The sequence below is a fragment of the Bordetella tumbae genome (assembly GCF_054780995.1).
The window spans coordinates 393,706-451,376 of the sequence record NZ_BAAGVG010000011.1 but is presented as its reverse complement, the minus strand read 5'-3'; the positions used below and the strand labels follow the sequence as shown (position 1 = coordinate 451,376).

Annotated in this window: 46 protein-coding genes (2 of these 46 only partly in view); 23 read left to right on the top strand and 23 right to left on the bottom strand. The window is 59.6% G+C overall.

Annotation, left to right across the window (positions count from 1 at the left end):
• Positions 1–2,052, top strand: partial view of a phosphocholine-specific phospholipase C gene (locus tag ACYVI2_RS10665; RefSeq protein WP_415821338.1) — the 3' portion only. The gene continues 153 nt to the left of window position 1, outside the view; only the last 2,052 of its 2,205 coding nucleotides appear in the window; the start codon falls outside the window, past its left edge; its stop codon occupies positions 2,050–2,052.
• A gap of 300 nt (positions 2,053–2,352) precedes the next feature.
• On the top strand, positions 2,353–3,507 hold the full coding sequence (locus tag ACYVI2_RS10660; protein ID WP_415821336.1) for a sterol desaturase family protein: 1,155 nt from the start codon (positions 2,353–2,355) through the stop codon (positions 3,505–3,507).
• Positions 3,508–3,514: 7 nt separating this feature from the next.
• Here ACYVI2_RS10660 and ACYVI2_RS10655 read toward each other — a convergent pair whose 3' ends face one another.
• The gene (locus ACYVI2_RS10655) at positions 3,515–3,826 is read right to left on the bottom strand and encodes a helix-turn-helix domain-containing protein (RefSeq protein ID WP_415821335.1); all 312 of its coding nucleotides are present in this window, start codon (positions 3,824–3,826) and stop codon (positions 3,515–3,517) included.
• Positions 3,819–4,190 (bottom strand): type II toxin-antitoxin system RelE/ParE family toxin, encoded by a 372-nt coding sequence (locus ACYVI2_RS10650; protein WP_415821334.1) that lies wholly within the window; start codon positions 4,188–4,190, stop codon positions 3,819–3,821. Before ACYVI2_RS10650 ends, ACYVI2_RS10655 begins: the two co-directional genes overlap by 8 nt.
• A 469-nt stretch (positions 4,191–4,659) precedes the next feature.
• On the opposite strand from ACYVI2_RS10650, the gene ssb reads away from it, so the two are divergent.
• Complete coding sequence (ssb, locus tag ACYVI2_RS10645) at positions 4,660–5,169, top strand: single-stranded DNA-binding protein (RefSeq protein WP_094836942.1); 510 nt, start codon at positions 4,660–4,662, stop codon at positions 5,167–5,169.
• A 136-nt stretch (positions 5,170–5,305) separates the two neighbouring features.
• On the opposite strand, the gene ACYVI2_RS10640 is transcribed toward ssb, so the two are convergent.
• From ACYVI2_RS10640 to ACYVI2_RS10630, 3 genes are all read right to left on the bottom strand, one after another.
• The gene (locus ACYVI2_RS10640; protein WP_415821333.1) at positions 5,306–6,070 is read right to left on the bottom strand and encodes an AzlC family ABC transporter permease; all 765 of its coding nucleotides are present in this window, start codon (positions 6,068–6,070) and stop codon (positions 5,306–5,308) included.
• Positions 6,071–6,104: 34 nt separating this feature from the next.
• Positions 6,105–6,404, bottom strand: a complete 300-nt coding sequence (locus ACYVI2_RS10635) for an AzlD family protein (protein ID WP_415821332.1) — start codon at positions 6,402–6,404, stop codon at positions 6,105–6,107.
• Positions 6,405–6,645: 241 nt separating this feature from the next.
• Positions 6,646–7,740, bottom strand: coding sequence for an isocitrate/isopropylmalate dehydrogenase family protein (locus ACYVI2_RS10630; RefSeq protein ID WP_415821331.1), 1,095 nt, complete (start codon positions 7,738–7,740; stop codon positions 6,646–6,648).
• A 217-nt stretch (positions 7,741–7,957) separates the two neighbouring features.
• Between ACYVI2_RS10630 and ACYVI2_RS10625 the strand changes: the two genes are divergently transcribed.
• Entirely contained in the window at positions 7,958–9,457 is a 1,500-nt protein-coding gene (locus ACYVI2_RS10625; RefSeq protein WP_415821330.1) for an amino acid permease, read from the top strand.
• 5 nt (positions 9,458–9,462) lie between these two features.
• Here the strand turns inward: ACYVI2_RS10625 and ACYVI2_RS10620 are convergent, their stop codons facing one another.
• On the bottom strand, positions 9,463–10,443 hold the full coding sequence (locus ACYVI2_RS10620) for a class I SAM-dependent methyltransferase (RefSeq protein WP_415821328.1): 981 nt from the start codon (positions 10,441–10,443) through the stop codon (positions 9,463–9,465).
• A 239-nt stretch (positions 10,444–10,682) separates the two neighbouring features.
• Between ACYVI2_RS10620 and ACYVI2_RS10615 the strand changes: the two genes are divergently transcribed.
• Positions 10,683–11,837 (top strand): helix-turn-helix transcriptional regulator, encoded by a 1,155-nt coding sequence (locus ACYVI2_RS10615; RefSeq protein WP_415821326.1) that lies wholly within the window; start codon positions 10,683–10,685, stop codon positions 11,835–11,837.
• Positions 11,838–11,852: 15 nt separating this feature from the next.
• Here ACYVI2_RS10615 and ACYVI2_RS10610 read toward each other — a convergent pair whose 3' ends face one another.
• Positions 11,853–12,845, bottom strand: a complete 993-nt coding sequence (locus ACYVI2_RS10610; RefSeq protein ID WP_415821325.1) for a TRAP transporter substrate-binding protein — start codon at positions 12,843–12,845, stop codon at positions 11,853–11,855.
• A 259-nt stretch (positions 12,846–13,104) separates the two neighbouring features.
• Here ACYVI2_RS10610 and ACYVI2_RS10605 point away from each other — a divergent pair, with 259 nt between their 5' ends.
• The 3 genes from ACYVI2_RS10605 to ACYVI2_RS10595 are packed head-to-tail and all read left to right on the top strand — an operon-like array spanning position 13,105 to position 20,453.
• A complete protein-coding gene (locus tag ACYVI2_RS10605; protein ID WP_415821324.1) occupies positions 13,105–14,274 on the top strand; it encodes an efflux RND transporter periplasmic adaptor subunit in 1,170 nt (389 codons plus the stop codon).
• 9 nt (positions 14,275–14,283) lie between these two features.
• Positions 14,284–17,382, top strand: a complete 3,099-nt coding sequence (locus tag ACYVI2_RS10600; protein WP_415821323.1) for a multidrug efflux RND transporter permease subunit — start codon at positions 14,284–14,286, stop codon at positions 17,380–17,382.
• Positions 17,382–20,453: an efflux RND transporter permease subunit gene (locus ACYVI2_RS10595; protein ID WP_460490303.1), complete on the top strand. Its 3,072-nt coding sequence runs from the start codon at positions 17,382–17,384 to the stop codon at positions 20,451–20,453. The genes ACYVI2_RS10600 and ACYVI2_RS10595 overlap by 1 nt, the downstream gene beginning before the upstream one ends.
• Here the strand turns inward: ACYVI2_RS10595 and ACYVI2_RS10590 are convergent.
• Entirely contained in the window at positions 20,435–21,343 is a 909-nt protein-coding gene (locus ACYVI2_RS10590; protein ID WP_415821322.1) for a LysR family transcriptional regulator, read from the bottom strand. The two genes, ACYVI2_RS10595 and ACYVI2_RS10590, sit on opposite strands and share 19 nt — an antisense overlap.
• Before the next feature lie 135 nt (positions 21,344–21,478).
• On the opposite strand from ACYVI2_RS10590, the gene ACYVI2_RS10585 reads away from it, so the two are divergent.
• From ACYVI2_RS10585 to ACYVI2_RS10570, 4 genes are all read left to right on the top strand, one after another.
• Positions 21,479–22,537, top strand: a complete 1,059-nt coding sequence (locus ACYVI2_RS10585) for a hydroxyacid dehydrogenase (protein WP_415821321.1) — start codon at positions 21,479–21,481, stop codon at positions 22,535–22,537.
• Positions 22,538–22,577: 40 nt separating this feature from the next.
• Positions 22,578–23,276, top strand: a complete 699-nt coding sequence (locus ACYVI2_RS10580; RefSeq protein WP_415821320.1) for an RraA family protein — start codon at positions 22,578–22,580, stop codon at positions 23,274–23,276.
• A gap of 114 nt (positions 23,277–23,390) precedes the next feature.
• Positions 23,391–24,374 (top strand): Bug family tripartite tricarboxylate transporter substrate binding protein, encoded by a 984-nt coding sequence (locus ACYVI2_RS10575; RefSeq protein WP_415821319.1) that lies wholly within the window; start codon positions 23,391–23,393, stop codon positions 24,372–24,374.
• Between the two features lie 95 nt (positions 24,375–24,469).
• Positions 24,470–25,474, top strand: a complete 1,005-nt coding sequence (locus ACYVI2_RS10570) for a Bug family tripartite tricarboxylate transporter substrate binding protein (RefSeq protein ID WP_415821318.1) — start codon at positions 24,470–24,472, stop codon at positions 25,472–25,474.
• A 28-nt stretch (positions 25,475–25,502) separates the two neighbouring features.
• Here ACYVI2_RS10570 and ACYVI2_RS10565 read toward each other — a convergent pair whose 3' ends face one another.
• Together ACYVI2_RS10565 and acnA are read right to left on the bottom strand one after the other, a co-directional pair.
• On the bottom strand, positions 25,503–26,429 hold the full coding sequence (locus ACYVI2_RS10565) for a GntR family transcriptional regulator (protein WP_415821317.1): 927 nt from the start codon (positions 26,427–26,429) through the stop codon (positions 25,503–25,505).
• A 21-nt stretch (positions 26,430–26,450) separates the two neighbouring features.
• Entirely contained in the window at positions 26,451–29,099 is a 2,649-nt protein-coding gene (acnA, locus tag ACYVI2_RS10560) for an aconitate hydratase AcnA (RefSeq protein ID WP_415821316.1), read from the bottom strand.
• A 102-nt stretch (positions 29,100–29,201) separates the two neighbouring features.
• Here acnA and ACYVI2_RS10555 point away from each other — a divergent pair, with 102 nt between their 5' ends.
• Positions 29,202–30,194: a Bug family tripartite tricarboxylate transporter substrate binding protein gene (locus ACYVI2_RS10555; RefSeq protein ID WP_415821315.1), complete on the top strand. Its 993-nt coding sequence runs from the start codon at positions 29,202–29,204 to the stop codon at positions 30,192–30,194.
• A gap of 12 nt (positions 30,195–30,206) precedes the next feature.
• On the top strand, positions 30,207–31,265 hold the full coding sequence (locus ACYVI2_RS10550; protein ID WP_415821314.1) for a lactonase family protein: 1,059 nt from the start codon (positions 30,207–30,209) through the stop codon (positions 31,263–31,265).
• A gap of 495 nt (positions 31,266–31,760) precedes the next feature.
• On the opposite strand, the gene ACYVI2_RS10545 is transcribed toward ACYVI2_RS10550, so the two are convergent.
• The 7 genes from ACYVI2_RS10545 to ACYVI2_RS10515 all read right to left on the bottom strand — a co-directional run bounded on the left by ACYVI2_RS10545 (position 31,761) and on the right by ACYVI2_RS10515 (position 40,657).
• Positions 31,761–32,744: a threonine/serine dehydratase gene (locus ACYVI2_RS10545; protein WP_415820711.1), complete on the bottom strand. Its 984-nt coding sequence runs from the start codon at positions 32,742–32,744 to the stop codon at positions 31,761–31,763.
• Between the two features lie 16 nt (positions 32,745–32,760).
• Positions 32,761–34,044 carry an MFS transporter gene (locus ACYVI2_RS10540; RefSeq protein ID WP_415820712.1) on the bottom strand — a complete coding sequence of 428 codons (1,284 nt, stop codon included), beginning with the start codon at positions 34,042–34,044 and terminating at the stop codon, positions 32,761–32,763.
• Between the two features lie 144 nt (positions 34,045–34,188).
• Positions 34,189–34,581 carry a RidA family protein gene (locus ACYVI2_RS10535; protein ID WP_415820714.1) on the bottom strand — a complete coding sequence of 131 codons (393 nt, stop codon included), beginning with the start codon at positions 34,579–34,581 and terminating at the stop codon, positions 34,189–34,191.
• A 140-nt stretch (positions 34,582–34,721) separates the two neighbouring features.
• A complete protein-coding gene (locus ACYVI2_RS10530) occupies positions 34,722–35,405 on the bottom strand; it encodes a nitroreductase (RefSeq protein ID WP_415820715.1) in 684 nt (227 codons plus the stop codon).
• Between the two features lie 71 nt (positions 35,406–35,476).
• A complete protein-coding gene (locus ACYVI2_RS10525; RefSeq protein ID WP_415820716.1) occupies positions 35,477–35,899 on the bottom strand; it encodes a PaaI family thioesterase in 423 nt (140 codons plus the stop codon).
• Positions 35,900–36,106: 207 nt separating this feature from the next.
• Positions 36,107–38,287: a TonB-dependent siderophore receptor gene (locus ACYVI2_RS10520; protein ID WP_415820785.1), complete on the bottom strand. Its 2,181-nt coding sequence runs from the start codon at positions 38,285–38,287 to the stop codon at positions 36,107–36,109.
• 195 nt (positions 38,288–38,482) lie between these two features.
• Positions 38,483–40,657 (bottom strand): malate synthase G, encoded by a 2,175-nt coding sequence (locus tag ACYVI2_RS10515; RefSeq protein ID WP_415820786.1) that lies wholly within the window; start codon positions 40,655–40,657, stop codon positions 38,483–38,485.
• 224 nt (positions 40,658–40,881) lie between these two features.
• On the opposite strand from ACYVI2_RS10515, the gene glcC reads away from it, so the two are divergent.
• The gene (gene glcC / locus ACYVI2_RS10510) at positions 40,882–41,646 is read left to right on the top strand and encodes a transcriptional regulator GlcC (protein WP_415820717.1); all 765 of its coding nucleotides are present in this window, start codon (positions 40,882–40,884) and stop codon (positions 41,644–41,646) included.
• A 175-nt stretch (positions 41,647–41,821) separates the two neighbouring features.
• Here the strand turns inward: glcC and ACYVI2_RS10505 are convergent, their stop codons facing one another.
• The 4 genes from ACYVI2_RS10505 to ACYVI2_RS10490 form a co-directional block, all read right to left on the bottom strand.
• Positions 41,822–42,214 (bottom strand): DUF4148 domain-containing protein, encoded by a 393-nt coding sequence (locus ACYVI2_RS10505; RefSeq protein WP_415820718.1) that lies wholly within the window; start codon positions 42,212–42,214, stop codon positions 41,822–41,824.
• 272 nt (positions 42,215–42,486) lie between these two features.
• The gene (locus ACYVI2_RS10500) at positions 42,487–42,906 is read right to left on the bottom strand and encodes a DUF1090 domain-containing protein (RefSeq protein ID WP_415820719.1); all 420 of its coding nucleotides are present in this window, start codon (positions 42,904–42,906) and stop codon (positions 42,487–42,489) included.
• A 34-nt stretch (positions 42,907–42,940) separates the two neighbouring features.
• Positions 42,941–43,864: a 4-hydroxybenzoate octaprenyltransferase gene (ubiA, locus tag ACYVI2_RS10495; protein ID WP_415820787.1), complete on the bottom strand. Its 924-nt coding sequence runs from the start codon at positions 43,862–43,864 to the stop codon at positions 42,941–42,943.
• Between the two features lie 75 nt (positions 43,865–43,939).
• Entirely contained in the window at positions 43,940–45,139 is a 1,200-nt protein-coding gene (locus ACYVI2_RS10490; protein ID WP_415820720.1) for an aminotransferase-like domain-containing protein, read from the bottom strand.
• A 129-nt stretch (positions 45,140–45,268) separates the two neighbouring features.
• On the opposite strand from ACYVI2_RS10490, the gene ACYVI2_RS10485 reads away from it, so the two are divergent.
• The 8 genes from ACYVI2_RS10485 (at position 45,269) to ACYVI2_RS10450 (ending at position 55,007) form a co-directional block, all read left to right on the top strand.
• Entirely contained in the window at positions 45,269–45,760 is a 492-nt protein-coding gene (locus ACYVI2_RS10485) for a GAF domain-containing protein (RefSeq protein ID WP_415820721.1), read from the top strand.
• Positions 45,761–46,145: 385 nt separating this feature from the next.
• Positions 46,146–47,114 (top strand): 4-hydroxy-tetrahydrodipicolinate synthase, encoded by a 969-nt coding sequence (dapA, locus tag ACYVI2_RS10480; RefSeq protein ID WP_415820722.1) that lies wholly within the window; start codon positions 46,146–46,148, stop codon positions 47,112–47,114.
• A 152-nt stretch (positions 47,115–47,266) separates the two neighbouring features.
• Positions 47,267–48,043 carry a sterol desaturase family protein gene (locus ACYVI2_RS10475; RefSeq protein WP_415820723.1) on the top strand — a complete coding sequence of 259 codons (777 nt, stop codon included), beginning with the start codon at positions 47,267–47,269 and terminating at the stop codon, positions 48,041–48,043.
• A gap of 4 nt (positions 48,044–48,047) precedes the next feature.
• Positions 48,048–48,953 (top strand): fatty acid desaturase, encoded by a 906-nt coding sequence (locus ACYVI2_RS10470; RefSeq protein ID WP_415820724.1) that lies wholly within the window; start codon positions 48,048–48,050, stop codon positions 48,951–48,953.
• Between the two features lie 17 nt (positions 48,954–48,970).
• Positions 48,971–50,923, top strand: coding sequence for a 3-oxoacyl-[acyl-carrier-protein] synthase III C-terminal domain-containing protein (locus ACYVI2_RS10465; RefSeq protein WP_415820725.1), 1,953 nt, complete (start codon positions 48,971–48,973; stop codon positions 50,921–50,923).
• Positions 50,920–51,822 carry a DUF6999 family protein gene (locus ACYVI2_RS10460; RefSeq protein ID WP_415820726.1) on the top strand — a complete coding sequence of 301 codons (903 nt, stop codon included), beginning with the start codon at positions 50,920–50,922 and terminating at the stop codon, positions 51,820–51,822. Before ACYVI2_RS10465 ends, ACYVI2_RS10460 begins: the two co-directional genes overlap by 4 nt.
• Before the next feature lie 57 nt (positions 51,823–51,879).
• Positions 51,880–53,511 (top strand): GMC family oxidoreductase, encoded by a 1,632-nt coding sequence (locus tag ACYVI2_RS10455; protein WP_415820727.1) that lies wholly within the window; start codon positions 51,880–51,882, stop codon positions 53,509–53,511.
• A gap of 203 nt (positions 53,512–53,714) precedes the next feature.
• Complete coding sequence (locus ACYVI2_RS10450) at positions 53,715–55,007, top strand: putative Na+/H+ antiporter (protein ID WP_415820728.1); 1,293 nt, start codon at positions 53,715–53,717, stop codon at positions 55,005–55,007.
• A 27-nt stretch (positions 55,008–55,034) separates the two neighbouring features.
• Here the strand turns inward: ACYVI2_RS10450 and ACYVI2_RS10445 are convergent, their stop codons facing one another.
• Positions 55,035–57,461, bottom strand: coding sequence for a TonB-dependent siderophore receptor (locus ACYVI2_RS10445; protein ID WP_415820729.1), 2,427 nt, complete (start codon positions 57,459–57,461; stop codon positions 55,035–55,037).
• Between the two features lie 192 nt (positions 57,462–57,653).
• On the bottom strand, positions 57,654–57,671 hold the final stretch of the coding sequence (locus ACYVI2_RS10440; protein ID WP_415820730.1) for a FecR family protein. It continues 1,020 nt past the right edge of the window; only the last 18 of its 1,038 coding nucleotides appear in the window; the start codon falls outside the window, past its right edge; it ends in the stop codon at positions 57,654–57,656.

Sequence of the window (57,671 nt, the reverse complement as noted above, 5' to 3'; positions counted from 1 at the left end):
GTCGTGATCCTGATGCAGGAGAACCGTTCGTTCGACAACTATTTTGGCACCTTGTCGGGTGTGCGCGGATTCGGTGACCGGTTTCCTATTCCGTTGAGCGCCGGTCTGAATGTATGGCAGCAAAAAGACGCCAATGGCGCATTGGTGTTGCCCTATCATCTGGATCAATCCGAAGGCAATGCGCAACGCGTCAGTGGTACGCCGCACTCGTGGGTGGATGCCCGCGATGCCTGGGATTGTGGCCGGATGAATCAATGGCCCACGTACAAAGAACAGCAATCGATGGGCTATTTCACGGAACAAGAAGCACCGTTCCAGTATGCCTTGGCCAACGCTTTCACGATCTGTGATGCGTACTTTTGCTCATTGCATGGCGGCACCAATACGAATCGCCTCTTTCATATGACCGGCACCAACGGCGCAACGACGACTGATGGCAAAGTGGTGGTCAATAACGTGTGGGATGGATTGAATTCGACCACGGACCTGAACACGACGGGCTACAACTGGACGACCTATCCCGAGCGCCTGGAAAAAGCGGGTGTGACGTGGATGGTCTATCAGAATGTGCCGAGCAACTACACCGATAACCCGTTGATTGGCTTTAAACAATATCGTCAGGCGAATCTGGATTCGGGCAAGCCGGTCTACCACGATGTGGATAACAATCCCGCCTACGATGCCTCGACCGACGACGCGATTGCGCCCCTGTACAAGGGCATCGCAAACACCATGCCTGACGGGGGTTTCCTCACGACCTTCAAAGAGGACGTGCTCAACAACAAGCTGCGTCAGGTCTCCTGGATCGTCGCGCCCTCGACGTATTCGGAACACCCCGGGCCTTCAAGCCCTGCACAAGGCGCGTGGTACACGCAGGAAGTGCTGGATGCGTTGACAGCGAATCCCGAGGTCTGGAGCAAGACCGCCCTGATCGTGAACTTTGACGAGAACGATGGCTTCTTTGATCACCTGCCGCCGCCGTGCGCGCCGTCGATGGATGAAACGGGAGCCAAGGCCGGCAAGACCACGCTGAGCGACGATGAGCTGTCGTACGAGTATTACACGCATGCAGAAGTGGACAACTCGAACATGCCGCAGCCCGATGGCGATTGCTATGGGCCTGGGCCGCGTGTGCCGATGTACGTGATTTCGCCGTGGAGCAAAGGTGGTTGGGTGAATTCGCAGCAGTTCGATCACACCTCGGTGCTGCGTTTCCTGGAGGCGCGCTTTGGTATCGCGGAAACCAACATCAGTCCGTATCGCCGCGCGGTGTTCGGTGATCTGACGAGCGCGTTCAATTTCGCTACGCCGAATGCGGAGTTTCCGACGTTGTCGGGCCGTACGACCAAAGAGACGGCCGATGCGCTGATTTCTGCGCAAGAGGCCTTGGGCGCGGTGCCGTTGCCCAATCCCCAGTCCTTGCCGGATCAAGAGCCGGGCGAGCGTCCGTCACGTGCATTGCCTTATGAGTTGCACGTCAGCGCACGTGCGGATTCTTCTGCTGGCACCCTGCAACTGATTTTCTCCAATACGGGCAAGCAGGCTGCGGTTTATCACGTCTATGACCGCCTGCATCTGGACCGTATTCCGCGGCGCTATATGGTTCAGCCCGATATGCAGTTGGATGACGTGTGGGCAACCAGCGACGATGCCGGCGAATACGATCTGTGGGTCCTGGGTCCCAACGGTTTTCACCGCGCATTCAAGGGCGATTTGACTGCACAGGCTGCACAGACCGCTGTCGCACCCGAAGTCCGCGTGTGCTATGACATCGCCAACGGCAATGTTTATCTGACGACGATGAACGATGGCAATGGCGACGCCAGTTTCACCATCAAGGCCAACGCGTACTTCAACGAAGGCCCATGGACAGTCTCGGTGGCGGCAGGCGCCTCTGAGGATATTCATTGGGACCTCGCGAGTAGTACGCGCTGGTATGACTTCACCGTGACGTGCACGGCCCTGCCTGGCTGGAGCCGTCGATTTGCCGGCCGCGTGGAAACTGGCGCGGATGGTATCAGCGACCCTGCGATGGGATTTGAGGGGTTTTAAAGACTGGAGGGCTGGGCAAAGCTCAGCCCCTTCTCTGAAGATAGTTAACGAATATTGTCAAAGCTGATACCGATCCCGCTTCCAATGAAAACCCCACCTTTTGCACTGCCTTTTTCAAGGCACGTGTAGTGGGTGCGTTAGCGAGATGGAAGCATGCTGGTTGGTACCGGTCAACGCTCAAGCCAGACGCCGCCGCACGTCACGATCGTTATTTTGGTAAAACCCCTATCCAAAGCGTCGGACGAACGGCAGTCACAGCTCGTCCATACCGTGTGCACGAGTTGGGTAAAGGTAATAATAATGTTTGACCGATTGAGTCGGCTTTCCAGGAGCCATGGCGCGTTACAGATGGGGAAGGGCTTGGTGGCGGGTGTGGTGGCGTTGATGCTCGCCGTGCTCTGCCTGCTGGGTGTGCTGGCTTTTCATTTTCCGCAGTATTTGACGACACCTGAATTGCGCCAGTCGTATGACGTGGAGACCATGCGGCAGTTGTTGTTCTGGTGCATGGTGATTTCCGGGGGCCTCAGCCTGAGCCTGATCGTGTTGGGCCGGATGCGCTGGATCGCCAGCTGGGCCTTTGCCCTGGTGACGTTGACCGCCTTTCTAGGCGGACACAAGGTCGAGATCGCGTCGGAACTGCCGTCGCATGTGCCTTATATCGGTCTGGACTGGTTCATCCTGGATCTGTTGGGCTCGTCGTTGATCTTCATTTTCATCGAGAAGCTGTTCGCGTTGCGTAAAGAGCAGCCGGTATTTCGCGCAGAATGGCAGACGGACTTTCAGTATTTTGTGATCAACCACCTGATCGTTGGTTTTATTCTGCTGGCCACCAATTTGATTGTGCACAAATTTTTCGGCTGGGCGGCCAACGATGGAATTCGTGGGTGGGTAGCCGGGCTGAATTTCTGGGTGGCTTTGTTTTTGATCATCCTGGTGGCTGACCTGGTGCAGTACTGGACGCACCGTGCGTATCATGAAATCCCGATGCTATGGCGTATCCATGCCGTGCACCACAGCGTCAAGAGCATGGATTGGCTGGCCGGTTCGCGTCAGCACATCCTGGAACTGTTGATCACTCGCACACTGGTGCTGGCTCCGATCTATATCCTAGGCTTTGCCAAGGAGGTCATCGATGCCTATATCATCATTGTCGGGTTCCAGGCGGTGTTCAATCATGCCAACGTCAGTGTGAGATTGGGGCCGCTGCGCTACCTCATTGTGACGCCCAATTTCCATCATTGGCACCATAGCCAGGACCAGGAGGCCCTGGACAAGAACTATGCTGCGCACTATGCATTTCTCGATTACCTGTTTGGGACGGCTGTGAAAAGCGACAAGCTCTGGCCCAAAGACTATGGCGTGTTAGGCGACTATGTGCCCAACGGTTTTTTCAAGCAGCTCAAGTTTCCCTTCTCGTCAGAGAGCGAACCGCCCCAGGATCTGAGCCATAAGTGATCGATGGTTAGTGTGCCGCCTCGAACGGGTGAACCTGAATCTCTGCATCGGGAAACGAAGCCACTAGTTTTAACTCTCCGCCAAGCGCCTTGACGTACTCACGCAGCGTACTGACGTACATGTCGCCGCGGCGTTCCAGTTTCGAGACGGCGGCTTGCTCCACGCTCATGGCCTTGGCGACTTCGACCTGGGTTACTTTGCGGGCCTTGCGCAACTCTTGAAGCTGCATTTCCACGAGCATGGCTTCGGCGCGTGCCGCAGCACGGGCTTGAGCCTCTGGCGACATCTTGGCGCGCAATTCACTGAATTTCCTAGCCATTGATCTGCCCTTCCTTTCTCAACGTCTCGATGTGCATGTCGTACAGTTTGTCGGCTATCGGCACATGCGTGTCGTACCAACGGTCATCGCCCGTCTTGTCACCGCCCAACAGGAGGATGGCGCAGCGGCGAGGGTCAAACGCATAAAGCACCCGGTATGGCCGACCGTCGTGCTGAATACGCAGCTCGCGCATGTGGGCGTGCTTCGATCTCTCGATCCCGGAGGTGTGAGGAAACCCAAGGTTTGGCCCCTTCTCTTCTAGCAACCGCACTGAAGAGTCGATGGACTCTTGCTCGGCCTCGGTCAGATCTGACCACCATTCTCCGAGTTCATCGGTGTACTCTACTTCCCATTTAGCAGACATTATTCCTTTTAAAGACTATTCCGTCAAATGCATATTTTTATGCATCGCGGAACAATACGAAAGCGCTCCACGCGAGAATATGGCGTTCTTCGAGTCCCATTTCTCGGACAACATCGAAGGCGCTGTATTCCTATCGATACCGCCAATCCGCTTTGTCTGGGAGTTGAGAATTTGCGCACTACATGTCAACGCGTTCCATTCGCAATTTTTTTTCTTGTGCTGACAGAGTGAGATGTTTCCGCGCTCCGACCCCACTAAAATCATGACAACGTGCGGTAAGCTTACGGTAACGCTCAGTAGGGGATAGCGCGGTACGCGCTCGTACAACTTGATACATTATCCCCCGGCAGTATCAGGGTCAGAATGTGCAATAACTTCGGTTTAGTTCTGGCAAGTTCGGAAAATCATGCAATTTCATGTCCGTGGGGCAACGTCAGTTGTCCTGGGGCATTAGAGGAAAATCGTCATCATGGCATCGGTCAATAAAGTCATTCTCGTCGGCAATCTGGGACGCGACCCCGAAGTTCGTTACAGCCCGGATGGCGCGGCGATTTGCAACGTTTCCATTGCGACCACCTCGCAATGGAAGGACAAGGCCAGCGGCGAGCGCCGCGAGGAAACCGAGTGGCACCGTGTGGTGATGTACAACCGCCTGGCCGAGATCGCGGGTGAATACCTGAAGAAAGGCCGCCCGGTCTACATCGAGGGCCGTCTGAAAACCCGCAAATGGCAAGACAAGGACACCGGCGCTGATCGCTACAGCACCGAAATCGTTGCCGACCAGATGCAAATGCTGGGCGGCCGCGAGGGCGGTGGCGAAGGCGGCTTTGGCGGCGGTGGTTACGACGAAGGCGCACCGCGTCAGCAGCGTGCGCCGGCCCAACGTCCGCCCGCGCAGCGCCCGGCGGCAGCGGCGGCAGCACCCGCTGCGGGGGGAGCAGCCAACTTGGCGGATATGGACGACGATATTCCGTTCTAAAACAAAAATCCCTTTCGCTGGGGTACAGGACCCGCGTTTCTCACGAGGCGCGGGTTTTTCTTTGGCTCGGCGGCACGCCGTGTTGGATCGGTATTCGCTGTTAATCCAGGCCCACGTGCCCGCTGGCGTATGTGTGTCAGGCCTTTTGAGGCGATTTAGGCGTCCACACCACAGCCGTGGCAATACCCGCCATCGCACCGGCGGCGACATACCAGGCGCCGGGCACCAGTTTGTAGGTGACGATGGCGGCCAACAGGCTGATTAGCCATGGCACGGCACGCCGCACGCCGCGCCACATGCCTCTGAGCATGACCAGAAACACTGCCGGAAAAGCCATATCCAGGCCATAAGCCTCGGGATGGCCGAGCAGAGGTCCGAGTATTGCGCCCAGCGTCGTGCAGCCGATCCATGCCACATAGAACACTGACGAGGTGCCCATGTAATAGGCCAGACTGAAGGCAGGCTCTATGCCCAGTTGTACGCGCCGTCGCGTATCGGCCATGGATAGAGCCCAGCTGGCATCGGTCATCAGGAACAGCGAGGGCAGGACCTTGCGCTTAGGCAGGTGGCGCAAAAAGGGCGTCATGGCCGCACCCATGACCAGCATGCGGCTATTGACCAGAAAGGTCACCGCCATGATCAGCAATAACGGCGGTGGCGCGGCCCACAGGCCCAGCGCGGCGAACTCCGAGCCGCCCGCGAAATTCAGGCCGGTCAGCAAGGGGACTTCGAATGGCGTCAGCCCTTTTTGCGCGGCTTGCGCGCCCAGGACCAGGCCAAAGGGAATGATGCCGAACAGCACCGGCAGGCTGGCCAGGGCGCCTGCGCAGCATTGGGCCCAGGGCGTGGCATGATTGGACAACGGTAGTACGGTGGCGCCTGGTTTTTTGGCGGTGGGCATGGGATGGCCAGTAAGTCGAAACGTAGAGCGAGCGTCAGGACATGAAGTGGCGCAGCAAGGCGGCGCTGACGACACCGATCAGGACTGTGGGCAAGAGAGCGAGCCGCGTTGCAGCGACGACCGTCAGCGCCAGCGCGATCAGATCCGAGAGCTTGTCAGAAACGAAGACTGGAGCGATGACCGCCAGCAGCACACAGCCGGGCGCGGATTCCAGCACCGCCGTGGCGCGCGGACCGAGACTGCGGTTGCGCAGCAGGATATAGCCGCCGATGCGTGTGAGATAGGTCACTGAAGCCATCAGGACAATGGCCAATAAATTCGCCGGGTCGATCATGAGGAAGGCTCGGTGCGCTTGCGTTAGAGTTAGGCACGGAATAGCTCATGATAACGGTTATGGGGTTTTGCGCGCAGATCGGAAAAAACATGCAGTTAAACGACTGCGCCTTCACTTTTACGGCACGTCGAAGGCATCGAGTATGAATGCTTCGACGCGCCGGAGACCGTCTTTGGTTCCCATGAGTTCCAAGGCTAGGTGCGGATTGATATCTGTGACGATCGCCGCTTCAAATCCCTGATCAATCGTTCACGGTCAACGCGCGGCAAACCGCCTGGGTCATCTCCGTGCAACTGGCCTTGCCGCCTAAATCTCGCGGCACATATTCACCCTGCGCGAGCACGTTTTCGACGGCAGATTCGATGCGATGGGCGGCGTCGCGCAGTGTGTCGTCATGATGGGAGTCTCCCAACCAGCGCAGCATCATTGCCCCTGACAGGATCGTGGCCAATGGGCTGGCGGCGTTTTGGCCGGCGATGTCGGGGGCCGAGCCATGCGCGCCCTGGAACAAGCCGTGTTGGTCACCCAGCTCGGCCGAAGGCGATAGTCCCATGCCGCCGATGGTGCCAGCGCCCAGATCCGAAATGATGTCGCCGAACATGTTCTCGGCGACGATCACATCAAAGGTGTCAGGACGCTTGAGCATGTGTACGGTGATGGCATCGGCGTAGGCGTAGTCGATTTCCACATCGTTATAACTGCGTGCCACGTCGTCGCATACGCTGCGGAAAAATGCATAGCTGCGCAGGATATTGGCTTTGTCGCAGACGGTGACCCGGCGCTTGCCGTCGCGCGGCGCACCTGCACGCGAACGGGCCAAATCGAATGAGAAGCGCGCCACGCGCTCGATGCCTTTGCGGGTGACGACGATGGTGTCGGTGGCCAGTTCATCGCGCAGCACGATGCCGCCGCCGCGGCTGGCATAAAGGCCCTCGGTGTTTTCGCGCACGATCACATAGTCGATCTGGCCGGGCTGGAAGTGTTTCAGGGGCGAGTCCACACCCTGGTACAGCCGGATAGGGCGTACGTTGGCATACAGATCCAGGCGAAACCGCAGGCGCAGATGCAGATCGTTGCCGACTTCGGTGCCATCGGGATAGGTTACCCCGGGCATGCCGGCGGCGCCGTGTAGGATGGCGTCGGCCGCTTTGCAGGCGGCGTAGGTGTCATCAGGGAGGACATGGCCAGATTTGACGTAATGATCGGCGCCGCCTTCGTGGCTGCTGAAAGACAGAAGGTCGGACCCGCAGGCTTCTTTCAGCACGGTGATGGCGGATTGGCAGACTTCGGGGCCGATACCATCGCCGTCGATCGTCACAATTTCATATTTGGCCATTTGCTGCTGTCTCCTCATTATTGACTGGGGGTATGGTGTGTCTTGATTGCAACACTTGCATGGAGGGTTGCTTACGTCAAGTGTACGCGCGGATTGCCGCGCCTTTTACCGGCGTGTGGAGCGCCGGATTTGCGGCGCGGCAAGCCAATATTGCGTGTATTGAGCTACATTGGCGCCCTTGTTTGCATAATCTCCTTAAAAAAAGGGAACCACGATCTTGGCTGAGACCACAAGTCACCACGCCGTTGATACGAGCACCGAGGGCGACTCCGCACCGACCGGGCTGCGTCGTACGCTGGCTGCCCGCCATCTGTCCATGATTGCCGTTGGCGGCTCTATCGGCACGGGCTTATTCGTCGCCTCTGGCAGCACGATTGCACAGGCGGGGCCGGGCGGGGCGCTGCTGGGCTATGTATTCATTGGCCTGATGGTGTATTTCCTGATGACCAGCCTGGGCGAATTGGCCGCTGCCATGCCGGTGTCGGGATCATTTGCCACGTATGGCGCGCGTTATGTCGAGCCGGGTTTTGGGTTCGCATTGGGTTGGAACTATTGGTACAACTGGGCGGTAACGGTAGCGGTGGATCTGGTTGCGGCACAGCTCGTGATGTCTTACTGGCTGCCTGATGTGCCGGGGATCTACTGGAGCGCGCTGTTTCTGGCCGTGATTTTCGGCTTGAACGCCTTGTCGGCACGAGGCTTTGGCGAGGCGGAGTTCTGGTTTGCCTTGATCAAGGTGATTGCCGTGATCGCCTTTATCGTGATGGGCGTGCTGATGCTGCTGGGCATCATCCGTGGTGGGGAAACGGGTGGTTGGCATAACTGGACCGTGGGAGACGCGCCGTTTGCCGGCGGGTTCGCGGCCTTGATCGGCGTTGCCATGGTGGTGGGATTTTCGTTTCAGGGTACGGAACTGATCGGCATTGCCGCCGGAGAGTCAAAGGACCCGGCGCGTAACCTGCCGCGCGCGGTGCGCAGCGTGTTCTGGCGCATTCTGCTTTTCTATGTGTTGGCGATCGGGGTGATTGGCCTCTTGATCCCGTATACCGATCCGCAACTGCTGCGTAACGATGTCACAGATATCAGTGTCAGCCCTTTTGCGTTGATTTTTGAACGGGCGGGTTTGCTGGCGGCCGCCTCGGTGATGAATGCGGTGGTGTTGACCTCGGTGCTGTCGGCGGGGAATTCGGGGATGTATGCGGCCACCCGCATGCTTTACGCCCTGGCGTGCGAGGGAAAGGCGCCCAGGGTCTTTAGCCGGGTGGCTTCGAACGGCGTGCCGGTCCTGGCGTTGCTGGCGACGGCGGCTGTGGCTGCGCTGTGCTTTTTGTCTTTTATCTTCAGCCCCAAGGCGGTGTACGTCTGGCTGTTGAACACGTCGGGTATGACGGGCTTTATTGCGTGGCTGGGGATCGCGATCAGCCATTATCGTTTTCGCCGAGGTTACGTTGCGCAAGGCGGCCGTTTGACGGATCTGCCTTACGTGTCGCCGTTCTTTCCTTTTGGGCCCATTTTCGCGTTTGTGGTGTGTCTCGTCATTACCCTGGGACAAAACTACAGGGCGTTTTTCGAGGACGATATTGACTGGATAAGCGTCGCGGCGACGTATGTCGGTATTCCTTTGTTCTTACTGATCTGGGCGGGTTATTGCCTGGCGCGCGGCTCACGGTTTGTGCGTTACGCGGACATGACGTTTCCGGTGCGCCGTGTCCGCTAGGGGACTCAGCACGCCACGTTTTTGACGATCTTCAGAAAGCCGATGTTTTGATGGGCATCGGTGAAATACTCCACACTCGCCATCGAGTCTGCATCGATGGTCGCGGTGAAATCCCGTATCTGCTGCTGGGTGCGATAGCGCAGCGACCAGTTCATGAACAGCTCCATGTAGCCGATGTCTGGTGTTTCTGGCAGAAAATTCGCCACCAGTAGCGCGCCACCCGGTTTCAGCCTTTCGAATAGATTGTGAGTCAAGCGCTGGCACAGCCGGTCGGATAGATAGTCATAGAGTCCGGCGGAATAAATCAGTTCGAAGTCCTGCAGGTGAACGTCTTTCAAAAGGTCCATGATCGTGCCGCATTGCGGCGCGACACGCGGAATGCCGGGTTTGGTGTGATAGCTCGTGGCAATTTCCAGGCTTTTGGCGTCCTGATCAAAGGCGACGAATGCTGCAATGCGCTCCAGCAACGCATGATCGACGAGTTCCAGTTCGCGCGCATGGCCACACGCCACAGACAGGATGCGGGCGCTCGGGGTTTGCGCTGCAATATGCGAGATGAGATCGGCAATGATGTGGCGCCGAGCTCGAACCGCGATGGGGGCGGGGCGGTCCAGGTTGGTCAGCAGGATGCGGCGTCCGATGGCGGTCGAGCGGTCGATGTCGGGCGTGCGTGCGGTGTGGCAATAAAGGTAATCGATCAGTTCTGCGTCACCGGGATAGCCGCGCGGCTGCCGGGCGGAATGCGCTGTGAAAGGGCATTGATACAGATATTCGGAAACGGGGTGCGATCGCGCGGTGTCCTGCAGCGCCGCCAGTTCGGCCTGGTCGGCGATGTGGCCGAGTACATAGCGGGCGTGCTCGATGAGTTCCGGAATGATTCTCGCAATGGCGTCGCCTCGGCGCGCGGCATGCGTGATGTGATCGAGTTTGTCGGTCAGAAGGGTATGTACGTCAACGCTATTTTTTAGTGCGGTTTGCGTATGCATGATGATTACCGGGCTTAACGACGCGGCGGGATATTCCGTCCGGCGCCATTTTCCAAGAGGCGCCCCGGGGCGGCATCATCGAAATTGAGGATGCGGAGCAGGCTCTGAAGATATAAGTAACAGGGCTATCATTTTTTAAATTATCCTGTTTCAATGATTAACATATGGCTGGGGATCACTGCTCGCGTGATCGAGCCTTATAGAGGATTCAACCATTCTTGCCCGGGGAGGTTCAAAGAATGTTTGAAGCAAATTTATCCGCGGCCATGTGTCTTTTTGCGGACGCGGTACTGGATGAGACGTTGTTTGAGCCTGCCCTGGCCCAACTCAGCCAAGCGATGGGAGGCCGACGCATGTTGCTGGTGTCGGTGACAGAGCGCTTGACGTCGACGCCCGAAGTCGAGACCTACACCGGCCGCGGCTCGCCGTTGAATCGCTTTCTCGAGGATTACGAGGGCTACTACCATCAGTTTGATCCGATCAAGCGCCGTTGGCCTATGGTGTCGGCAGGGCAATGGATGATGGAGATGCAGGCCGAGGAGCCCAGCCGTTGGTCCCGGGGCCTGTTCTACCAGGATTGTGCAAAAGAGCACGGGATCATTGGATGGGGAGCCCTGAAAATCTGTGAAGCGTCGCCACAAAGCGACGGCCGGCATTGGGCGTTGTCATTGCTGCAGGATCAAGGGCAGCAGGCTTTTGATCCTGCGCATTTACTGAGTCTGGCGCAACAACTACCCAGTTTGCGGCGCACGCTGGTGTTGCGGCGACGGTTTGCTGATCTGCGGGAGGCCGCTATGGTGGGCCTGCAGGCTTTGCATTGCTTCAGGTCTCCCATGTGGATCTTGAATGGTGTGGGACGTCTGATATTTGCCAATCAGGCAGCAGAACAGCATATGCGGGCAGGCCGTCTCCTGAGGGCAGCCTACGGCGAGTTGACGCCGGTCAATGTTCAGTCGCAGTCTGCGTGGAAGGACTTCATCGCCGCGGCTAAGCAACCAGGTCTGCAGCATGCGAGCGCTATCCGATTGGTGTCGACGGATGGCAATACCGTGCTGATCCGGCGGCTGCCCGTCCATTGCACGGAGAATCATGGCTTGGGCCGTCTGGCTCAACATCAATTGCTGTTTTTATGCAATGCGCGCGAGTATGGCTCGGCCGCCGAGGCCGAGCGGCTGCAGCAGGAGGTATATCACTTCACGGCCGCAGAAATCCGCATTGGCCGGTATTTGCTGGAAGACATGACGGTGGCTGAGATTGCGGATAATGCTGGCACAAAAGTCAGCACCGTGAGAACACAGGTCCAGGCCATGTTGCAAAAAACCGGCTTGCGGCGCCAGGCGGAATTGGTGCGATTGTTGTCGGCGATTTACGTGGTCGAGCCGGTCGTGACGTGAACGCTCCAGGTCGGTTCAAGAGCCCGTTTTAGATAAGCAGCTCGCATCTTTCTCCGACAGCTTATTGGCTTTCAGCCACGCCTGCGTTTCCTCATCGCCGGCTTTTTTCAGGGTCTGCATGATGGAGCCGGAGGGGGCGGTGTTCAGTGTCATTTTGTTTTCTCGCATGCGGCCGTAGTTTTGCTCGATGCGCTGTTCGACACCCGCCCAGGATGCGGCGGCGACTTTTTCTGCTGCCTGGGTCAGGATCGCCTGTTGATCCGGACTGAGCTGATTCCAAGTATTTTGATTGATGATGGTGTAGCTCAGCGGGATGGAATAGCTCACCGCTGTGAAGTTGGGCAGGTGATCCCAGAGCTTGCGGCCCGCGCCGCCATCGCCGGAGGTGAGCACTGCATTGACCTCGCCAGCGGCCAGTTTTTCGGCGAGGGCGGAGTAGGGCAGTTCCACGCTTTGTGCGCCGAGCCGTTCGAATACCGCTTTGCTGGTGGCGTCGTAGGTCCTGATTTTCAAGGCCTTGACGTCTGTGTCGTCGGTCAGGGGGGCTACGGACCAGATGCCTGATGGCGGCCACGGCGTCACATAGAGCAGGTGCGCGCCGAGTGCCTTTACGCGTTCTTGCAGGGCGGGTTCGGCGCAGGTGTATAGCGCATGAGCCTGCTTGAAGTCCTTGGCCGCAAATGGCAGGGACGAGAGCAGGAACAATGAATCCTTGTTGCCCAGGATGCCGCCAAATAACGTGCCCATTTGGGTTTTGCCTGTGCTGATGGCGTCGACCTGCCCCACACCCTTGTACGGATTCTGCTTTTCTTGCAGCGTTTCGATCTGGATTTTGCCTTGCGACTGTTCATTGACCGTTTGCGCAAACTGAAGGTCGGCAGCGGCCGTGATGGAGGTTGCCGGATATTCGTTGATCAATTGCAGCGTGGTCTGAGCCCAGGCGCAGGGGGCCAAGACCGCTGTACTGAGGGTGACGCTCACGAGCATGTGGGAGTGGTTGCGTTTCATCGGTTGCCTCGGGGCCTGGAAAAAAGGATACAGCCGTAAGGCTGTGGGACCAGTCTGATTCGGGTTGCGCGTTGGCCGTATTCCAGTTTGCTGGTCCGAAGCGGATAGGATGTGAAGCTTTGCTTGTAGCATCGGACGCCCCTGGTGAGTAGGTATGGAAACTCCCAGGTCAGGCATCCGGTTTGTTCGCAACGAAAATACAACTTATTTTCATTCATATAAAATCACCGCTGTCCGCAACGCCTTTCTACGGCTTCCGATGTTCCCGTTTTTTTTCTTGGCCACACCGCGTCGTCGGCGTTTGGCGCTGCTGTTGGCATTATTTTTGATCGTGGCAGGTACCGCGGCGTGGTTTCTCCGACCGCCTGGCGCGCCGCCGGACGACGCGTTCGCCAGTTACGTACGCGAGCCTGTTCCGGTCAGTCTGGCGGCAGCAGAGATGGGCGTGCTGCATAGGGATCTGCACGCGGTGGGGACGGTGACGCCGCTCTTGCGGATCGCCATTCGCAGTCAGGTCGATGGCGAACTTACCCAGGTGCATTTCCAGGAAGGGCAACAGGTTGCACGCGGGCAGTTGTTGGCTGAAATCGATGAGCGCTCCTATCGCGTGCGGCTGGCCTCGGCCGAGGGGCGGGTGCAGAACATTCGTGCGCAATGGGAAAATGCCGCCGCGGATTTGCGCCGCTATCAGCAATTGGCAAAACAGGATTCGATTGCCGAGCAGCGACTGGATACGGCGCGCGCGCAGGAACAGCACTATGCCGCACAGCTCAGCCATGCCCAGGCGCAGGTCGATGAGGCGCGCCTGCAGCTGTCGCATACGCGCATTGTCGCGCCGGTGACCGGGCGTATCGGACTGCGCGGCATTGACGCGGGTAACTACATTCGCGCGGATAGTACGCAGTCGTTGGCGACACTGGTGCAGACAGCGCCGACATCGGTGCTGTTTACGATCCCCGAGACGCGGCTGTCCGCCCTGCGAGAGGCGTTGGCTGCGGCCGATGGCGCTGGACTGCAGGTGCAGGCCTGGGATGCCGACAATCAGCGGGTACTGGCTCAGGGCACGTTACAGGTGCTGGATAATCGTATCGACAGTCGCAGCGGTACGTTGCAACTGCGCGCCCATTTTGACAATCAGACAGAGGTGTTATTCCCGAATCAGTTCGTGAATGTCCGGCTGGCGTTGACGCGAACCGCCGAGGTATTGACGATTCCGTCTGCTGCGGTACAGCAGGGCGAGGACGGGGCCTATGTTTATGTGGTGGGCGACGATAAGCGTGCGGCGCGGCGTTTGCTGACCGTAGGCGCGGCCAGCGCGGGGCGCGTGTCAGTGCAAGCTGGGTTACAGCCAGCCGAGCGGGTCGTGCTGGAGGGCATTGATCGACTGGAAGACGGCCGCGATGTGCTGGTTGTCGAGCAGCAGAGTTAAGGAACGCCGATGAGCCTATCCCGTCCTTTTATTTTGCGGCCCGTCGCCACGACATTTTTGATGATTGCCTTGCTGTTGTCAGGCATTCTGGCTTGGCGCCTGCTGCCGGTGGCAGCATTGCCGCAGGTGGATTACCCGGTCATTCAGATCAGTACGCAGTATCCCGGCGCGAGTCCCAGCGTGACCGCCAGAGCCATTACGGCGCCGCTGGAACGCCGTTTTGGGCAGATCCCGGGATTGAATCAGATGTCTTCGTCCAGTGGCAGCGGCGTGTCGGTGATCACGCTGCAGTTTTCGCTGGACATTCCCTTGGGTGTGGCAGAGCAAGAGGTACAGGCGGCAATCAGCGCCAGCAGTGCATTGCTGCCGGATGATTTACCTGCCCCGCCTATTTATCGCAAGGTCAATCCGGCCGATGTACCTATCCTGACATTGGCGGTGACCTCCGATACCTTGCCTCTGCCGCAAGTCTATGATCTGGTCGATACCCGGATGACGCAACGGCTGGCGCAATTGTCTGGCGTAGGGATGGTCAGTCTGGCGGGCGGGCAGCGTCCTGCCGTACGCGTGCAAATCAACCCTATGGCCTTGACGGCCTATGGATTGCAGTTGGCGGATGTGCGTGATGCCATCCGCGCGACGAATTCGAATCTGCCCAAGGGCAGCTTTGATGGCCCGGTGCGCTCGGTGATCATGGACGTGAATGACCAGCTGCGCAGCGTACAGGAGTATCGCGATTTGATTGTGGCCTGGCGCGGTGATGCGCCCGTGCGGCTGGGGCAAGTGGCGAGCGTGCAGGATGGGGCGGAAGATCGTTTTCTGGCAGCCTGGGTGGATGAGCGTCCTGCGGTGCTCGTGAACATTCAACGTCAACCCGGCGCCAATGTGATCGCCGTGGCGGATCGGGTCAAGGCCTTGTTGCCGCAGTTGACGGCCAGCATGCCGGCATCGGTGGATATCGCTGTGCTGACAGATCGTACGGAGAGTATCCGGGCATCGGTGCGCGGGGTGCAGTGGGAACTGGTGTTCGCGGTAGCGCTGGTCGTGTTGGTGACGTTCCTGTTTTTGCGCAATCTGCCGGCGACGCTGATTCCGAGCCTGGCGGTGCCTTTGTCGTTGATCGGCACGTTCGGTGTCATGTACATGGCAGGCTTTTCGACCAATAACCTGACCCTGATGGCCTTGACGATCGGGGCCGGCTTTGTGGTGGACGATGCCATCGTCATGCTCGAGAACATCGCCCGTTATCGCGAACAGGGACATAGCCGGATGCAGGCGGCACTGAAGGGGGCAGGCCAGATTGGTTTTACCCTGGTGTCGCTGACGGTATCGTTGATCGCAGTGCTGATTCCCCTGCTGTTCATGGAGGATGTGGTGGGGCGGTTGTTCCGCGAGTTCGCGGTGACGTTGGCGGTGGCGATATTGATTTCGCTGGTGGTGTCGCTGACGTTGACGCCCATGATGTGTGCACGCCTGTTGCCGGATCTCGAGTCGCACGATACGTTGGCGGCCGGACGCCGCGGCTTGATGGATCGCATTGTCGATCGGTACGCGGCTTTGTTGGACGTGACGCTGCGGCACCAACGTACGACGTTGATCATCATGTTGGGAACCGTCTTGTTGACAGGGCTGTTGTATTGGTCGGTACCCAAGGGATTTTTCCCGGTGCAGGACAGTGGTGTCCTGCAAGGGGTGACGCAGACCGCCGAGGATGCCTCGTTCGATACGGTGGCGCAACGTCAGCAAGCTGTGGTGCGAGCGCTGTTGGACGATCCCGCCGTGCAGAGTCTGTCGTCATTCATCGGTATCGATGGTGTCAACACCACGCTCAATAGCGGTCGGCTGCTGATCAATTTGACGCCTCGCTCGGACCGTGACGGGTCGGTAGATGCCATCATGGCGCGTTTGGCCGATCGTGCCAGCAAGGTGGATGGAATCGAATTGTTCCTGCAGCCGGTGCAGGAGTTCAATGTCGAGGACCGGGTCAGCCGTAGTCAGTATCAGTTCACACTGACTTCGCCCGATGCAAAACTGCTGCAGTATTGGGCCAATGAGCTCGCGCAGTATCTCGGGCATCAGCCCGCGTTGGCGGATGTGGCCGCGGATTTGCATAGCGGCGGCCGGCAGGCTTATTTATCGGTGTCGCGAGATATTGCTGCGCGATTGGGTGTCAGCATGGACGATATCGTGCAGACGCTCTATAGCGCTTTTGGGCAACGTCAGGTCGCTACGCTGTTTACGCAGTCCAATCAATATCGCGTTGTGCTGGAGGTCGATCCACAGCATGCGTCGGACCCTGCTGCGCTGGATCGTATTTATGTGCATTCGGCCGATGGCGCTGCGGTGCCGTTGGCTGCGTTGGCCACGCTCAGCGAGCGGGCGGTTCCGTTGGCGATTAACCACGTGGGCCAGTTTCCGGCGGTCAACGTGTCGTTCAATGTGCCGCCGGGCAGCTCGCTGAGTGAAGCGACACAGGTAATACAAGGTGCACGCGCCGCGATCGGTATGCCGGTGAGTGTGGAGTTGCGCTTGCAGGGCGCGGCGGCAGCCTTTCAGGCGTCGTTGGCCAATACGTTGTGGCTGATGCTGGCGTCGGTCATCGCGATGTATCTGGTGCTGGGGATGTTGTATGAAAGCGCGATCCACCCCATTACGATCCTGTCCACGCTACCCTCGGCGACGGTGGGAGCGTTGCTGGCGCTGTTGCTGACGGGGCGGCCGCTGGACCTGATTGCGGTGATCGGCATCATTCTGTTGATCGGGCTAGTGAAGAAAAACGGCATCATGATGGTCGACTTTGCGCTGGAGGCCGAACGAGTGCGAGGCCTGGATCCTCGGGCTGCGATTCGTGAGGCGGCCTTGCTGCGATTGCGGCCGATCTTGATGACGACGTTGGCGGCGTTGTTTGGCGCGATTCCGTTGATGCTGGCCAGTGGTTCGGGCGCGGAGCTGCGTCAGCCGTTGGGGTGGGTCATGGTGGGCGGGCTGTTGGTCAGTCAGGTGTTGACGCTGTTCACGACGCCGGCGGTATATCTGTTCTTTCATCGGCTGGGCGCACGAGGTTCTGTGCCCACAACGCAGCCGGTGTCTGGCTCGGATGCCTCCTGATGTTGCGCGCTTTTGTCCAACGGCCGATCGCGTGTTTGTTTCTTGCCGTAGCGCTGATGCTGATCGGTGCGGTGGCTTGGCACCTGTTGCCGGTTGCGCCGTTGCCGCAAGTGGATTTTCCGATGATCGAGGTGCGTGCATCGTTGCCCGGCGCCAGCCCGGAAAGCATGGCGAGCACAGTCGCAGCGCCATTGGAGCGGGCGCTGGGCAGCATTGCCGGCGTGACTGAAATGACCTCGTCGAGTAATCAAGGGGCGACGGAGGTACAGCTGAGCTTTGAACTGGACAGGGATATCAACGAAGCCGCCCGAGACGTTCAGGCTGCCATCAATATGGCGCGCGGCGAGTTGCCGGCCGGTATGCCGGAGGACCCGTCGTACTACAAGGTGAATCCGTCGCAGGCGCCCATCATGGCGATTGCGTTGAGCTCGGCAACACGGCCGCCAGGTGCGTTGTACGATCTGGCCTCGACGGTATTGGCGCAGAAGATCTCGCAGATCGAGGGGGTGGCAGAAGTCTCGTTAGGAGGCAGCTCGTTGCCTGCGGTGCGGGTGCAGATGAATCCACACGCACTGGCGCACTACGGTGTAGCGCTGGACGATGTGCGCGAGACCATCGTCCAGGCCGCGCCGATGGCACCCTTGGGATATCTGGAATCGGCATCGGGCCGATGGGAAGTCGGCACCCAGGCTCAGCCTCGCACGGCGCGCGAATATGAGCAGCTGACGGTGCGGCAGCAAGATGGCGCGCTGACGAAATTAGGCCATGTGGCGCGCGTCAGTGATTCGGTAGAGGACCGCTATAGCACGGGTTTTCATAATGAGGACCCTGCGGTTGTGATGATGATCAACCGGCAGTCGGGTTCGAACATTATCGAAACCATCCAGGAGATTCACCAGGCCTTGCCTGGGTTGCGGGCATTGCTGCCTGCCGATGTGAATCTGACGGTCGTGCTGGACCGTTCACCAGGCATCCATGCGACATTGCGCGAAGCACACATCACGCTGGGGATCGCGGCCATTCTGGTCATCTTGGTCGTGTGGCTGTTTTTGGGCAATGCGCGGGCTGCGGCCATTCCGAGTGTGGCGATTCCGGTGTCATTGATTGCCACGTTTGCGGTGATGTATGCCTTTGGATTTTCACTGAATAATCTATCGCTGATGGCGTTGATCGTGGCGGCGGGATTGGTTGTCGACGATGCCATTGTGGTGCTGGAGAACATCTCGCGTCATCTTGAACGAGGCTTGTCGCCATTGCGTGCTGCGGTTCGTGGGGTGAGCGAGGTTGGCTTCACATTGGTGGCGATGACAATGGCGTTGGCCGTGGTGTTTGTTTCCATGCTGTTCATGGGGGGATTGGTCGAACGTTTGTTCAGGGAGTTTTCTATCACCCTGGTAGCCGCCATGGTGATCTCGCTGGTGATTTCGTTGACCATCATTCCCAGTTTGTGCGCACGATGGTTACCCGCCGTAAAGGCCAGCGAACCGCCGTCTGCGACCTGGTTGAATCGCGTCTTTGCCCGCTTGCAGCGGGGCTATGGGAACACCCTGACCGGCGTGCTGCGGCACGCGTGGTTGACGCTGGCGTTGCTGGGCGTGGTGATTGGGTTGAACGTATATTTGTATGTGCAGGCACCCAAGGGCTTTTTGCCTACGCAGGATACCGGGCAGGTCATCGGCTTCGTGCGCGGCGATGATGGTTTCTCATTCCAGATCATGCAGCCCAAGATCGATGCCTATCGCCGTTTGGTCGTGGCAGACCCTGCCGTGCAGGATGTGATTGGCTATAACGGCGGCAGCCTGGGGATCAGTAATTCATTCTTTTTGATTCGGCTCAAGCCGTTGTCAGAGCGTGGTGAGTCGGCGGACGCGGTGATCAATCGACTGCGGAAAAATTCCCCGTCTGTGCCTGGCGGCATGTTCTTCATGGCGGTTGACCAGGATTTGCGCATGCCGGGCGGATTCGGCACGTCTGGCGATCACGAGTTGAAGGTTCTCACCAGCGACGTGCCGCTGCTGCGGCAGTGGTCGCGGAAAATTGCCCAGGCGCTGCAGGATGTGCCTGAGTTGCGTGATGTGGATGCGGTGGGTGACGAGGCCACGCAACAAGTGACCGTGCTGATCGATCGTACCGCGGCGCGACGATTGGGCGTTGATGTGAGTACCGTGGCGTCGGTGCTGGGTAATTCGTTCAGTCAACGTCAGGTGGCGACGCTGTACGATCCTTTGAATCAATATCGCGTGGTGTTGGAGTTGGATCCTCGCTATACCGAGGATCCAGGCGTCCTGGAAGAAGTCCAGGTGATCACAGACGATGGTCGTCGCGTGCCCTTGAGTGCGTTTGCAACGTATGAGTATGACTTCGTGAACGACCGGATATTTCACGATGGCCTCTTTGCTGCGACGGGCATCGGGTTTTCCTTGGCTGAAGGGGTGTCGTTGGATCAGGGATTGGCGGCGATTGACGAGGCGATGGCCAACCTGATGCTGCCGTCCGAGATTCAGACGCGCTTGGGCAGCAGCGCCGAAGATTTTCGGCAGATCCTGCGAGATCAGCCCTGGTTGGTATTGGGGGTGCTGGTGACCATCTATCTGGTGCTGGGGGTGTTGTATGAAAGTCCGCTGCATCCCTTGACGATTTTGTCGACCTTGCCCTCGGCAGGGATCGGTGCGTTGCTGGCGCTGCGGTTGGCGGGAATGGAATTTACGTTGATTGCATTGCTGGGATTGTTCTTGTTGATCGGGGTGGTGATGAAAAACGCCATTCTGATGATCGATTTTGCGCTGGCCTTGGAACGGCGCGAGCGGCTGTCGTCGGCCGAGGCGATTCACCGCGCTGCCATGTTGCGGTTAAGGCCGATTGTGATGACGAATCTGGCGGGCCTGCTGGGGGCATTGCCGCTGGTGCTGGGTCTGGGCGAGGGGGCGGAGTTGCGCCAGCCGTTAGGGGTGGCGATTGTCGGGGGGCTGGTGGTGAGCCAGTTTTTGACCTTGTATACGACACCGGTGGTCTACCTGTTGCTGGACCGTTTGCGTCGCCGCCCGCGTGCGGTTCAGACTTCGTCGCCATGAAACAGGCTCTGCCCATGGGTGTGCAGCAGGTTGATGAGTTTTTCGGCTGCAGGCGACAGGCTGACGTCTTTGAGATAGGTCAAGCCAAAATTACGAACCAGCGTGGTGGCCGGCAAGGGGATCTCGCGTAGCTGTCCTTGGCTGGCGCTGATAGTGCGGCGTGATACGAAGCTCAGCAGATGCGTGTGTGCGATGACGCGGGGAATCAGGGGAATCGAGTTGGTTTCGATCTGCGCGTAGGGGCGGGCGAGGCCTTGGGATTCGAATGCCTGGTCGAGCCAGATCCGGCTGGCGACAGATACATTGGGCAGCGCCCAGCGGTAACGGGTCAGTGATTCCAGTGTCAGGCGTTTTCTGCTGCGAAAAATGGGGTGCTGCACGCCGGCTGCCGCGACCACGACATCTTTGAGCAGGGTGTCACAGACGAACTCGGGTTCTCGATCGGGCACGAATCCCAGCACCACGTCCAGGTTGCCGTCGCGTAGTTCAACGCGCGATTCGTAATTCATGCGGATCAGCAATTGCAACTGAACATCGGGGGCTTCTTTCAGAAGCAGTTGTGAGATCGTCGGTAGCAGATATTCGGCGCCTAGAGGGCCGCTGCCTAAGCGCACCAGACCTGCTGTGCCGCGACCGAGCGCTGCGACTTCGTTACGGACGGCATCGGCTGTGCCCAGCAGCGGTGTGGCACGCGCCAGCAGCGCGGCGCCTGCGACGCTGAGCCGTTGGCCGCGCCCTTCGCGTTCAAAGAGCTTGGCGCCTAACGAGGCCTCCAGTCGGTCGATGGCCTTGGTGAGGGCGGGTTGTGAGCGGTGCACGATGTCCGCAGCCCGCCGGGTGTTGCCGGCATGAGCGATAGCCACGAAATATTTCAGGTCGCGCAGGTCCATGGTGATTACCTGTAAAAGAGGTCAAACCTTCAAATCAAGTCAGCGGGGCCTCGGGAGTATGGCCGGAAATTGATAGCTAAATAGATTCAATTGATGAAAATTTTAAAGTAGACGGAATCAATTGGGCAGCCCAAAATGCCGAAAACTCAAGGAGACGGTTTCGTGACCTCGGCGCAACGCCCTATTGCCCCCACGGGCAGGCCCATCACCATTTTTGTAACGGCGCCCAAGCTGGCTCAGGCCGGCGTCGACGTCCTGCAAGCAGCTGGCGCCCGTGTCATTTATCTGCCGGTGGCGGATGACGTGCAAGCCGTACGCCACATCATGGCGACGGAGCCGGTGGATGCCGTGATTTCGCGGACCGTGGCGCTGGATGCCGAGGCGATTGCCTCATGCCCAACGTTGAAGGTGGTTTCCAAACATGGCGTCGGGGTCAGCAACATCGACGTGGCGGCCTGCACCGAGCGGGGCATTCCCGTGTATGTGACGCCAGGAGCGAACGCGCAATCCGTGGCGGAAATGACCTTGGGCTTGATGTTTGCCGCCGCGCGCCGCATTCACTGGATGGATGGTGAGTTGCGAGAGGGGCGCTGGTCCCGGGCACAGGACGGCCTGGAGCTACACGGACGCACGTTGGGATTGGTGGGTTTTGGCCAGGTGGGCCAGCGCGTGGCTGCCGCATGTCTGGCGATCGGTATGCGTGTGTACGCCTACGATCCCGCGTTGCAGGGGCAGCCGTCGCCGTTGCCGGGTGTGACCTTGTGGAGCGATATGGACGATATGCTGCCGCATTGCAATGTGGTCAGTCTGCATGTTCCCTTGAATGCACGTACGCGCAATTTTTTCAATGCTGCGCGTTTGGCGCGCTTGCCGAAACAATCGGTGTTGATCAACACCGCGCGGGGTGAAGTGGTCGACGAGGAAGCGCTGATTCAGGCGCTGCAGGACGGCCAGTTATATGCGGCTGGGCTGGACACAATGGCGGTCGAGCCATTGCCTGCCGGCAGTCCGCTGGCAACGTTGCCAAATGTGGTGCTGACTCCGCATGTCGGCGGGTCCACGCCCGCCGCTCTGGCCGCGATGGCCACTGGCGCTGCGCGCAATGTGCTGGGCTGGTTGGCGGGCCAGCCAGCGGATGCCTCGGCCTGCGTGAATGCGCAGGTGCTCAAGGCCACGCCAGCTGTATCGGCGTAGTGCGCCACGACGTTGTACTTCTTTTTTACTAGGATATTTCATGAGCACGAACACCAAGATTTCCTGGCCTGCCGGCTATCGCATCAACCCGCGCGACGCGGGTCCTTCGGCTGAGGTTGTCAGCGGTTTTCAGGGCCTGCCTGCAGCTGCGATCGGCGACGCGATGAGCCGTAACGTCGGGACGGTGGGTTTGCGTCAATATCATGCACGTCTGGACACGACGATGTGCGGCCCGGCGTTTACCGTGCGCGTACGGCCGGGCGACAACTTGATGATTCACAAGGCACTGATGATGGTGCAGCCGGGTGACGTACTGGTGATTGACGGCGGCGGCGATGTGACGCAAGCTTTGGTCGGCGGGCTGATGCGTACGACTTGCGTGGCCAAGGGCGTTGCGGGCTTGGTGATTGATGGCGCGGTACGTGATCTGACCGAGTGGGCCGAGGACGGCATGCCGATTTTTGCGAAAGGCCATACGCATCGTGGCCCGAGCAAGGATGGTCCAGGCGAGATCAACGTGCCCATCAGCTGCGCGGGGTTGGCAGTATTGCCAGGCGACCTGATTGTGGGCGATGCTGATGGCGTGATCGCTGTCCCGAAAGATCAAGCCGAAGACATACTGGCACGCACGCGCGCCCACCTGGAAAAAGAAGCGCGCATCCGGGAAAGCAATCGTACGGGCTCGGCGGATCCCGAGCGGTTTGATGCAGTGCTGCGTGCGAAAGGCCTGCCGGTTTGATGGCTGGCTTGTGACGACAGATCCGTGATGAGCCGAGCTTAGGCGAGCGTATCGCGCCAGTATTCGAGGGTGCGCACGGGTTTGCTTTTAAAAGAAAATGATACGGAGACTTTGATGAATCGACGCGATTTTCTGCAGCTTGCGGCAGCCGGCGCAGCAGGAGCCACGATGCCTTGGGCAGCTCAGGCCCAGTCCAATAATTGGCCCACGACTGTAATCAGGCTGATCGTGCCTTTCCCGCCGGGAGGCGGCACGGATACGGTGTCCCGTTTGGTGGCAGAGAAACTCACGCTATCGAAAAAGTGGCAACTGATCGTAGACAATCGTCCAGGCGCAGCGGGCAATATCGGATTGGACCAAACTGCCAAGTCGAAGCCCGACGGCTATACCTTGGCGATGGCGCAGACGTCGAACATGGCTATCAATCCGGCCTTGTATCCCAAGATGCTGTTCGATCCTCTGAAGGACCTGGAACCGATTGTCCAGGTGTGCGCACAACCAGTGATCCTGGTGGTGCGTAAGGAGTCACCCTTCAAGACTCTGGCAGACTTTATTGCGGCAGCCAAAAAAGAGCCGGGCAAGTACACCATGGCGCAAGCCGGCATGGGTACGGTAGGCCATCTGGCGGGGGAAATGCTGACGCGCGAAGCAGGCATCGACGTGATGCAAGTGCCTTACAAGGGCGCGGGACCGGGAATGAATGATTTGATGGGCGGCCAGGTCGATACCTATTTTGGCAGTGCGGCATCGGTCATGTCGCAGCTGGAGGCGGGCGCCGTTCGAGGGTTGGCGACAACATCTGCCAAGCGCCTGGTGGCCTTGCCGGATCTGCCGACGGTAGCAGAGCAGGGCTATAAAGATTTTGAGGCGACGACATGGTTGGGACTAGTCGGGCCGGACGAATTACCGGATGATATCGTCAAGCAAGTCAACGCTGCCGTTGTCGAAATCATGTCGAGCAAAGAAGTGCAGAAGCGTCTGGAAGCCGACGGCAACGAGCCGAACGCTGGAACGCCCGAGGCATTTGCTACGCTCATTCGTAATGAGCACGATAAATGGGGCAAGTTGATTCGCGAGGCCAACATAAAAATTAGCTAGCGAGTATGCACCAGGAGCCCACCTTCTCTATGCGTACGTGCGTGCGCATGGGGACGGTGGGTTTTGCTGTTTTCACCTTATTGAGGGGACATGGAATGAAAGTATCGATTTCTGAATTGGCTGCCAAGCGCGTCGCACGGCTGAGTGCTGTGGGGCTGGCGGCGGCGGCGTGGATGATGCCTGCGGCGCATGCGGCCGATGCGGTGTACCCGAACAAACCCATCACGCTGATCGTGGGGTCTTCGCCAGGTGGATCGAACGATGTGTTTGCGCGTGCCATCGCCAAGCATATGGGCGATGCGCTGAAACAAACCGTCGTGGTAGAGAACCGGCCCTCGGGCGGTGGTGTGCTGGCGAACTCGCTGGTCGCAAAGGCTGCGCCGGACGGCTATACGCTGGGTATGGTGTCTTCTACGTTCACTACGGGTGCTGCGATCCGCACCAATCTCGGCTATGACGCGGTAAAGAGCTTTACGCCGGTGGCGATGATTGCCCAAGGCCCGCTGCTGATTACCATCAACAAGGATCAGCCTTTCAAGACCATTCAGGAACTCGTGGCTTATGCTCGTGAGAACCCGGGTAAATTGAACTACGGCACGTCGGGCATAGGCAGTATCAACCAGTTTTCGACGGAGCTGTTTGCCCAGTCCGCGAATATCAAGATGACGCACGTCCCCTACAAGGGCATGGGTCCTGCTACGAATGATCTGATCGGTGGACAGATCAATGTGCTGGTGGCGAGCGCGCCGTCGATCCTGGGGCAGGTGCAAAGCGGCAATGTGCGCGCTTTGGCCGTGACTACTGCGCAGCGTTCACCGGTTGCGCCGGATCTGCCGTCCTTGGAAGAGGCAGGCTACAAAGGCAGCGCGACGGATTTGTGGTGGGGAATTCTGGCACCGGCCAATGTGCCTGCTGACGTGACTGAACGCTTGAACAACGTCATCAACGAAGCGCTCAAGAGCGACGATATGAAGGCGTTCCTGCTCAAAGAAGGCGCCGAGGCTGCGCCGATGAGCTCTGCCGCGTTTGGCAAGGTGATTGCTGAAGAACTGGCCAATTGGAAAGTGGTGGCCGAGAAATCGGGCATTCAGCCGGAGTAATCCCAGACCAGGCGCGTTGGCTATCTTGCTATGCGCGCCTGCGCTTTGCGGCGGTGGGTTCGGTCGCCAGAATATCGGTGATCTGCCCAATATTGCTCAGCGTGCTTTGCAGATGTTCGCGCAAGGCCTGCGATGCGTCTGCGTTGCGGCCTTGCTCCAGTAATTCCAGGATGTGCAGGTGCTGTTCGCAATGCTGTTTGTAGCGTTTGCGATCGCGCATCGAGCGATAGGACAGCAGACGGCGTACACGATTGACGCGGCGTACGGTGTCGATAAAGAATGGGTTGCCCGAGGCCTCTACCAGCGATTCGTGAAAGCGCACGCCACGGTCATGGAGTTGATCTGCGGTGTCGGTTTCGATGCCACCTGCCAACAGGTGCAGTTCGGCCTCGCGGCAGCGTGCCAGGATGGTGGGGTCCAGGCGATAGCCGGGTTCTAGCAGGGCGGCCGGCTCCAGCGCTAGCCGCAGGCGATAGGACTGCAGCAACGCGTCGGGCGTGCGCATCATGCCGGAGAATTCCCATCCATAACCAGGACGGCGTTCGGCCCAGCCTTCGTTGGCAATGCGTCCGAGTACGGCGTTCAATTGCGCCGGCGTCAGCTGATATCGTGCGCGCATTTGCGTTTCGGTGACGGCCGCCGCCAGCTCACCGCGCAGCAGATCGTCGGCGATGCGAAAGTAGATGTCAGTGAGGACGTCGTGTTCTTGCAGCCCCAACTCTGCTGCCAACTCGTCGGCGCGCGCGGGGACGGCTTGTGCGACGAAGTAACCGCGATTGCGTTGCCGGCTCAATACCCCTTTTTCGTGCAGTTGTTGCAACGCTTCGTTGATCGGCGAGCGCGACACCCGCAGCCGATCGGCCAGCATTTGCGCGGGCAAATGGGCACCGACGGCCAGACCATCCATATGGATGAGTTCAACGATCTGCGTGGCAAGGGATTTTTGCGGAGTCATGCCCAGGACTGTAGCGCAGAATCAGTCCGCCTCCACGTCCGAGACGGGGTGTGCCGCCAGGGTGTCGCGCAAGATGGCGGGGATGACGCCGCCGACAGCAAGCAGGTCAACTTCCAGTTGAGTTTCTACGGCGGCGCGCGCTGTGAAAGCCGTGATGGAACCGTCTTGGCGGTGGATGCGCACCGGAATGTCGCAGCGCGGCGTAATGGCGTTCGCGGGCGCGTCGATCTCGATACGGTCGCCGGATTGAATCTGCAGGGCGTCGGGGCCATGAGTTGCCGACAGGCGCAGCGGCAATATACCCATGCCTATCAGATTGGAACGGTGAATGCGTTCGAAGCTCAACGCCAGGACGGCGCGGATGCCGAGCAGCCGCTGCCCCTTGGCCGCCCAGTCGCGGGAAGAGCCGGTGCCGTAGCGTTCGCCTGCAATCAGGACGAGCGAGTCGCCCGCATCACGGTAGCGCTGTGCGGCCTCCCAGAGCGGTAAAACGTCGCCTGTCGGAGCGTGCCGCGTGTACGCCACGGGCGCCTCTGGACATAGCAAGTTGACGAGTGTCTTGCTGTGAAATGCCGCGCGCAGCATGACTTCCCAGTTGCCGCGGCGTGAAGCGAAAACATTCAAGTCGTTGCGATCATCACCGCGTTCGACCAGAAAATCTGCGACCAGGCTGTCGGGAGGAATGGCGCTGGCCGGCGAGATATGGTCGGTAGTGATGTCATCGCCCACGACCAGGAGCGGATGGGCTGTGTAGTGTCCCAATTGACTGCCTGCGTCCGCGGCGGCAAAGGGCGGCCGGCGCAGAATCGTCGAGGCGGGGTCCCAGGGAAACTGAGGCGATGACGGCGCATCGAGTTGTTGCCACAACGGATTGCGCTGCGCGATCTGAAAATCGCGCCGGAAATCCGCTGCGTCCAGCCCGGCCTGAAGACAAGCCTGAATCTCTGCGTGGGTGGGCCATAGGTCCTGCAGATAGATGGGCTGATCGTCTTCAGTCTGTCCCAAGGGATCGTTGCCCAGGTCCCGCTCGGCGTCACCCGCCAAGGCATAGGCAACGACGAGCGGCGGCGACATGAGAAAACCCAGATCCAGATCAGGGTGAATGCGGCCCGGGAAATTGCGATTGCCGGACAGCATGGCGACGGGATGGATGTTGTCCACTTTGGTTGATCGCGTAATGACTTCAGGCAAGGGGCCAGAGTTGCCGATGCAGGTGGTGCAGCCATAGCCCACGATATCAAAGCCCACGGCTGACAGATCGTCGATCAAGCCCGCGCGCTGCAGATAGCTGGCCGCGGCGGGAGAGCCGGGCCCTAAAGACGTTTTGACCCAATGAGGAACTTTGAGGCCATGGGCGCGCGCCTTGCGGGCGACGATACCGGCAGCCATGAGCAGGCCGGGATCGGTGGTGTTGGTGCAACTGGTGATGGCTGCGATGGCGACGGGATAACGCGGCAGATCCGTGTGGGAATCCGCCGGCTGAAATGCCAGTGCATCGAGCGTGGCCGGTACATCGCGATAGTGCAACAGGTCCTGCGGGCGCCGCGGACCGGCGACGTGCATGCCGACCTGCTCCAGTGCAATGTGCAGGGTGCGCGTATAACGGGGGCGGGCACAGGGATCGAACCACAACCCTGTGCGTTGCACGTAGTGGCGTACTCGTTCGACGGCAGCCTCGGATCGGCCGGTCTGGCGCAGATAGGCCAAGGTATGGTCATCGACGGGAAAGTAACCCGTGGTGGCTCCATACTCCGGGGCCATATTGGCCACGACAGCGCGTTCGCTGGCAGACAGCGTAGAGACGCCGGGGCCGTAGAACTCGACGAATTCGCCGGATACCCCCATGCCGCGCAACTGCTGCGTGACCGTCAACGCCAAATCGGTGGCCAAGACCCCGGGCGGCAAGGCTCCCGTGAGTTCGACACCGATGACATCCGGGATACGCAACATCGTGGGCATGCCGAACATCACGGTCTGCGCTTCCAGGCCGCCTACGCCCCAGCCGAGCACGCCGATGCCATTGACCATGGGGGTATGGCTGTCGGTGCCGATCATCATGTCGGGCACGAGCCAGTCTTGTCCGTCGCGTTGATCGATTTGTACGACCGTTGCCAATTGCTCCAGATTGATCGTGTGCATGATGCCCGTGCCAGGCGGGTTGATGCGCACGCCCTCCAGGGCCTGTGAGGCCCAGCGTAGAAAGCGATAGCGCTCCTGATTGCGGCGAATCTCATGGCCGATGTTCTGCGCCGCGGCGTCGCGCCGGGCATAGGCCTCGACTGCCAGGGAATGGTCCACCGAGACATCCACCGGTAATCCGGGATTGAGCACCGCGGGGTCGACACCCGCCTCGGCTAGGGCATCGCGCATGGCGGCGATGTCTACCAGGGCAGGGGTGCTGGTGGTGTCGTGCATGAGCACCCGGCCGGGCTGAAACGCGATCTCTGCTTCGCTCGATCCCGTTTGCAACCAGTCAAACAGCGCCTGTACTGCATTGTCCCGCTCGCTGCCCTGCATATTGCGCAGCGCATTCTCCAATAACAGACGCAGCACGACGGGAAGCCGAAAGTACTCGGCGCCAAACGGGCCGGGGAGGTCGACGACGGCGTAGGTTTGCGATCCGACAACCAACGTGGCCGGGCTGGCAGGGGGCAGGTGGGCAGGTTCCATGGAATCCATTATTGCATTTTTAATTTAAAAAATGCAATATGAAAAAGCGGTGGCCGTAATCGCCGCGCCATCGTTATCAAAAAATCCATATTGGAGACGTGCATGTCCATTCTTCGTAAATTTCATGTGCTGGCGCCGCTGGTGCTGGCCGGGCTGTTGGGCCATGCGCTGCCGGCCGCTGCTCAGGAATATCCCAGCCGTCCCATCACACTGATCGTGCCGTTCTCGGCCGGGGGAGGGGTCGACGTCATGGCGCGGCTGCTGGCTGAAAAGCTGCGCGATTCGCTGCATCAGAACATCGTGGTGGAAAACAAGCCGGGCGCCAGCGGGATGCTGGGGGCACAATTTGTGGCCAGGGCTTCCGCCGATGGCTATACCTTGCTGCTAGGGTCGGCGGGCGAGACGGCGATCAATCCATACGTGTACAAAGCACGCATGGCGTACCAGCCCGAAAAGGATCTGGCGCCGATTTCGCTCGTTGCGCGAGTACCGAATGTGCTGGTGGCCGGGCCGTCGCTGCAGGTGAATACCGTTGCTGAGCTGGTCGCCCAGGCCAAGGCCAATCCGGGCAAACTGACCTATGCGACGAGCGGCGTGGGCAATCCACAGCACTTGAACGGGGCCTTGCTGCAATTAATCGCCGGGGTCGAGATGGTGCATGTCCCGTATAAAGGTGCAGCCGGGCAATTGGCGGATGTGGCGGGTGGGAACGTGGATATGACGTTCGTGAGTTATGCGGGGGCCAAACCGTTCATTGATGCGAATCGGGTCAAGGCGCTGGCGGTGACCTCGGCACAACGGGCAAGCTTTGCCAAGGACATCCCGGCAATTGCCGAAACGCCGGGACTGTCGGCCTATCGTCTGGAGAACTGGTTTGGTTTGTTCGCACCCGCCAAGACACCCGAGACGGTGCTGGAGCGTATCAATCAGGCCGTGACGGCCGCATTGAAGGATCCGGAATTGGTGCAGCGCTTGCGTGATCAAGGCGGCGAAGTGCAGGCCATGTCTGTTTCTGAGTTCAAACAATTCATTCAACACGAGAGCGAGCAGTACAAGTCGATTGTGACGCAGGCCAATATCACGGCTGAACATTGATCAGGAGACGTCATGTACGCCTATGTCGGAAGCCGCACGACGCGTGAACGCAATGCGCGAGGCGAAGGGATCAGTGTTTTCAAGGTCGATCCGGAAACGGCGGCCCTGCAACGGATTCAGTTGTTGGACGGATTGGAAAATCCTTCTTTTCTGACGTTGAACGCGCGTGGGGATCGCTTGTATGCCGTGCACGGCGATACGACACGGGTGAGCGCCTATGCAATTGATGGCGACAGCGGGACGCTGACGGCGTTGAATACGGAGCAGACACAGGGCAAGAATCCGGTCGATCTTGCGGTGGACCCCAGCGGCAGATTTCTGATCGTGTGCAATCACATCGGCGCCAGTATGGTGGTGCTGCCCATTGCCGAGGATGGTTCGCTGTTGCCGTTGGTGCAGCTTGTGCCGGTGGCGGGCGTTGCTGGCCCGCATCGTATCGAGCAGCCGCATGCCAAACCGCATGCCTGTCCGTTTTCGCCTGATGGCCGATACGTGGTGGTGCCCGATAAAGGGACCGACCGCGTGCTCTCATTTCGTTTTGAGGCGGGGCGGTTGTCAGTGCCGCCCGTCGAGGCAGTGGCACGCGAAGCCTCAGGGCCACGCCATATCGCGTTTCATCCATCGGCGCAGTATGCGTATTGTGTCAACGAGCTGGATTCGACGGTGACAGCGTATCGCTACGATGCGCACACCGGGTCATTGAGCCCGCTACAAATCCTGTCGACGCTGCCTTCAACGTTTACCGGCAACAGCCGCGCGGCTGAAATCATGGTGAGTGATGATGGGCGCTACGTCTATGCCTCGAATCGCGGGCATGACAGCATCGCCGTGTTTCGTGTCGATGCGGCGACGGGGATGTTGACGTGGCTGGACGCCTATGCGTCGGGAGGGCGAACGCCGCGTTATATGACGTTCTTGCCTGGTGGCCGTTTCCTGTATGCGCTGAATGAAGACAGCGATAGCATCGTGACGATGCAAGTGGATGCGGCAACGGGGCTGCTGTCGCCGGCCGGAGACTTGGTGGCTGTGGGAAGCCCGGTATGTATGGTTTTCTCGCGTGGGCGTGAGTGATGGGCCTGCTGATGGGGGACTATTGGACGTTGCAGTGCGGGGATCGAGTTCCGTTGGACGTCGAAGGGGGGCAGTGACCGCGTTGGCGCTTCACGGAGTCGGTCGGCCGCCTTCGCGTCCGACTGCCGCATCGCTAGTCTCGTCCGGCCCCTCCGGGCCTACCTACGACTTCCGCTCGCGCGACTCCGAGGCGCGCCAACGCAGTCACTGCCCCCCTTCGACTCGCAGAATCTCTGACTCCCTCGTCGCTGGCACGGCTGGTTTTCTTAGGCTTCGTAGGAACTGGCTTTTGCAAGGACGAATATCTTGCAGGGTGGCGATCCATGGGCGCCTACGGGCGCGCCCATGGATCGCGTTCGTGATCTGCATGCGAAGGCTTTGGCATCGGTGGCGAACAGAAGATCTCTCGAGCAACGATTTCTCATAGGCCAGCAGGAAATTGTTCGCACCACGACTTCGCGACACGCCAACCTGAACCCCGCTATTCATAGCCAACTACTTCACGCCCAGATGTTTCGCGAACGTCGCAGGATCGGTGTTGGTGCCGCAGAGCAATACGCCGACTCGTTGACCGGCCAACTCGTCCTTGAGTTTTCCGGCCAACGCTGCAGTCGCCGCAGCGCAAGCGGGTTCGGTCGCCAGTTTGAGTTGATCGAATAGCAGCCGCATCGCGCTACGCAGATCGTCATCCGAGACAGTGACGAGACGGTCGACATTCTGGCGGCACAGGTTATAGCTGTATTGCTCGGTATGAGGCGCCATGAGGCTGTCGGCGATGCTTTGCATGGGGCCCATTTTGACGGGGCCATTGGTGGCAAAGCTGCGATGCATGGCATCGGCGCCTTCGGGCTCTACGCCGATGACTTGGCACTGGGGATCGAGCAGTTTGATGGCGGTGCTGACGCCTGCCATCAAACCGCCGCCACCGATGGGGACGATGACGGCGTCAAGCTTGCCAGCCTGTTGCAGCCACTCGTAGCCCAGCGTAGCGGTACCCAGAACGGTGCGATAGCCGTTGAACGGATGTACGAAGAATCGGCCCTCTTCGCTTTCAATACGGCGCACCGTTTCAAACGCCGACGGGCCGTCTTCGGCGAGGACGACCTCGGCGCCATACTGCCGGCATAGGGACACGCGAGCAGGGCTTGCCGTCTTGATCATGACGACCTTGGCGGGGATCTCTAAACGCATGGCAGCGTAGGCGACGGCGACTGCGTGATTGCCGGCAGAGACGCAGGTCACGCCGGCGTTGCGCTGGGCTTCGCCAAGCGCAAGCAGATTGGAAAAGGCCCCGCGTGCCTTGAACGTTCCGCTGGCTTGGAACAATTCAAATTTGAAGCAAACATCCGTGCCCGCAACAGGATCGAAATCGGATTTGGCAACGACAGGCGTCGTGCGTACCCAGTGTTGCAGCTCACTATGCAGGTCGGTGATGGCGGCGAGGTCCGGAACGGGTAATGTTTCCGCAGAGGTGGTCATGATGATTTCCTATGGTTCAGCGCAAGCCTAATTTTTTGCGTACGGCAATGAGCGAGATCAAGCTGATCACGGCCGCGAAAATGACATAGAAGCTCGGCGCGAGCTTGTTGCCGCTGGTCGATATCAGCCAGGCGATGATGAAGGGCGCGAATCCCCCAAAGATTGTGACGGCGATGTTGTAGCCGAGGGACATGCCAGTCGTGCGCGACTGGGTCGGGAACAGGTCGGTCAACAACGCAGGCAGCGCACCGAAGTAGCCCGCCAACAAGACGCCGATCACGAATTGCACCACTATCATGGTGGCAAAGGTGGGCGACGATCTCAGCAATAAGAACAGCGGATACATCAAGACGAGAAAGAGCACTGCCGAGGTCAGCATGACACCGGTGCGCCCGTGCCGATCAGACCAGTGACCGACGATGGGCGCAAAGATGAATTGAACGACGCCGGTGACCAGGGTCGCGGCAAACGCGGCGGACGCGGGGATACCCAGTTGCTTTACCGCATACGTGGGCATGTAGAGGATCAGATAGGTCGCAACCGTGCCCAGTACGACAGAGCCTATGGCCAGGATCAAGCGCGTGCGGTGTTGAGTGAAGGTATCGGCCAATGGTGATTCCGTACGCTCCGCCGCGAGAAACTCTGGCGTCTCGTCGATGCGCGTGCGGATGTAGTACGCGACGGGGCCGATCAAGAGGCCAAAGAAAAACGGCACACGCCAACCCCAGCTCTCGAGTTGTTCGGTCGTCAACCAGGCATTGAGGCCAGTGCCGAAGCCGGCGGCCAGGATGGTGGTCAGGCCTTGGCTGGCGACTTGCCAGCTGGCAAAGAAGCCGCGGCGGTTCGGACTGTGCTCGGCCAGAAAGGCGGTAGCGCTACCGAACTCTCCGCCTGCGGAAAAGCCCTGGATCATGCGCGCGATCACAATGCCGATGGGCGCCCAGATACCGATCGCGGCATAGGTGGGCATGACGGCGATCATCAATGTGCCCAGCATCATGAGCATGATGGCCAGCGTCAAGGTAGCGCGGCGGCCGACACGATCGGCGTACACACCCAGCACTAATGCGCCCAGGGGGCGCATGAAAAACGACACGCCAAAGGTACCCAGCGTGATCAGCAGCGAAATCGTTTCGTTTTCGTTCGGAAAAAACAGGCGCGAAATGGTCGCGGCAAAAAAGCCGTAAACCACCAGGTCAAACCATTCCAGTGCATTGCCGATTGAGGCGGCGGCGATCAGGCGCCCTGCTGAAGGAGAGGCCTTGCCTGTTGCTGGCGATACCGTTGATGCGGTGTCCATGGATGAAGTGTCCGAAAGTGAGACAGAGCGTTTGAATGGATGCTGTCAGACAGCGTTAAATACAAAGCCGGAAAACAGAATGTCGTCCGGCTGAAGTCCCATGGTCGCAATAGTGCGGCCATGGGTGCAAGGATAGCGCCAAACTCAGGCCTTGCCTGCGCCGGCTTGAGCAATGGCTTCGATCTCGATCAACGCGCCTGGCACCATCAGATCGGCACGCACTGTTGAGCGCGCCGGTAACGTGGCATCGCCAAAGAACGCACCGTAGGCTGCATCGAACGCCGCGAAGTCTTCGGTGCGGGTCAACCAGACTGTGGCCTTGACGATGTCGCGCGCGGTGAGTCCGGCGGCTTTGAGTTGGCGTTCGATGTTTTCCAGGCAGACGCGTGTCTGTGTGGTGACGTCATCGCCGATCAGGCGAAAGCCTTCGCCAAATGCCATCTGGCCGGAGACGAAAACCAGATCGCCTGCGCGGCGATACAGCGAGAAATTGGGTTGACGGCGAATGGGGGCGGGAGCAGATGTGTTGGTTTGCATGAGGCAGATCCGTGTGGATAAAAAGACGATCAGGACTTGCGTACGCTGTGCCGGTGAAGCGTGATGGGAGGCATGGCGAGTGAACTCCTATGGTGCTCGTAGGGCATGGCTACGCGTGCGGACGTGAGCGGTGCCGCATATCAGGCATCGTGGAAAATAGTGAACTCGTCGACGGGTACACGCGTCGTGCGATATTGATTGGCTGGATCGTCGACGTCTTGATAGCCCATTGATATGCCGCAGGCCACGATCTGATCGTCGGGGATGTTCAGCTGTTGTTTGACGATATCGGGATAGTTGGCCAGGGCCGCCTGTGGACAAGTATCCAGGCCGCAGCCACGAGCCATGATCATGATGTTTTGCAAGAACATGCCGTAATCGAGCCAGCTCCCTTTGTCCATGTCGTTGTCGATCGTGAACAGCAGTACGCAGGGCGCGCCAAAAAATTCAAAATTGCGGCCGATCTGCCGTGCCGAGGCGTCGCGGTCGCCTTTCTGGATACCCAGCAGGTTATATAACCCCCAACCCGTTGCGCGGCGCCGTTCCAGATAGGGGCTGCGCCAGTTGACAGGGTAATACTGGTATTCGCGTCGCTCGGGCTCTCCACGCTGATGGGCTTGCAGCAAGGCCTGCGACAGCGCATCGCGGCGAGCCCCTGTGACGACGTGGACTTTCCAGGGCTGGATGTTGCTGCCGCTGGGTGCGCGCGCCGCCGCTTCCAGAATGTGGCGAATGCGTTCAGTGGGCACTGGCGTAGGCAAAAAACCGCGAATACTTTGCCGCGAGACGATGGCTTGCTCAACGGCGTGCTGTACATCGTTCATTTCAATCTTCCCTAAGTCCGGTATCCAGGTCGATGGGCGTCAACCCGAGGATAGCGAGTTCATGTCACCGGTCAGACGGTTGGCACCTCTGGCGCATCCGCGTTGACGCGAGGGCTGCCATATTTGAATGATCCCTGTGCTGAGGCCAACACGCGGCCGTCGGGGGCGGTCACCGTGGCTTGAGAGAAATAGATCTTGCGTCCACTGCCGGTGACAGTACCCGTCGCCAGGACATGGCCGCTTTTGACCGAGCCGATAAAGTTGATGGCCAGTGAGATGGTCACGGAGTTGCTGCGCTCGGCATGATCGGGATCGATACCCGCATAACCACAGGCGGCATCCAACAGGGCGGAGACAACACCGCCTTGTAACGCGCCCTGGCGATTGAGATGGTTGGGTTGCAGCGCCATGCGGATGACGACGCGGCCGTCGCCCCAACTCTCGATCGTGGCGCCCAGCGAGTGCAGAAAAGGATTGTCTTCGAAACGGCTCATGATACGTAGCAATGGATAGTGGAATCGGGCGCATGCACCCGGATACAACCATCGATGATACCGTTGATAGATCAATTTGTCGGCTGAACCTGCCGCACAACAGGTGTCGCACAAGCGGCGAGGCGGACAATGAATCATCATCGTCCGCCTCGCGTGCGTGTGGTGAGTGCTGCCAGCGCTGCTGGCGCGCATCGGCCCCGGTTGGGGTCAGAACGCGATGCTGGCGCTCAAGCTATAAGTACGCGGATCCCCGGCCTTGATGTAGTTTTCGGACTGATACAGCCAGTAGCGCTTGTTGGTGAGGTTGTTGATGCCGGCACGGATGGTCGTGTTGTAGCCATAGATGCGCGTGTCGTAGGTGGCGCCGATATTAAAGACAGTGTAGTCGTCGACCTCGATGTTGTTAGACGCGTCCAGCATGATCCCGCCCGTGTATTTGGCATCGGCCCGCAGTTTCAGACCTGGCAGTTGCGGCACATCATAGACAACTTGTGCTGCGGCGATGAATTTGGGGGCGCCTGCGACGCGGTTGCCGTTGTGATCGGCGCCTTTTTTGTACTCGCTATCGAGCAGCATGATGCTGCCGCCGACATTCCAGTCCCGCGCGACGCGAGCCGAGGCCCCGAGCTCCAGGCCCTGGTAAATCGACTTGCCGCCTTGTACCAGCTCTTGTCCTCCGTCTGCGAGCTGCCGGGCGTACTCCGATTTTTTCTCGATGCGAAAGAGTGCGGCGGTCGCTGACCAATCCTCGTTTTCGGTCTTGATGCCCAGCTCGTATTGTTTGCTCTTGAGCGGACTGAGCAGGGCGCCGCGGTTTTCATAGGTATTGCCGACGACGGAGCCCGGTTCCAGGGATTCGATGTAGCTGGCATACGCCATGGTCTGCGGCGTGAGGTTGTACATCAGCGCCACGGTCGGTGTCAGGACGCCGTTTTTCTCATAGGGTTCGGAACGAACGCCGGTGGCGTCAAAACCTTGTTGCTCATAATTGGTGTAGCGCAGCCCGCCCAGGATCGACCAGCCGCCGGTCAAGTCAATCGTGTCGCTGGCGAACGCCGCTTTCTGTGTGATCTCTGCGGCGCGATACAGATCGAGCTGGCCCTCGCTGTAATAGGTGTTGGGATTCTGCTCATACAGATTGCCTGTACCCTGGAGCTGATACACACCATTGGAGCTGTAATCGTTCTTTTGCTTTTGCCACGACACGCCCAGCACGACTTGGTGTTTGAGCGGACCGGTACTGAATTTGCCTTCGGCCATGGCTTCCCATTGGTTATAGGAATAGGCCTCGCCATAGTCGGAACGGTAATCGTCGTAGTCGCCATCGCTATTGGTCAGCGACAGTACGGCTTCGTTGCGGCGTGTACGGGTGGAGTTATAGGTGTAGTGGGTGCTGACGTTCCAGTTGTCGTTTACCGCGTACTTCAGGCCTGTGGAGTAGAAGCGGAAAGCGTTGTCGGCATAGGGGCCTTCACCCTGAAGGTTGTCGTTATCGGCTCGCAGCGGCGAGGGCAGCGAAGTGCCGGACATGCCCGCGGCGGTGATGGTCGCGTCCTGCCTGATGGCCTTGCGGTCCTGGTAGATGGACTGAAAATCCCAGGTCAGCTTGTCGGTCAGACGCGCGTCCAGCGCCAGCGAGACAGAGTCGCGATAAAGTGAGCCATCGTTGTAGGTGGTGCCTTCTTCGTGGGTCGCGTTGAGCCGATAGCCGAATCGTCCGTCATCGCCGGCGCGGCCTCCCAGGTCGACGGATTCTCGCAACACGCTTTGCGAGGTATAGCCTAGCGTGATGTTGCGTACAGGTTCCTCAGTGGGTTTCTTGGTGACGTAGTTCAGCATGCCGCCCGGCGCGCCAAAACCATACATGAATCCCGAGGCGCCTTTGAGCAAGTCGATACGCTCGAACTGCTCGTAGGGCAAGGTGGTGACATAGCTGACAAAGGGCTTGCCATCGATGCGATAGGAGTTTTGCCAATCCAGTGGCAAGCCACGCACCGTCAGGTAGCTGGCCCAGGCCCCGTTGGATGAGCTGTTGTCGCCTACAGAGGCGTCCAATGCAAATACGTCGCCCAATTTGGAAACCTGGCGATTTTCGATATCTGCGGCGGTGACAACGGTGCTGGAGAATGGCGTTTCAAGTTGGGTGCGGCTGCCCAATGCGCCCGCGTTCACGGGCGTTTGCAGGTGCTCCAGCGAGTCATCGAAGGTATCGGCCTGGATGGTGACAGCCGGCAGTTGCGTCACGCTCGGCGCACTGGTTGAGGCCGATGCTTCAGTGGACTGCGCTTGGGCGCAAGTCGCATAGACGCCAGCCAAGGCCAGGGCGAGAACGGTGGGCAGGCTGGGACGTTGAGCGCTAAACCATGCCGGACGTTGCCGGAAATACATTGAGTAAGCCACGGAAGGGGCTCCAGACAGGAATGATGAGAAGGAAAACCTGTCTTTTTATTGAAAATACGAGTAATTCGCAATTACTTTTAATTATTGAAATGATTAAGTGCGGCTACCGATAAAAATCGGGGAGAACGAAAAAAACGGGCCCTGTCAGGGGCCCGTCGAAGGATCATCGCGGAATGCGCGGAATCAGTGCGCCGCTTTATACGCCTGGCGATAACGGTGCAATAACGGCTCGGTGTAGCCGTTGGGCTGCGTCAGGCCCTCGAACACCAGGGCGCTGGCCGCCTGGAACGCAATGGACGTGTCGAAATGACCGGCCATCGGTTGATACAGCGGGTCGTTGGCGTTTTGTTGATCGACGACTTTGGCCATGCGCTCCAGGGTTTCCTGCACTTGTTCGCGCGTGGCGATGCCATGACGCAACCAGTTGGCGATGTGCTGGCTGGAGATACGCAGCGTGGCGCGGTCTTCCATCAGGCCGACGTCGTTGATGTCCGGGACTTTCGAGCATCCGACGCCCTGGTCGATCCAGCGCACGACGTAGCCCAGGATGCCCTGGGCGTTGTTTTCCAGCTCGCGGCGGATGTCATCGGCGCTCCAGTCGGCGGGGTTGCCGACGGGGACGGTCAATAAGCCATTGAGCAGTTCGTCTTGTACGTCGGTGAGTTTGGTGCTTTCCAGTTGTTGCTGCACGGCAGACACGTCGACTTGGTGATAATGCAAGGCGTGCAGGGTGGCTGCGGTGGGTGAGGGCACCCACGCGGTATTGGCGCCAGCCTTGGGATGTGCAATTTTTTGCTCCAGCATGGCGGCCATCAGGTCAGGCATGGCCCACATGCCTTTGCCGATCTGGGCACGGCCGCGCAAGCCGCAATCCAGGCCGACCAGGACGTTGCTGCGCTCATAGGCGGCGATCCAGGCGCTGGATTTCATGTCGCCCTTGCGCATCATGGGACCTGCCTCCATGGTGGAGTGCATTTCGTCGCCCGTGCGATCGAGGAAACCCGTGTTGATGAAGGCAACGCGGCCGGCAGCGGCCAGGATGCAGGCCTTGAGGTTGACGCTGGTGCGCCGCTCTTCGTCCATGATGCCCATCTTGATCGTGTGGCGCGGCAGGCCGAGCAGGTTTTCGACACGATCGAACAGTTCATTGGCAAAGGCCGCTTCGATGGGGCCGTGCATCTTGGGTTTGACGATGTAGATCGAGCCCTTGCGCGAATTACGCTTGTTTGCACGGTCGGGCAGGGCCGTCAAAGTCGTCAGCACGGCGTCCAGGATGCCTTCCGGGATTTCGTTGCCGCTGGCATCCAGAATCGCCGGGTTGGTCATCAAGTGGCCAACGTTACGCACGAACAGCAGGGAACGGCCATGCAAGGTCAGTGTGCTCTTGCCGTCGGGCGTGCGGTATTCGCGGTCGGCATTCATGCGGCGCGTGAAGGTCTGGCCGTTTTTGGTGACGGCTTCGGTCAGATCGCCTTTCATGAGGCCGAGCCAGTTGCGGTAGATCTGCACTTTGTCATCCGCGTCGACGGCGGCGACGGAATCTTCGCAATCCATGATGGTGGTCAGTGCGGCTTCGACCACGACGTCTTTGACGCCCGCGGCATCCGTCGCGCCAATGGTGTGTGTGCGGTCGATCTGGATTTCGATGTGCAGGCCGTGATGTTTGAGCAAGACGGATTGCGGGGCCTGGGGCTCGCCGACATAGCCCACGAACTGCGTGGCGTCTTTCAGGCCAGTGCTGCCTTGTTTGGTCGTGACGACCAACTGGCCGTTGTCGATGGTGTAGGACGTGGCATCTGCATGCGAACCCTGCGCGAGGGGCACGGCTTGATCCAGCACGGCGCGCGCGCGGGCGATGACGGCCTCGCCGCGTTGCGGGAAATAGCCGCGGCCGGTATCGCCGGGCGTCGGGGGAATGGCGTCCGTCCCATACAGGGCATCGTACAGGCTGCCCCAGCGTGCGTTGGCGGCATTCAGGGCGTAGCGTGCATTGGACATGGGCACGACCAACTGCGGGCCGGCTTGCTCGGCGATTTCGGCGTCGACATCGGGCGTGGTGACTTGCACTGCGTCGGGGATGGGCAGCAGATAGCCGATTTTGGTGAGAAAGGCGCGGTAAGCGGCGAGATCGCGTACCGGCCCCGGATTGGCGCGATGCCAGTTGTCCAGCTCACTTTGCAGGCGGTCACGGTCGGCCAGCAGGGCGCGATTGCGCGGCGCGAGGTCACGCACGATGGCGGCAAAACCGCGCCAGAAATCTTGAGGGGCAATGCCGCTTGCGGGCAGGGCCTCGTTTTGGATGAATTGGTGAAGGACGGCCGCCACTTGCAGGCCATCTTGCTCAATACGTTCAGTCATCATTTGCTCGCAAAAAATCAGGGGCGGGCGCAACCAGCGCGATGAACCTACATGATCCGGGCATGTGGCCACGATGTCTACCTCCGAACCCACTGGTCATACCAGTTTATTTGGTTTGAATTTGCGGTAATGGACTTTTTTATGTTTCTATTTCAATTACTTGACTGGATTCGGTATGCATGTGGCATGCTGGAGGATCACCCGGTCATACCAGTGAGCCCCGTATGGAAACAGAAACTGCGACAGCAGGACGCCAGGTTGCCGATGTGGTGGCCGAACGTATTGAACGCCTGATCATGGATGGCGTGCTCAAAGCCGGGCAGGCATTGCCGTCTGAGCGCCGTTTGACGGAAAAGCTCGGCGCTTCTCGTACGGCCCTGCGCGAGGGACTGAAACTCTTGCGCGCACGCGGCATCATTCACACCGAACAAGGCAAGGGTTCATTCGTCGCGCCGATTTCGCAGGTGGATGCGGGGCCGCTGGTGCATTTGTTCCATTCCCAGCCGCGCACGCTGTATGACCTGTTGGAGGTGCGCGCCCTGCTCGAGGGGGAGTCTGCGCGCCTGGCGGCGATTCGAGGGACCGAGGCGGATTTCATCATGATCCGCCGGCGTTATCAGGCCATGATGGACGCGCACGAGCAGGATACCGATATTGCGACGCACGCCCATCTGGATCACGCATTTCATTTGGCCGTGTGCGAGGCCTCGCATAACCCTGTGCTGACGCATACGCTGCAATCGCTGACGGATCTGATGCTGGGGTCGGTGTTTGCCTGTGTGAATAATCTGTACCATCGCCAGCCGCACAAGCAGCAGATCGATCATCAGCACACGGCCGTGTTCGAGGCGGTGACGGCGCGTCTGCCGGATCAGGCCCATCAAGCCGCCACGAATCATGTCAACAGCGTGCGGCAAAGCCTGGGCGAGATTGAGCAAGAAGAGCAGCGCCTGGTGCGGGCGACGCTACGCTTGGAGGGCTGGGCGTAGTCTGCGTCGTCGCGGACGCCGGCTCGAGTCAACGCTGTCTCCGATCGGCATCGATGTTGCCTGGGGAACGGTAATACGGCGTCAAGCGGGCGCGAGCCCCGCGTCCAGACGCACAAAGGCCTCCCGAAGGAGGCCAGTGTGCCGGGGGAGGAGGGGGGGCCCCCGATCGGGACAATCAGCTATTGGACGGCGGATAGTCCAGGTCACCAAACGAGTAGTTGCCCGAAGCTTTGGCTTCGGCCAGTTCGGCTTGTACTTGAGCGCGGCTCAGGCGGCTGCCATTGTCGGCCACGGCAGCGGGATAATCTTCTTCACCGTAGGTCACGAGGCCGGCGGCCTTGGCTTGGGCCAATTGGGCTTGAACTTCAGCGCGGCTGAGGCTGGGGCCTTGGGCGGCGACGGTGGGCGGATAGTCCAGATCACCAAAGCTGTATTGGCCAGTGGCCTTGGCCTGAGCCAGTTCGGCCTGGACTTGGGCGCGGGTGATGGGTTGGGTGTTGGTATCAGCGGCTTGGGCGCCGGCGGCGACACCCAGGGATAACAGGATGGCAGTAGCAAGGGTTTTCATGACGATCTCCAGTTCATTGTCTTGGGACCATCGCACCCGGCAGTTGAAATTTTAGGGGGTGTGATTGTTGCCCGTTGAAGACATTGTGTGCCTGTTGAGACCTGGGATAAACCCTAGTTTTCTGAAAATATTTTTCCAAAAATAAGGATAATTGGTGACGGTTTTGTGAAAACCGTGCGATTTCCCTGATAAATGGAATAGACGAATCCTGGCCAAGCTCGTCTACCGGGATCTATCGCCGATGTGTTCGGGCAGGGATTCCGTCTCAGCTGCTAGCGTTGCAGCTCGTCTTCCGCGTCTTTCAGGTCGGCCTGGGCTTCTTCGAGTTTGCGTTGGGCCTTGTTGATTTTGTCTTGTTTGCCTTTGGCGCGTACCTCGGCGAGTTCTTCTTCGCGTTCCTGGACTTCTTCTTTGCGTTCATCGATGGCTTGCAGGCGATCTTTGCGTAAAGACTCGTCGGTGCAGGATCCGCGCGCCTCTGATAGCGCACGGCGCAGACCCGCCTCGCGATGGGTGTTGCCATTGGCCTGTGCGGCGGCGATGTCGTTTTCGATGTGGCAGAACTTGGCCGCGCAACTGCGCAAGGCGCTGCAGTCCTGGATGGCGGCCGCGGGGGCGGCTTGGACGGAGAGGGCCGGCACGATCAGGGCGGCGCCGGCAAACCAGCAGGAAAGGCGGGGTAGAACGGACATGGTGACTCCTCTTTGCATGCCCGCTACCCGGGCGTCAGATAAGTGTACCGGCCAGTGCTGCCGCGATCAGCAGCAGGCCAGTCCAGAGGTTCGCACGAAACAGCATCAGGCTGCGTGCCGGCCGTTGCAGATCAAAAATATACAGTTGCCAAGCCAAGTGCACCGCGACGGCAAAGATGCCGACTTGGTAAGCCCAGTGCATACCGATATCGTAGCCGCCCCATGCCCACAGAATGATGGTTGCGACATAAAACCCGCCCACCCATTGTTTGCCGCGGGCACCAAATCGCAGGGCCGTCGAACGCAGGCCGAGCTGCTGGTCGTCGCGCACGTCGATGTAGGCGTAGATGCTGTCATAGCCGACTTGCCACAGCACAGCGCCCAGCCACATGGCAATGGCACCCAGCGGTACGGTGTTTTGCGTATCGGACCATGCCATCAGCATGCCCCAGTTAAAGCAGATGCCCAATACGACCTGCGGCCAGTAGGTGACGCGCTTGCACAATGGGTAGATGAACACGAAGGGCAGGACGGCGACTGCCAGCCAACGGCTCATTTCGTTAATGAAAAACAGCAGCGATCCGCAGACCAGCAACTGGCCCAGCAAGAACCACACTGCCTGGCGCATGCTGAGCTGGCCGCTGGTCAGTGGGCGAAACCGGGTGCGTTCGACATGTTTGTCGATATCGCGGTCGCACATGTCGTTGACGGTGCAACCGATGCCGCGCATCAGCAAGGCGCCGAGCGAGAATACGATCAATCGGCCCAGATCCGGCAGGCCGCCGGCAGCCTGGATCAGCGTGGCGATGCAAGGCAACAGCGTCAGCCAGGTGCCAATAGGGCGATCCAGGCGGCATAGGCGTGCGTAGGGACGCCACGATTTGGGTAGCCAACGTTCGACCCAGTCAGTAAAGACGATGTCGTTCAGATCGGGAGAGGGGGTTTGCTGCGCGCTCACCATAATGACAGCTCGATGGATAGGCGTGTGCTGGGACCAGGCGGCGCCGTGGAAGGCGCCGCCCAACGTAAACGATCAGACGTATTGTTTGATCAACTTGCCCAGAATGGCAATGCCGGAGCGGATCTTGTCCTCAGGGACGGTGACAAAGCTCAGGCGCAAGGTGTTGGTCTGGGGCTTGCCTGCGTAGAACGGCTTGCCGGGAACAAAGGCTACGTTTTGCTCAATGGCCTCGGCCAGCAGCTTGGTGCTGTCGATGTGCTCCGGCAACGTGACCCACAGGAACATGCCGCCCTCTGGGACAGTCCACTTGACGGTGCCGGGGAATTCCTGGGCCAGGGCGTCCAGCATGCAGCGGCCTTGTACGCGGTAGATTTCGCGCACGGTCGGCAGGTGCTCTTCCAGGAAACCGTCTTTTACCGCCTCGTAGACGGCCATCTGGGTCAACGTCGGCGTGTGCAGGTCAGTGGCTTGTTTGGCCTGGACCAGTTTGTCGATGATGCTGCGATGGGCGGCGATATAGCCCAGACGCAGACCCGGCGCCAGGACTTTCGAGAATGTGCCCAGGCGGATCACGTTGGCGCCGTATTCGCTGGCCAGGGCCAGCAGACCCGGCTGCGGTTCGCCGGCGTAGCGCAGTTCACCGTAGGGGTCGTCTTCGATGATGGGCAGACCCAGTTGGGCCGCACGCTGGACCAGGGCCTTGCGGCGCTCCAGGGTCAGGGTGCGGCCCGTGGGATTCTGGAAATTGGGCAGCGCGTACAGAAAACGGGCATCTGCGGCCAACTCGGGCGTGATGGCCTCGGGAATCAGGCCGCCCTCGTCGGTCGCGACGGGTACGAACTTGGGCTGATACAGGCTGAACGATTGCAGTGCGCCCAGGTAGCTGGGGTCTTCAACCAGGACTTTGCTGCCTTCGTCGATCAGGACTTTGCCCAGCAGATCCAGGGCTTGTTGCGAGCCCGAAACGATCAGGATCTGATCAGGCGTGACCTGTGCCCCGGCGCGGTTCAGATCCTCGGCCACCCATTTACGCAGCGGGGCATAACCCTCGGTGGGACCGTATTGCAGGGCCGCGCGGCCGTTGTCGGCCAATACCTTGTCGAACGCCGCTCGTACTACTTCTACCGGGAAACCGCTGGGGGCAGGCAGGCCTCCGGCAAAGGAAATCACCTCGGGACGTTCGGTGACTTTGAGGATTTCGCGGATAGCGGAGCTGGTCAGTTGTTGAGCGCGTTGGGAAAACACGCACACGGGTTCGAGAGGCTGGTCCATGGGAAACTTTGGAGAAAAGAACGGAAAAAATGAGCAAATATTGTCCCACAACGCCGAGGCACGCCGTCATGCGGGGCGGCAGGGCCTAAAATCACTTGGTTCGAAAGTTGCCTGTACAGTTACATTTCCATGTTTACCGCCACTGATCTGCCTACCGATAACAAGCCGCGTTTTTACGCTGAACTGACTGCCCAGGCCCGGGCGTTGTTGACCGACGAAACGGACCGTATTGCGAATGCCGCCAATTTTGCGGCGTTGGCGTATCAGGCGTTGCCTGCGATTAATTGGGCGGGTTTTTATTTCTATAACGGCGAAGAGCTCGTGCTGGGACCTTTTCAGGGCAAGCCGGCATGCGTGCGCATCGCTTTGAATCGGGGCGTGTGCGGCGCAGCGGCAAGCCAGCGTCGCACGCAAGTCGTGGCGGATGTGCATGCGTTTCCGGGACATATCGCTTGCGATGCGGCGTCGCGTTCCGAGGTCGTGGTGCCGCTGGTGCTCAACGGAGAGCTGTTGGGTGTCTGGGATGTGGACAGCCCCGAACCCGGCCGGTTCGACGACGAGGATCGCCAAGGGATGGAGGCGTTGTGCGCCGTGTTCCTGGAAAGTCTCGGGCAACGCTAGGGCGTTCGTAGACCGGGGAGCGGGGCGCTGCTTTGTCAGCGACTTGGGCATCCGGTGTTTTCTTCAGAGGCCGCGACGAATTGACAGCTTTGCCGCGGCCCGGTAGATTTCGGTTTCTTCTACGCCCACTTCGCGTACGCGTTATTTTTCCAATGTTTCCGGCCATCCGCTCCGTCGTTGCTCTCCGCGCTATCTGCGTGGGGTTGACGTGCGTTGGCCTGAAATCCAAAAAACAGCCGCTCATCTGACCGGAGCATGCTGTTCCGTCAGATGGGCGACGGAACGGCGGCAAACCCGGCGGCATGACGCGCGGCGATTTCCCCCCAGCATCCTTAGCACTTCTGCACGGTTCCTTTGACGGTCCGCATTGCATCAGGAGTGCTTTATGTCGAGTTCTGCTTCTACTTCGATTTTCCAGGGGGTCTGGATTCCTTTGGTGACGCCGTTCAGCGGCGCGGTGGGCCGCCAGTCAAAAGCGCGGCGTGGCGGGCATGTTTTCACTGACGCCGTGGACGGCGGCGCGTTGCGGCGTCTGGTCCGTCACTACGTATCCGCAGGCGTGGACGGGCTGGTGGTTTGCGGCAGCACAGGCGAGGCCGCGGCGCTCGATGATGCGGAGCAATTGGCGGTGTTGGATACCGTGCTCGACGAAGCGCAGGGCCTGCCAGTGGTCATGGGGCTGGCGGGGAATCATCAAGGGCATGTGATGCAGCGTCTGGCGGCGTTCGGGACGCGGCCGTTAGCGGGGGTGTTGACGCCCGCGCCGTATTACGTGCGTCCGGGGCAGCAGGGTGCGCTGGCGTACTTTCGCACGCTGGCCGACGCTTCACGTGTGCCGCTGGTGCTTTACGACATCCCTTATCGCACGGGGGCGACGCTGGAGACCGAGACGTTGCTGGCGTTGGCCAAGCACGACAATATCGCCGCCATCAAGGATTGTGGCGGCTCGCTGGACAAGACGGTGGCATTGATCGCCGATGGCGGGATGCAGGTGATGGCGGGCGAGGATCTGCAGGCATTGTCCACTATGTGTCTCGGTGGCAGCGGCATGATTGCGGCTGCCGCGCATATACGTCCGGATCTGTTCGTGGCGATGCATCGGGCGGTGCAGATGCAACAATTGGAGGTAGCGCGCGGGCTGTTTCATGCCCTGGCTCCTGCGATTCGCCTGGTATTCGCCGAGCCGAATCCGGGGCCGCTCAAGGCGCTCCTGGGCCGGCAGGGGCTGCTTTCCGACGTGCTGCGCGCCCCGATGCCCAATGCCAGTGCTGCCACGGCAGCAGAGTTGGAAGCGGTCGTCATCGGGTTGAATCAGGCGTTTCCAATCGCGGGCCGGCTGGGTATCGCGGCCTGATGCCGTGGGCGGCAGATCCCGCCATTCAGAGTATGCCGCACATCGCTTGGCAGCATCCTCTGAACGGCGGGCAATGCCAAGGCGTACATATTTCTGCCATATTGCTATGATGCGGCCATCCTGAATAGCTCCGCAGTGGGCTATGGAGTTCCATGGCGCATACTTTTGAGTCGCTGTCGGCGTGGCAGGTCATGATGGCCGGCCTGCTGTTTTTCGGCGGTATCTACTTGTTGTTCGGCACGGCGACCTGGCTGCTGACTCGTTATGTCTTGCCGGCGTTGGGTATTGGCGGAGTGCTGGACCCGCGTCCATTGGCGCCCGGTCAGCTGCGTCGCGAGTTGACACAATCGGGGGTGTCCGTCCTGATCTTTGGGCTGGGCATGGTCTTTCCCTGGGGCTTCTTGCAGCTCGGATGGGCGCATCTCAATCCCGATGCGAGTGCCACGCAGATCGTCGTAGAGATCCTGGTATTGGTGGCCTGGAACGACGTGCATTTCTGGATCAACCACCGTTTGCTGCACACGCGGTGGCTGCGCCGATTTCATCTGCCGCACCATCGCTCGGTGGTGACGACGCCATTTTCGACGTACAGCTTTCATCCCATCGAGGCCCTGATGTTGGGCAATGTGATCTTGTTGCCCATGGTGCTGCACGATTTCAGTTTCTGGTCGCTGTTTTCGGTGCCTCTGTTCAGTCTGTTTTTCAACTGCGTGGGGCATGCCAACTATGATTTTTTTCCACGCGTGTCCTATGCGCACTGGTTTGCCGCCAGCCGCCGGCATCACCTGCACCACGCTTGCTACAACGGCAACTATGGATTCCAGTTCACGTTCATGGACCGTTTATTCCGCACGCGGTTAACGGCAGATGCAGCCTCAGCGCAATTGGCCGCGGCTAACCGGCGAGGCGCGGTTGAGCGTCGGAGCTAGCGCCATGGCGCGCGCGAGAGGGCCGCACAGGCTGCCCATGCTGCGTCATTGGCGTGACGTGCAAAGCCTGGCTTATATGGCCGCTTTGCCGGCATTGATGGCGTGGCAGTGGGTCTACGGACTGAATTGGCTGCTGTATGGGTTGATGTTGTTTTTGACATTGGGCATCGGTGTCGTGCATCACAACCACACGCACTTGCGCATGTGGCGTCATCGTGGCGCGAACCGAGCGACGGATATGGTGCTGACCTTATTGCAGGGCCATCCCACGTTTGTGTTTTTTCCGGCCCATGCGGGCAATCATCATCGCTATCAACATGGGCCGCGTGACTTGGCGCGGACCTATCGCTACGGTGGCGATACGAATCATCTCGCGGGGTATTTACTGCACCCGTTTCAAGCAGTGTGGAGTTTGTATCCCTTGTTCTGGCGCTGGTTGGCGCGGTTGCGCCGATACTGGCCGGGGACGCTGCGCTATTGTCTTTGGCAGTATGCCGCATGGCTGAGTTTATGGGGTGGGTTGTTGGCGGTAAATCCGTCCAAGGCTTTGGTGTTCGTGATCGTGCCGCAGCTGCATGGCCTGCATTGGCTGTTGGCGACGAACTATCTGCAGCACGCCCATACTGACGGCGGGCCCGAGCGCCGTGCGCGGTTGAGCTATGCGCGCAATTTCGAGGGCTGGGTCAATCCCTTGCTGTTCAACATCGGATTGCATACCGCGCACCACGAGCACGGCCGCGCGCATTGGTCCGAGCTGACGCGTTTGCATGTTCAACATTATCGCCATCGCGTCGATCCCATGCTGATCGAACGCGGCCTGGTCCCGTATATGTGGCGGGTGTTTGTGTTGGCGCTGATCTGGCCGCGCTGCCGTAGTCGCTCATTGATGCGGCCGGAACATATTACCTAGTAGGAGCGTTCCTTCTCATGCCTGTTTCCTTTGACCGCGTGTATCTGGAAAGTGCCGGCTATTTCATGCCGGGCGAGCCCGTGAACAATGAGGATATGGATCGCTATATTGCGCCGCTGAACCGCATATCGGGCCGTATCAAGCAGCGCATTCTGGCTGAAAACGGTATCAAGCAACGGTATTACTCGATCGACGAGACGGGCAATACACGTTGGACGAATGCTGCGCAAGCTGCGCAGGCTATCGGCGATTGTCTGCGCCGGCAGGATCGTACGCTGAACGAGGTGTCGTTGCTCACCTGCGGTTCGTCGGGCGGCGATGCCTTGATGCCGGGCTTTGCCAATATGATCCAAGGCGAGTTGGCGGCGCCGCCGATGGAGACCTTGTCGGTGCATGGCATTTGCGCGGCGGGGGTGTCGGCGATTCAAGCGGCGGCGCAAGGGATTGAGCTAGGCGCGCATCATCGTGCGTTAGCGGTCGCCAGCGAGATGCCCTCGAGATTGTTCAAGCGCTCGCGTTTTGCCGCGCGAGGTTATGACGCAGACTTTGATTCGCATTTTCTGCGCTGGATGCTGTCGGATGGGGCGGGCGCGCTGCTGCTGGGCAATAGCGGCGCTGCGTTGCCGGGATCGTCGTCGGGGGTGCGACTGCGGTTGAAGTGGATCCATCAACGCGCGTTTTCCGGCGACTATCCGGTATGCATGCAACTGGGCCTGCCCGCCGAGGGCGGGCAGGGGCATTTGGACTACGCGTCGTGGACCGAGGCCGAGGCAGCTGGTGCATTGTCGCTGCGTCAGGATATCCGCCTGTTGCCGCATCTGTTTGATATAGGCATTCATGAATATGTGAGCCTGGTGCGTGACGGCTGGGTGAATCCTGAACGGGTAGACCATTTCCTGTGTCACTACTCGTCAGAGAAATTCATTCCGGTCGTGGCCGATCTCATGGAAAAGGCCGGGCTGGAGATCCCTCACGAGCGATGGTTCAGCAACCTGGCCTGGCGTGGGAATACCGGCGCTGCGTCGATTCTGATCATGCTGGCGGAGTTCCTCGAAACGCATACCCTCACGCCCGGACAGCAAGTCTTTTGCTACATCCCGGAGTCTGGGCGGTTCATGACGGCATATATGTTGTTCGAGGCCGAGGCTGTCGACGCGCCGTTATCGGCCTCGTCGTCCGCTACGGGTCAGGCCGCCGCGACGGTGCGGCCGGGTGCGCCCGTGAGCGCATCGGTGCATAGCGATGATGCCGATACGATTGCGCCGCCGCATGATCCCGAGCAAGCGCCACAGGGGCTGGGGCCGCTGCTGACGGAGCTGGCCTCGATCTGGCACGATTACCGTTCCCGCGTCTGGCGCACGCCTGTCGTGCGGCGTTTGCGCGAGCGCCGTTTCGTGACGGCGGATTATTTGAATTGGATGGAACAGTGGATCCCTCAGGTGCGCGAAGGCAGCAAGTGGATGCGCGAGGGCGCGGCGTCGCTCACTGATACGTATCAGACCCTGGCGGATTTGATTGGCGTACATGCCGGCGAGGAACAGAATGATTTCCAGATTCTGTTCCAGGATTATCGAAACGCGGGCGGCACCATTGCGGACATCGATGCGTTGCGCCGTAATCCCGGCGGCGAGGCCTTGAATGCCTATCTGCATGCCTTGGCCGCGACGAAGGATCCGATTGGATTGCTGGGCGCCATCTATATCATCGAAGGTACAGGCCAACGCATAGTGCCGGCATTGTTGCCGCTCTTGAAGGCGAGCCTGGATTTGCCGCCGGATCGATTCCGCTTCCTGGAGTATCACGGGCACAATGACGAGAACCATCTGGCGCGTTGGTTGATGGCGGTGGAGTTGGCGCTGGACGCCGACGATCGCGGCCAGGCAGAGCGTCGTATCGTGGATACGGCACGCCGCACAGCGGCGCTCTACTTGATGCAATTCCATCACGTGATGGAGGCCGAACAATCATGAGTTCCCGCACCCCTGAGTTTTTGACACGCGAACACGATCCGGCAGATCCCAGTCCGTGGCTGGCGCTCTATCTGGATCGCAGCACGCCTTTGCCCGATGCTGTGAAAGAGGCATGGCTCGCAGATTCCAGTTGTGGATCGCGCCAGTATTTGCTGCCGTTTTTGCGGCCCTTGGCGCGGGCGTTCATCATCCTGATTCAAGTCGTCAAGACGTTCCTGCCGCGCAAGTGGTCGCATTCGAAATTGCTGCATCGGATTTTGGCGTGGGGGCTGGAACACTTTGTGTCGCCCGAGGCCAATTGGCTGATCCTGCGGCATTTTCATCTGGGCGCGCAGGTCTTGTCGTTCATCGCGCGCAATGCGCCGGTGCAGGTGTCGACCACGCCGCTGGAGCCCATGGGTATTGCAGATCTGAAGGACGAGTTGTTCGTCAAGCATGATCTGAACTTGTTCAACTTTGTGATCCGGTTGAATGGCGCGCTGCGCGAGGCGGGCGTGGAAATGCATGCGCCCGAGAAAGTGGATTTTTCGATGATTCGCGATCCCGGGTTGCGGCTGGAAGATATGCCGCAGCGCAAACGGAATTTGCTGGATCTGCAAAGTGCGATCGAGTTGTTCACGCCGCTATATCAGTTGATGTTGACCGACAATGATTTTTGGCGCGCGGCTAATTCCTTGCAGTTGGACGAAACGGTCGGCATTTATGCCGCGCAGATTCTGGGCGCGCCGCAGCATTTGATTTTGGTGAACAACAAGCATCCGCTGGTGCCGTTGTCGACCCTGCGTGCGGGATACCGATTGGTGCTGCATGGTTTGTCGACCGAGATGTTGCATAGTCTGTTGATGCATGCGAAAAGCGAGGCCGAGGCCGCTGATTCACCAGCATCGCAAGCAGCATGAGAGCCGCTATGCTGGCATACTGAAGGAAACCTGGACGAGCTAACGGAGACACAACCCATGGCGGCCGAGACGGGCAGTACCGATCTGGTGTTTGATTACATCGTGGTGGGCGCAGGGTCGGCAGGGTGTTTGCTGGCCAATCGTTTGTCGTCCGATCCGGACAAGCGGGTGTTGCTGCTGGAGGCCGGTGGGCGCGATAACTGGCATTGGATCCATATCCCGGTCGGCTATCTGTATTGCATCGGAAATCCGCGCACCGATTGGTGCTATCGCACGCATCCCGATCCGGGATTGAACGGACGCAGCCTCGGCTATCCGCGCGGCCGCGTGCTGGGCGGCAGTTCTTCCATCAACGGCATGATTTATATGCGCGGCCAGCGCGCGGACTATGACGGTTGGGCGGCGTTGGGCAATGCCGGATGGGGATGGGATGAGGTGCTGCCGTTTTTCAAGCGCAGCGAGGACCATCACGCGGGGGCGTCGGACTATCATGGTGCAGGCGGTGAATGGCGTGTCGAGCGTCAGCGCTTGTCGTGGGATTTGCTCGATGCCTTTCGTGCCGCGGCAGCCCAGGCTGGGATTGCGCCGGTGTCGGATTTCAACCGGGGCGACAACGAGGGCTGCGATTATTTCGAAGTCAATCAGCGTCGCGGCATGCGCTGGAGCGCGGCCAGGGCTTTTCTCAGGCCGGTGGCCAAGCGATCTAATTTGCACGTCATGACAGGCGCGCGCGTGTCGCGCATCGTGTTCCAGAATCGGCGCGCCGAGGGTGTGGCGTTTCGCCTGGGAGACGGCAGCGAACAAGTGGCGCGTGCGCGAGCGGAGGTCATCCTGGCTGCGGGAGCGATAGGGTCGCCGCAATTGCTGCAGGTGTCCGGCGTCGGGCCGGCGGCGCAGTTGCAGGCCCGCGGTATACCGGTGCTGCATGATTTGCCGGGGGTAGGTGAAAACCTGCAAGACCATCTGCAGTTGCGCATGATCTACCGCGTCACGGGCGCCAAAACCTTGAATGCCATGGTGGGATCGTTATGGGGCAAGGCGTTGATGGGGGCGCAGTATGCCTTTGGACGACGCGGGCCGCTCAGTATGGCGCCGTCGCAACTGGGAGCATTCGCGCGATCCGGTCCTGAACAAGAACGCGCCAATGTGCAGTACCACGTGCAGCCGTTGTCGCTGGAAAAATTCGGCGAGCCTTTGCATGCTTTTCCGGCCTTTACGGCCTCGGTCTGCAATCTGCGGCCCACCAGCCGTGGCCATGTGCGGATCACGAGCCCGCAGGCGGATGATGCACCTGAGATCCTGTGCAATTATTTATCGACCGAGGCCGACCGGCGAGTGGCGGCCGACAGTATTCGACTGACGCGCCGTATTGTGTCGCAGCAGGCGCTGGCGTGTTACGCCCCAGAGGAATACAAACCGGGTAACGCATTGCAGACGGATGAGGATTTGGCGCGTGCCGCCGGTGAAATCGGCACCACGATTTTTCATCCGGTGGGAACCTGCAAAATGGGCGTGGACCCCTTGGCGGTGGTGGACCCTGAATTGCGTGTTCATGGCTTGCAAGGGTTGCGTGTCATCGATGCGTCGGTGATGCCGACCATCACGTCGGGCAATACCAATTCGCCCACGGTCATGATCGCCGAGAGAGGCGCGCATTTTCTCCACGCCAGCGCGAAAGCTGGCGCGTGATCTGCCTGCATGACTGGTCCGTTGTGCCCCAACCCCCCTGTTCAGAGGGGCATAGATCTATCGTCTGGACGCGATGCGCGCGGGTAGGGCAAATGCTTAGTCCGTGGGCACGTGCTGTACAAATCGCTGAGTTATAGTCCCTGAGTTTTCCCGCACGCTGCGATCGATGTGGGGGTGCACTGCTATGTTTCAGGGTTTCTCCTATGCCAGACACTATTGAGCTTGTCGCCACTATCTTGTTTGCGGTGGCGGTTATCCACACCTTTTCGGTGCCGATCTTTGCGCGCCTGGCGCATCGCAATGGACCGCATGCGGGGGTGTGGCATTTGCTGTCCGAGGTGGAGGCCGTATTCGGCGTCTGGGCTTTTGTGTTGATCGTTTGCATGGCGCTGCTTAGCGGGAGCGAAGCTGCCATTCATTACGTGGATACGCGCAACTTCACCGAACCGCTTTTCGTGTTCGTGATCATGGTGGTGGCAGCGAGCCGGCCGATCCTGGAATTGGTGGGCCTGGTCGTGCGAGGTCTGGCGCGTTGTTTGCCGGTGCAACGCGAGGTCGCGACGTTTTTCGTTGTGATGTCGGTGGTGCCGCTGGGAGGTTCGTTCATCACTGAGCCGGCGGCGATGACACTGGCGGCAATTCTGCTGCGTGATGCTTATTTCTGCCGATCGGGACATACGCGTTTTAAATATCTGACGCTGGGCGTGTTGTTTGTCAACGTGTCGATTGGCGGGGTATTGACGGCTTATGCTGCGCCACCGGTCTTGATGGTGGCTTCCACGTTTGGATGGGATTCGGCCTTTATGGCGATGCATTTCGGCTGGCGTGCTGCGATTGCCGTGTTCATCAATGCTGGGGTTCTGACGTGGATCTGCCGTAGTGCCTTGATCGATCATCGTATCGGAACGGGCAATGGGGTCAATGCTGCGGAAGACGAGCCCCCCCGCCGCGCTCCTGTGCCTCTGTTGATCATTCTGATTCACTTGGCATGCCTGGTGGGGATTGTGATGACGGCGCATCATCCGGCCGTCTTTTTGGGTTTGATGATGCTGTTCATCGGTTTTTCCCATGCCTATCGGCGTCATCAAGATCGTTTGCTGATCCGCGAGGGGCTGATGGTCGGTTTTTTCCTGGCGGGGTTGGTGGTCTTGGGTGGCCTGCAGAAATGGTGGCTGCAGGATTTGCTGGGCGGCTTGGAACCTACTGTATTGTTCTGGGGCGCGACCGCGCTAACGGCGATCACAGACAACGCCGCGCTGACCTACCTGGGTTCGCTGGTCGAGGGATCGAGCCCGGCATGGCATTACATGTTGGTAGCCGGTGCGGTGACTGGAGGCGGATTGACGGTGATTGCTAATGCGCCCAATCCTGCGGGTTACGCGATTTTGCGGCCCTTTTTCCCTGACGAAGCAATCTCCGCAGGCAAGCTGTTCTTGTCTGCGCTGGTGCCTACGCTGGTGGCGGCCGGGATGTTCTTGTTGCCGCTGGGGCGATAGTATCCCGGTCCGCGATCGATAGTCCCGCTACCAACGATATTTCAGGCTGGCCGTGACCATGCGCGGAGCGCCTTCGTAGCAATAGCCCGCGTCGCAGGTCGTGTAGTCCCTGTTAAAGAGATTCAAGGCATTGACCTGCGCGCTCCAGCCTTTGAGCGACGGTGATAGGCGTCCCAGGTCATATCCGATCTTGGCGTCGGCCAGCAAATGCGCTGAGTTCTGGAATGTATTGGTCGCATTGCCCCAGCTGGTGCCGACATAACGCAGGCCGAAACCGACGTCCAGACCAGCCAGTGCCGTGTCTGATTGAAATGTGTAGTCGGTCCACAGCGAGAACGTGTGCCGCGGCGTGCCGGAAAGCGTGCGGCCGTCGGTCTCCGGTGAGCCGGACATATTGACAGCCATCAGGTAGGTATAGGCACCGTGGACCTTCAGTCCCTGGGCCAGGTCGAGCATGCCTTCCAGCTCGATACCGCGGCTGCGCACCTTGCCGGTCTGCACTTGAAAGAGCGGGTTATTGGGATCCGTGACCAGCGCGTTGGACTGTTTGAGTTCGAAGATCGACGCGGCCACGTAGCTGTTCATGTTGCTGGGTGCGTATTTCACGCCTGCTTCGACCTGCCGCGCGGTGGTGGGGTCAAAGGTCTGGCCGTTGGCGTCGACGCCGCTAGTGGGTGCGAACGAGGTCGAGTAGCTCACATAGGGAGCGATGCCGTTATCAAAAACATGGGTCAGGCCAGCACGGCCCGTAAACTTGCGATCGACGGTCTTTTCCCGGCTATCGGCGATCAGGTCGTCCGCGATGCTGGTGCTCCAGTCATGACGGCCGGTGAGGGTCACGATCCAGCCGTCGAACTTGGCTTGTTCTTGCAAGTAGAGCCCGGTCTGGCGTTGACGCTGGCGATAACGCGAGGCGTCGGTCGGTGGGTCTTCCGTGGGGCCTAGTGGCTCGAGTGTCGAGGCATCGAGATCAGAGGCTGTGCCGTAGCCGATGCCGCCGTCCAAGCCGAGATAGGAATAATCCAGTCCCACGAGCAGCTTGTGCTCGACATCGCCCGTTTTGAAGTCGGCCTGCAATTGGTTGTCGACCACAAATGATTTGAGTTTGTCGTGTACATAGCCTGTGGAGCGGCTGATGGTGTTGGCCTCGGTGTCGATTTCGCCGAGACTGTTGTAGCGGACATGGGTATTGACCTGGCCATAGCGCAGGTTTTGCCGCACGGTAAAGGTGTCGTTGAAGCGGTGTTCGGCCAGATAGCCGACTCGGAATTGCTCTTGATCCTGACGGTTGTAGTCACCGGTGGAGCCTGGCAGGTCCGAGCGGGCACCGCCCCACGCGTAATAAGGCAGGGCAGCGGGCGTCCTGGATTTCAGGTATTCGCCCAACAGGGTGACTGTGGTGTCGCTATTGGGTTGCCATGTGAACGCCGGGGCGATGGAGGTAATGTCGTTGTTGCCGCCACCGTCGGTGTTTGGCGAGCCCGCGTCGCGTACGACACCGGTGAGTCGATACAGCCACTGGCCTTCTTCGTCGGCGCGGCCGCCAATGTCGAACTGGCCCTGTTTGCGCTGGTAGTTGCCCGTCATGAGCTGGACTTCGCCAAACGGTTCGTCGACCGGGCGTTTTGAGGTGATGTCGACCAAGCCGCCGGGAGAGCCCAGACCATAGAGCGCCGAACTCGGGCCACGCAGCACAGTCACGTTCTCCACACTATAGGGCTCGACTTTGAATACCGACATGTTGGCGCCGGGCAGGCGCAGGCCGTCGCGATAGATGCCGGTGTAGGTGACGTCGAAACCGCGCAAGGTAAAGACATCAAAGCGCGGGTCGAAGCCACTTTGCTCGGTACGTACGCCCGGTGTGTAGGAAATGGCCTCGAGCAGTGTTTGCACGTTGCGGTCGTCCAGTTCCTCGCGGGTGATGACGGAGGCCGATTGCGGCGTTTCCAGCAGGGAGGTGTCGGTTTTGGTGGCGGCGATGGTACGTGCCGCCACATAGCCCTGCGTCGATGGCGCGCTGGCTATGGCGGTAACGGCAGGCAGCGTGGCGACCTCGTTTTGCGAGGCGGCGGGTGCCGGACGCAGTACGTAGCCGGATTCGGTTTTGTGGGCAACATAGCCGCTGCCGCGCAGCAGCAGATTGAAGCCCGCTTCGATGCCATGGCTGCCACGCAGGCCGGGTGATGTCAGGCCCCGCAACTGGCGCGCATCCATCGCGAGAGATACGCCCGCCTGTTGTGCGTATTGGTTCAACGCGTCAGCCAGCGGCCCGGAGGGAATGTTGTATGTCACAGTTGCCGCGGTCTGGGCATAGGCGGGCAAGGCAAGGCCTAGTCCAAGCGCCAAAGATCCGGAAAAGGCCAAGCGTACGATCAGGCTGAGGTGCACGGGCGTAAATGTAGCGTGACGGTGCACTGCGGCGCGGTGCCGGTGCGTTGCGGCGGGTAGGGACATGGTTCGAGTTCCTGGTTTGCGTTGCAGATTTTTCGGTGTCCAAGACATGACGAACGAAACGCAAAAAGTGGAACCGCAGAAACAAAAGAATCTTCGAACTGATTACATTGGCGTGCCGATTTGTAGAAGGCCGTTCATTTTTGTGTATACGGAGCCCGGCGCATTGCCCTTGGCTCAGACCTCCGGGGGATATCACGGATTCGGAGCCGG

Excerpts from the sequence above, each read along its gene's own strand:
- ACYVI2_RS10660 (WP_415821336.1), top strand. The coding sequence starts at position 2,353 with ATGTTTGACCGATTGAGTCGGCTTTCCAGGAGCCATGGCGCGTTACAG.
- ACYVI2_RS10655 (WP_415821335.1), bottom strand. The coding sequence starts at position 3,826 with ATGGCTAGGAAATTCAGTGAATTGCGCGCCAAGATGTCGCCAGAGGCT.
- ACYVI2_RS10650 (WP_415821334.1), bottom strand. The coding sequence starts at position 4,190 with ATGTCTGCTAAATGGGAAGTAGAGTACACCGATGAACTCGGAGAATGG.
- ssb (WP_094836942.1), top strand. The coding sequence starts at position 4,660 with ATGGCATCGGTCAATAAAGTCATTCTCGTCGGCAATCTGGGACGCGAC.
- ACYVI2_RS10640 (WP_415821333.1), bottom strand. The coding sequence starts at position 6,070 with ATGCCCACCGCCAAAAAACCAGGCGCCACCGTACTACCGTTGTCCAAT.
- ACYVI2_RS10635 (WP_415821332.1), bottom strand. The coding sequence starts at position 6,404 with ATGATCGACCCGGCGAATTTATTGGCCATTGTCCTGATGGCTTCAGTG.
- ACYVI2_RS10630 (WP_415821331.1), bottom strand. The coding sequence starts at position 7,740 with ATGGCCAAATATGAAATTGTGACGATCGACGGCGATGGTATCGGCCCC.
- ACYVI2_RS10620 (WP_415821328.1), bottom strand. The coding sequence starts at position 10,443 with ATGCATACGCAAACCGCACTAAAAAATAGCGTTGACGTACATACCCTT.
- ACYVI2_RS10615 (WP_415821326.1), top strand. The coding sequence starts at position 10,683 with ATGTTTGAAGCAAATTTATCCGCGGCCATGTGTCTTTTTGCGGACGCG.
- ACYVI2_RS10610 (WP_415821325.1), bottom strand. The coding sequence starts at position 12,845 with ATGAAACGCAACCACTCCCACATGCTCGTGAGCGTCACCCTCAGTACA.
- ACYVI2_RS10605 (WP_415821324.1), top strand. The coding sequence starts at position 13,105 with ATGTTCCCGTTTTTTTTCTTGGCCACACCGCGTCGTCGGCGTTTGGCG.
- ACYVI2_RS10600 (WP_415821323.1), top strand. The coding sequence starts at position 14,284 with ATGAGCCTATCCCGTCCTTTTATTTTGCGGCCCGTCGCCACGACATTT.
- ACYVI2_RS10595 (WP_460490303.1), top strand. The coding sequence starts at position 17,382 with ATGTTGCGCGCTTTTGTCCAACGGCCGATCGCGTGTTTGTTTCTTGCC.
- ACYVI2_RS10590 (WP_415821322.1), bottom strand. The coding sequence starts at position 21,343 with ATGGACCTGCGCGACCTGAAATATTTCGTGGCTATCGCTCATGCCGGC.
- ACYVI2_RS10585 (WP_415821321.1), top strand. The coding sequence starts at position 21,479 with ATGCCGAAAACTCAAGGAGACGGTTTCGTGACCTCGGCGCAACGCCCT.
- ACYVI2_RS10580 (WP_415821320.1), top strand. The coding sequence starts at position 22,578 with ATGAGCACGAACACCAAGATTTCCTGGCCTGCCGGCTATCGCATCAAC.
- ACYVI2_RS10575 (WP_415821319.1), top strand. The coding sequence starts at position 23,391 with ATGAATCGACGCGATTTTCTGCAGCTTGCGGCAGCCGGCGCAGCAGGA.
- ACYVI2_RS10570 (WP_415821318.1), top strand. The coding sequence starts at position 24,470 with ATGAAAGTATCGATTTCTGAATTGGCTGCCAAGCGCGTCGCACGGCTG.
- ACYVI2_RS10565 (WP_415821317.1), bottom strand. The coding sequence starts at position 26,429 with ATGACTCCGCAAAAATCCCTTGCCACGCAGATCGTTGAACTCATCCAT.
- acnA (WP_415821316.1), bottom strand. The coding sequence starts at position 29,099 with ATGGAACCTGCCCACCTGCCCCCTGCCAGCCCGGCCACGTTGGTTGTC.
- ACYVI2_RS10555 (WP_415821315.1), top strand. The coding sequence starts at position 29,202 with ATGTCCATTCTTCGTAAATTTCATGTGCTGGCGCCGCTGGTGCTGGCC.
- ACYVI2_RS10550 (WP_415821314.1), top strand. The coding sequence starts at position 30,207 with ATGTACGCCTATGTCGGAAGCCGCACGACGCGTGAACGCAATGCGCGA.
- ACYVI2_RS10545 (WP_415820711.1), bottom strand. The coding sequence starts at position 32,744 with ATGACCACCTCTGCGGAAACATTACCCGTTCCGGACCTCGCCGCCATC.
- ACYVI2_RS10540 (WP_415820712.1), bottom strand. The coding sequence starts at position 34,044 with ATGGACACCGCATCAACGGTATCGCCAGCAACAGGCAAGGCCTCTCCT.
- ACYVI2_RS10535 (WP_415820714.1), bottom strand. The coding sequence starts at position 34,581 with ATGCAAACCAACACATCTGCTCCCGCCCCCATTCGCCGTCAACCCAAT.
- ACYVI2_RS10530 (WP_415820715.1), bottom strand. The coding sequence starts at position 35,405 with ATGAACGATGTACAGCACGCCGTTGAGCAAGCCATCGTCTCGCGGCAA.
- ACYVI2_RS10525 (WP_415820716.1), bottom strand. The coding sequence starts at position 35,899 with ATGAGCCGTTTCGAAGACAATCCTTTTCTGCACTCGCTGGGCGCCACG.
- ACYVI2_RS10520 (WP_415820785.1), bottom strand. The coding sequence starts at position 38,287 with ATGTATTTCCGGCAACGTCCGGCATGGTTTAGCGCTCAACGTCCCAGC.
- ACYVI2_RS10515 (WP_415820786.1), bottom strand. The coding sequence starts at position 40,657 with ATGACTGAACGTATTGAGCAAGATGGCCTGCAAGTGGCGGCCGTCCTT.
- glcC (WP_415820717.1), top strand. The coding sequence starts at position 40,882 with ATGGAAACAGAAACTGCGACAGCAGGACGCCAGGTTGCCGATGTGGTG.
- ACYVI2_RS10505 (WP_415820718.1), bottom strand. The coding sequence starts at position 42,214 with ATGAAAACCCTTGCTACTGCCATCCTGTTATCCCTGGGTGTCGCCGCC.
- ACYVI2_RS10500 (WP_415820719.1), bottom strand. The coding sequence starts at position 42,906 with ATGTCCGTTCTACCCCGCCTTTCCTGCTGGTTTGCCGGCGCCGCCCTG.
- ACYVI2_RS10490 (WP_415820720.1), bottom strand. The coding sequence starts at position 45,139 with ATGGACCAGCCTCTCGAACCCGTGTGCGTGTTTTCCCAACGCGCTCAA.
- ACYVI2_RS10485 (WP_415820721.1), top strand. The coding sequence starts at position 45,269 with ATGTTTACCGCCACTGATCTGCCTACCGATAACAAGCCGCGTTTTTAC.
- dapA (WP_415820722.1), top strand. The coding sequence starts at position 46,146 with ATGTCGAGTTCTGCTTCTACTTCGATTTTCCAGGGGGTCTGGATTCCT.
- ACYVI2_RS10475 (WP_415820723.1), top strand. The coding sequence starts at position 47,267 with ATGGCGCATACTTTTGAGTCGCTGTCGGCGTGGCAGGTCATGATGGCC.
- ACYVI2_RS10470 (WP_415820724.1), top strand. The coding sequence starts at position 48,048 with ATGGCGCGCGCGAGAGGGCCGCACAGGCTGCCCATGCTGCGTCATTGG.
- ACYVI2_RS10465 (WP_415820725.1), top strand. The coding sequence starts at position 48,971 with ATGCCTGTTTCCTTTGACCGCGTGTATCTGGAAAGTGCCGGCTATTTC.
- ACYVI2_RS10460 (WP_415820726.1), top strand. The coding sequence starts at position 50,920 with ATGAGTTCCCGCACCCCTGAGTTTTTGACACGCGAACACGATCCGGCA.
- ACYVI2_RS10455 (WP_415820727.1), top strand. The coding sequence starts at position 51,880 with ATGGCGGCCGAGACGGGCAGTACCGATCTGGTGTTTGATTACATCGTG.
- ACYVI2_RS10450 (WP_415820728.1), top strand. The coding sequence starts at position 53,715 with ATGCCAGACACTATTGAGCTTGTCGCCACTATCTTGTTTGCGGTGGCG.
- ACYVI2_RS10445 (WP_415820729.1), bottom strand. The coding sequence starts at position 57,461 with ATGTCCCTACCCGCCGCAACGCACCGGCACCGCGCCGCAGTGCACCGT.